At 72.0% G+C, this 57237-nt stretch carries 48 protein-coding genes and 4 pseudogenes (2 of these 52 cut by a window edge); 29 read left to right on the top strand and 23 right to left on the bottom strand.

What is annotated here, in order from left to right; genetic code table 11:
- Nucleotides 1-246, top strand: partial view of a YihY/virulence factor BrkB family protein gene (locus A6A29_RS40735; RefSeq protein ID WP_073728801.1) — the end only. The gene continues 663 nt to the left of window position 1, outside the view; 246 of the gene's 909 nt are visible here — the last part of the coding sequence; its start codon lies off the left edge, out of view; it ends in the stop codon at nucleotides 244-246.
- Nucleotides 247-297: 51 nt separating this feature from the next.
- Here A6A29_RS40735 and A6A29_RS40730 read toward each other — a convergent pair whose 3' ends face one another.
- Nucleotides 298-1533 (bottom strand): MFS transporter, encoded by a 1236-nt coding sequence (locus tag A6A29_RS40730; RefSeq protein WP_241838835.1) that lies wholly within the window; start codon nucleotides 1531-1533, stop codon nucleotides 298-300.
- Nucleotides 1534-1613: 80 nt separating this feature from the next.
- Here A6A29_RS40730 and A6A29_RS40725 point away from each other — a divergent pair, with 80 nt between their 5' ends.
- The gene (locus A6A29_RS40725) at nucleotides 1614-2516 is read left to right on the top strand and encodes a LysR family transcriptional regulator (RefSeq protein ID WP_073728799.1); all 903 of its coding nucleotides are present in this window, start codon (nucleotides 1614-1616) and stop codon (nucleotides 2514-2516) included.
- Nucleotides 2517-2611: 95 nt separating this feature from the next.
- On the opposite strand, the gene A6A29_RS40720 is transcribed toward A6A29_RS40725, so the two are convergent.
- Nucleotides 2612-3448 (bottom strand): M12 family metallo-peptidase, encoded by an 837-nt coding sequence (locus A6A29_RS40720; protein WP_073728797.1) that lies wholly within the window; start codon nucleotides 3446-3448, stop codon nucleotides 2612-2614.
- 530 nt (nucleotides 3449-3978) lie between these two features.
- Between A6A29_RS40720 and A6A29_RS40715 the strand changes: the two genes are divergently transcribed.
- The 8 genes and pseudogenes from A6A29_RS40715 to A6A29_RS40680 all read left to right on the top strand — a co-directional run bounded on the left by A6A29_RS40715 (nucleotide 3979) and on the right by A6A29_RS40680 (nucleotide 13645).
- A complete protein-coding gene (locus A6A29_RS40715) occupies nucleotides 3979-4866 on the top strand; it encodes an ABC transporter substrate-binding protein (RefSeq protein ID WP_073728912.1) in 888 nt (295 codons plus the stop codon).
- 428 nt (nucleotides 4867-5294) lie between these two features.
- Nucleotides 5295-6227 (top strand): carbohydrate kinase family protein, encoded by a 933-nt coding sequence (locus tag A6A29_RS40710; RefSeq protein ID WP_073728795.1) that lies wholly within the window; start codon nucleotides 5295-5297, stop codon nucleotides 6225-6227.
- Nucleotides 6228-6508: 281 nt separating this feature from the next.
- Nucleotides 6509-7534: a beta-ketoacyl-ACP synthase 3 gene (locus tag A6A29_RS40705; RefSeq protein WP_073728793.1), complete on the top strand. Its 1026-nt coding sequence runs from the start codon at nucleotides 6509-6511 to the stop codon at nucleotides 7532-7534.
- Nucleotides 7518-8768 (top strand): beta-ketoacyl-[acyl-carrier-protein] synthase family protein, encoded by a 1251-nt coding sequence (locus A6A29_RS40700; RefSeq protein ID WP_073728791.1) that lies wholly within the window; start codon nucleotides 7518-7520, stop codon nucleotides 8766-8768. Before A6A29_RS40705 ends, A6A29_RS40700 begins: the two co-directional genes overlap by 17 nt.
- A gap of 71 nt (nucleotides 8769-8839) precedes the next feature.
- The gene (locus A6A29_RS40695) at nucleotides 8840-10867 is read left to right on the top strand and encodes an acyl-CoA dehydrogenase family protein (RefSeq protein ID WP_241838848.1); all 2028 of its coding nucleotides are present in this window, start codon (nucleotides 8840-8842) and stop codon (nucleotides 10865-10867) included.
- Between the two features lie 88 nt (nucleotides 10868-10955).
- Entirely contained in the window at nucleotides 10956-11252 is a 297-nt protein-coding gene (locus A6A29_RS40690) for an acyl carrier protein (protein WP_241838834.1), read from the top strand.
- Nucleotides 11249-12472, top strand: coding sequence for a beta-ketoacyl-[acyl-carrier-protein] synthase family protein (locus A6A29_RS40685; RefSeq protein ID WP_073728787.1), 1224 nt, complete (start codon nucleotides 11249-11251; stop codon nucleotides 12470-12472). Before A6A29_RS40690 ends, A6A29_RS40685 begins: the two co-directional genes overlap by 4 nt.
- 394 nt (nucleotides 12473-12866) lie before the next feature.
- A pseudogene (locus A6A29_RS40680) lies at nucleotides 12867-13645 on the top strand (ABC transporter ATP-binding protein).
- A 129-nt stretch (nucleotides 13646-13774) separates the two neighbouring features.
- Here A6A29_RS40680 and A6A29_RS40675 read toward each other — a convergent pair.
- Nucleotides 13775-14779, bottom strand: a complete 1005-nt coding sequence (locus A6A29_RS40675) for a PRC and DUF2382 domain-containing protein (protein ID WP_073728785.1) — start codon at nucleotides 14777-14779, stop codon at nucleotides 13775-13777.
- Nucleotides 14780-15250: 471 nt separating this feature from the next.
- Here A6A29_RS40675 and A6A29_RS40670 point away from each other — a divergent pair, with 471 nt between their 5' ends.
- A complete protein-coding gene (locus A6A29_RS40670) occupies nucleotides 15251-15835 on the top strand; it encodes an adenosylcobinamide amidohydrolase (protein ID WP_073728783.1) in 585 nt (194 codons plus the stop codon).
- Nucleotides 15836-15838: 3 nt separating this feature from the next.
- On the opposite strand, the gene A6A29_RS40665 is transcribed toward A6A29_RS40670, so the two are convergent.
- The 6 genes from A6A29_RS40665 to A6A29_RS40640 form a co-directional block, all read right to left on the bottom strand.
- Entirely contained in the window at nucleotides 15839-16324 is a 486-nt protein-coding gene (locus tag A6A29_RS40665; RefSeq protein ID WP_073728781.1) for a nuclear transport factor 2 family protein, read from the bottom strand.
- Nucleotides 16325-16490: 166 nt separating this feature from the next.
- A complete protein-coding gene (locus A6A29_RS40660; protein WP_073728779.1) occupies nucleotides 16491-17756 on the bottom strand; it encodes a sulfite oxidase in 1266 nt (421 codons plus the stop codon).
- Nucleotides 17753-18940 carry a homoserine O-acetyltransferase MetX gene (gene metX / locus A6A29_RS40655; protein WP_073728777.1) on the bottom strand — a complete coding sequence of 396 codons (1188 nt, stop codon included), beginning with the start codon at nucleotides 18938-18940 and terminating at the stop codon, nucleotides 17753-17755. Before metX ends, A6A29_RS40660 begins: the two co-directional genes overlap by 4 nt.
- Nucleotides 18937-20298, bottom strand: coding sequence for a bifunctional o-acetylhomoserine/o-acetylserine sulfhydrylase (locus tag A6A29_RS40650; protein WP_073728775.1), 1362 nt, complete (start codon nucleotides 20296-20298; stop codon nucleotides 18937-18939). The genes metX and A6A29_RS40650 overlap by 4 nt, the downstream gene beginning before the upstream one ends.
- A 158-nt stretch (nucleotides 20299-20456) precedes the next feature.
- Nucleotides 20457-21350, bottom strand: a complete 894-nt coding sequence (locus A6A29_RS40645) for a SigB/SigF/SigG family RNA polymerase sigma factor (protein ID WP_073728773.1) — start codon at nucleotides 21348-21350, stop codon at nucleotides 20457-20459.
- Nucleotides 21351-21801: 451 nt separating this feature from the next.
- Nucleotides 21802-22176, bottom strand: a complete 375-nt coding sequence (locus tag A6A29_RS40640) for a VOC family protein (protein WP_073728771.1) — start codon at nucleotides 22174-22176, stop codon at nucleotides 21802-21804.
- 404 nt (nucleotides 22177-22580) lie between these two features.
- Between A6A29_RS40640 and A6A29_RS40635 the strand changes: the two genes are divergently transcribed.
- From A6A29_RS40635 to abc-f, 8 genes are all read left to right on the top strand, one after another.
- Nucleotides 22581-23501, top strand: a complete 921-nt coding sequence (locus A6A29_RS40635) for an NADP-dependent oxidoreductase (RefSeq protein ID WP_073728769.1) — start codon at nucleotides 22581-22583, stop codon at nucleotides 23499-23501.
- A complete protein-coding gene (locus A6A29_RS40630; protein WP_079183245.1) occupies nucleotides 23498-24442 on the top strand; it encodes a GNAT family N-acetyltransferase in 945 nt (314 codons plus the stop codon). The genes A6A29_RS40635 and A6A29_RS40630 overlap by 4 nt, the downstream gene beginning before the upstream one ends.
- Nucleotides 24443-24541: 99 nt before the next feature.
- Nucleotides 24542-25756: a PP2C family protein-serine/threonine phosphatase gene (locus A6A29_RS40625; protein ID WP_073728767.1), complete on the top strand. Its 1215-nt coding sequence runs from the start codon at nucleotides 24542-24544 to the stop codon at nucleotides 25754-25756.
- Between the two features lie 102 nt (nucleotides 25757-25858).
- Nucleotides 25859-26530, top strand: coding sequence for a TetR family transcriptional regulator (locus tag A6A29_RS40620; protein WP_073728765.1), 672 nt, complete (start codon nucleotides 25859-25861; stop codon nucleotides 26528-26530).
- Nucleotides 26527-27303, top strand: a complete 777-nt coding sequence (locus A6A29_RS40615; protein WP_073728763.1) for an SDR family NAD(P)-dependent oxidoreductase — start codon at nucleotides 26527-26529, stop codon at nucleotides 27301-27303. Before A6A29_RS40620 ends, A6A29_RS40615 begins: the two co-directional genes overlap by 4 nt.
- Nucleotides 27304-27370: 67 nt before the next feature.
- A complete protein-coding gene (locus A6A29_RS40610) occupies nucleotides 27371-28411 on the top strand; it encodes an NAD(P)-dependent alcohol dehydrogenase (protein ID WP_073728761.1) in 1041 nt (346 codons plus the stop codon).
- Between the two features lie 212 nt (nucleotides 28412-28623).
- A complete protein-coding gene (locus A6A29_RS40605; protein WP_073728759.1) occupies nucleotides 28624-28941 on the top strand; it encodes a DUF6191 domain-containing protein in 318 nt (105 codons plus the stop codon).
- A gap of 230 nt (nucleotides 28942-29171) precedes the next feature.
- On the top strand, nucleotides 29172-30869 hold the full coding sequence (gene abc-f / locus A6A29_RS40600; RefSeq protein WP_073728757.1) for a ribosomal protection-like ABC-F family protein: 1698 nt from the start codon (nucleotides 29172-29174) through the stop codon (nucleotides 30867-30869).
- On the opposite strand, the gene A6A29_RS40595 is transcribed toward abc-f, so the two are convergent.
- The gene (locus A6A29_RS40595) at nucleotides 30833-31336 is read right to left on the bottom strand and encodes an NUDIX domain-containing protein (RefSeq protein WP_073728755.1); all 504 of its coding nucleotides are present in this window, start codon (nucleotides 31334-31336) and stop codon (nucleotides 30833-30835) included. The genes abc-f and A6A29_RS40595 overlap by 37 nt on opposite strands.
- A 224-nt stretch (nucleotides 31337-31560) precedes the next feature.
- Here A6A29_RS40595 and A6A29_RS40590 point away from each other — a divergent pair, with 224 nt between their 5' ends.
- Entirely contained in the window at nucleotides 31561-35022 is a 3462-nt protein-coding gene (locus A6A29_RS40590; RefSeq protein ID WP_073728910.1) for a phosphodiester glycosidase family protein, read from the top strand.
- Nucleotides 35023-35157: 135 nt separating this feature from the next.
- Here the strand turns inward: A6A29_RS40590 and A6A29_RS40585 are convergent, their stop codons facing one another.
- From A6A29_RS40585 to A6A29_RS40550, 9 genes and pseudogenes are all read right to left on the bottom strand, one after another.
- Complete coding sequence (locus A6A29_RS40585; protein WP_073728753.1) at nucleotides 35158-35568, bottom strand: PTS-dependent dihydroxyacetone kinase phosphotransferase subunit DhaM; 411 nt, start codon at nucleotides 35566-35568, stop codon at nucleotides 35158-35160.
- Nucleotides 35565-36233: a dihydroxyacetone kinase subunit DhaL gene (gene dhaL / locus A6A29_RS40580; RefSeq protein WP_073728751.1), complete on the bottom strand. Its 669-nt coding sequence runs from the start codon at nucleotides 36231-36233 to the stop codon at nucleotides 35565-35567. The genes A6A29_RS40585 and dhaL overlap by 4 nt, the downstream gene beginning before the upstream one ends.
- Before the next feature lie 160 nt (nucleotides 36234-36393).
- Entirely contained in the window at nucleotides 36394-37380 is a 987-nt protein-coding gene (gene dhaK / locus A6A29_RS40575; RefSeq protein WP_241838833.1) for a dihydroxyacetone kinase subunit DhaK, read from the bottom strand.
- A 129-nt stretch (nucleotides 37381-37509) separates the two neighbouring features.
- Nucleotides 37510-38529 carry a TolB family protein gene (locus A6A29_RS40570; RefSeq protein WP_073728747.1) on the bottom strand — a complete coding sequence of 340 codons (1020 nt, stop codon included), beginning with the start codon at nucleotides 38527-38529 and terminating at the stop codon, nucleotides 37510-37512.
- Nucleotides 38526-39872 carry an MFS transporter gene (locus A6A29_RS40565; protein WP_079183244.1) on the bottom strand — a complete coding sequence of 449 codons (1347 nt, stop codon included), beginning with the start codon at nucleotides 39870-39872 and terminating at the stop codon, nucleotides 38526-38528. Before A6A29_RS40565 ends, A6A29_RS40570 begins: the two co-directional genes overlap by 4 nt.
- A 69-nt stretch (nucleotides 39873-39941) precedes the next feature.
- Nucleotides 39942-41255, bottom strand: a complete 1314-nt coding sequence (locus A6A29_RS47405; protein ID WP_241838846.1) for a discoidin domain-containing protein — start codon at nucleotides 41253-41255, stop codon at nucleotides 39942-39944.
- A pseudogene (locus A6A29_RS47400) lies at nucleotides 41229-42068 on the bottom strand (chitosanase); the annotation flags it as partial. The gene A6A29_RS47405 and the pseudogene A6A29_RS47400, both read right to left, overlap by 27 nt.
- A gap of 468 nt (nucleotides 42069-42536) precedes the next feature.
- Nucleotides 42537-43676: an MFS transporter gene (locus tag A6A29_RS40555; protein ID WP_241838832.1), complete on the bottom strand. Its 1140-nt coding sequence runs from the start codon at nucleotides 43674-43676 to the stop codon at nucleotides 42537-42539.
- Nucleotides 43677-43725: 49 nt separating this feature from the next.
- Nucleotides 43726-44357: pseudogene (locus A6A29_RS40550) on the bottom strand (response regulator).
- Nucleotides 44358-44626: 269 nt separating this feature from the next.
- On the opposite strand from A6A29_RS40550, the pseudogene A6A29_RS40545 reads away from it, so the two are divergent.
- Together A6A29_RS40545 and A6A29_RS40540 are read left to right on the top strand one after the other, a co-directional pair.
- Nucleotides 44627-44947, top strand: a pseudogene (locus tag A6A29_RS40545) (ATP-binding cassette domain-containing protein); the annotation flags it as partial.
- A 552-nt stretch (nucleotides 44948-45499) separates the two neighbouring features.
- Complete coding sequence (locus tag A6A29_RS40540) at nucleotides 45500-46945, top strand: glyceraldehyde-3-phosphate dehydrogenase (RefSeq protein ID WP_073728741.1); 1446 nt, start codon at nucleotides 45500-45502, stop codon at nucleotides 46943-46945.
- A 192-nt stretch (nucleotides 46946-47137) separates the two neighbouring features.
- Here the strand turns inward: A6A29_RS40540 and A6A29_RS40535 are convergent, their stop codons facing one another.
- Entirely contained in the window at nucleotides 47138-47332 is a 195-nt protein-coding gene (locus A6A29_RS40535) for an alpha/beta hydrolase (RefSeq protein WP_241838845.1), read from the bottom strand.
- Here A6A29_RS40535 and A6A29_RS48305 point away from each other — a divergent pair.
- A complete protein-coding gene (locus A6A29_RS48305; RefSeq protein ID WP_385732433.1) occupies nucleotides 47303-47533 on the top strand; it encodes a hypothetical protein in 231 nt (76 codons plus the stop codon). The genes A6A29_RS40535 and A6A29_RS48305 overlap by 30 nt on opposite strands.
- Here the strand turns inward: A6A29_RS48305 and A6A29_RS40530 are convergent.
- The gene (locus A6A29_RS40530) at nucleotides 47506-48816 is read right to left on the bottom strand and encodes an alpha/beta hydrolase family protein (protein ID WP_107468412.1); all 1311 of its coding nucleotides are present in this window, start codon (nucleotides 48814-48816) and stop codon (nucleotides 47506-47508) included. The two genes, A6A29_RS48305 and A6A29_RS40530, sit on opposite strands and share 28 nt — an antisense overlap.
- 238 nt (nucleotides 48817-49054) lie before the next feature.
- Complete coding sequence (locus A6A29_RS47395; protein ID WP_241838831.1) at nucleotides 49055-49831, bottom strand: alpha/beta fold hydrolase; 777 nt, start codon at nucleotides 49829-49831, stop codon at nucleotides 49055-49057.
- Between the two features lie 48 nt (nucleotides 49832-49879).
- On the opposite strand from A6A29_RS47395, the gene A6A29_RS47390 reads away from it, so the two are divergent.
- The 6 genes from A6A29_RS47390 to pgm all read left to right on the top strand — a co-directional run bounded on the left by A6A29_RS47390 (nucleotide 49880) and on the right by pgm (nucleotide 56687).
- The gene (locus A6A29_RS47390) at nucleotides 49880-50137 is read left to right on the top strand and encodes a hypothetical protein (RefSeq protein ID WP_241838830.1); all 258 of its coding nucleotides are present in this window, start codon (nucleotides 49880-49882) and stop codon (nucleotides 50135-50137) included.
- A 296-nt stretch (nucleotides 50138-50433) separates the two neighbouring features.
- Nucleotides 50434-51399, top strand: coding sequence for a PmoA family protein (locus A6A29_RS40520; RefSeq protein WP_073728737.1), 966 nt, complete (start codon nucleotides 50434-50436; stop codon nucleotides 51397-51399).
- The gene (locus tag A6A29_RS40515; RefSeq protein ID WP_143197158.1) at nucleotides 51396-52358 is read left to right on the top strand and encodes a D-2-hydroxyacid dehydrogenase; all 963 of its coding nucleotides are present in this window, start codon (nucleotides 51396-51398) and stop codon (nucleotides 52356-52358) included. The genes A6A29_RS40520 and A6A29_RS40515 overlap by 4 nt, the downstream gene beginning before the upstream one ends.
- 12 nt (nucleotides 52359-52370) lie before the next feature.
- Entirely contained in the window at nucleotides 52371-53588 is a 1218-nt protein-coding gene (locus A6A29_RS40510) for a mandelate racemase/muconate lactonizing enzyme family protein (protein ID WP_073728735.1), read from the top strand.
- Between the two features lie 156 nt (nucleotides 53589-53744).
- A complete protein-coding gene (locus tag A6A29_RS40505; RefSeq protein ID WP_198953575.1) occupies nucleotides 53745-54821 on the top strand; it encodes a chitinase in 1077 nt (358 codons plus the stop codon).
- Nucleotides 54822-55040: 219 nt separating this feature from the next.
- A complete protein-coding gene (gene pgm / locus A6A29_RS40500; protein ID WP_073728731.1) occupies nucleotides 55041-56687 on the top strand; it encodes a phosphoglucomutase (alpha-D-glucose-1,6-bisphosphate-dependent) in 1647 nt (548 codons plus the stop codon).
- A gap of 83 nt (nucleotides 56688-56770) precedes the next feature.
- Here the strand turns inward: pgm and rho are convergent, their stop codons facing one another.
- Nucleotides 56771-57237, bottom strand: the 3' portion of a protein-coding gene (rho, locus tag A6A29_RS40495; protein ID WP_073728729.1) for a transcription termination factor Rho. Its footprint extends 673 nt past the window's final position; only the last 467 of its 1140 coding nucleotides appear in the window; the start codon falls outside the window, past its right edge; the stop codon is at nucleotides 56771-56773.

The following is a 57237-nucleotide window of genomic DNA, read 5'->3' as shown; positions in this document are numbered from 1 at the left end:
GGGAGGAGCCAGGGGCTGCCCGGTGGCGTCCTGGCCGCGTTCCTCTGGCTCGTCGCCTCGGCGGGATTCGCGCTGTACGCGACCCACATCGGCAGCTACAGCCGGCTGTACGGTTCGCTCGCGGGCCTGGTCGTCTTCCTGATCTGGGTCTGGTTCACCAATCTCGCCCTGCTGGCCGGGGCGCAGTTCAACGTGGAACTGGCCCGGCCCGCCCGCGAAGCCTCCGGCACGGACGCCTCGGACTGAAGCGCCAGGCGCCGGGCCCGGCCCCCGGGCGGGAGGCCGGGCCGGGAACGCTCAACGGGCCCGGACCCGCTCCAGTACCCACAGCGCCGTGCTCATGGCGGCCAGCGAGGCGCCCAGGACGCACACGCCCGACCAGCCCGCAGCGGCCCACACCACCGCGGCCAGGGACGCGCCCACCGCGCCGCCGACGAAGAACAGCGTCATGAAGGCGGAGTTGATCCGGTTGCGGGCCTCCGGGCGGAGCGCGTAGATCACGTTCTGACTGCTGTTCAGGCCCGCCTGCTGGGCGATGTTGAGCACGATCACCCCGGTCGCCAGCCACCACAGCGAGGTCTCGCCCGCGAGCAGCGGCAGCCAGGCGAGTGTCAGGAGGATTCCCGCGGCGCCCGACACCGCCTGGACATGGCCGCGGTCGCCCAGCCGGGCCGCGAAGTTCATGCCCATCACGCCGATGACGCCCAGCAGTCCGAAGAATCCGATGGCGGCCGCGGTCCAGTCGTAGGGCTGCCGGGTGAGCAGAAAGGTCAGCGCGGTCAGCTGCACGCTGTACGAAGCCATGGAGAAGGCGCCGATGGCGGACCGTGAGCGCAGCAGGGGTTCCTCGCGCAGCAGGGCGAGCGTGGAGCGGAGCAGCGAGCCGTACGTGGTCGGCGCCGCACCGTTCGCCACGGGCAGCCGGGGCAGCTTGCGGTGGAGCAGAACGGCCATGACCGCCATGAGCAGGGCGTTCACCCAGTAGACGGTCCGCCATCCGCCGAGTTCGGACAGGGCACCCGCGGCCATGCGCCCCACCAGGCCGCCGAGCAGCACCCCGGACATCACGACGCCGACGACCCGGCCCCGGGCCTCCGGGGCGGCCAGGGTGGCCGCGAAGGGGACGACGACCTGGGCGCCGACCGAGGTGAGGGCGACGAGGGCCGTCCCCGCGAGGAGGAGCGGGCCGGAGGGGGCGGCGGCCGTCAGCAGCAGGAACAGCGCCGTCGCGGCGAACAGCCCCACCGCCAGTCGTCTGCGCTCGGTGATGTCGCCGAGCGGTACCAGCAGGATCAGGCCCAGCGCGTAGCCGGCCTGGGCGGCCGCCACGATCAGTCCGGCCAGGGTGACGCCGATGTGCAGGTCCTGGGTGATCAGGTCCAGGAGGGGCTGTGCGAAGTAGTTGCCCGCCGCCGACAGCCCGGCCGCCAGCGCCATCAACAGGATCAGACCGCGTCCCAGGGAGGCCGACGAGGCGGCGGGGAGCGCCGAGCCCTGGTGCGGTGTGCGGGTGGTGTGCGAGGAGTGAGCCATACGCACCAGCGTCGCGCCGTACCCATCGATCAGTCCAACACATGTTTTTCATTCCAGCGATCGTGATTCACGATGGCTGGATGGAACTGCAGCAGATGCGCTACGTCGTCGCGGTCGCGGAGACGAGGAACTTCACCCGGGCCGCGAAACAGTGCCTGGTCGTCCAGTCCGCACTCAGCCACCAGGTCGCCCGGCTGGAGAAGGAGCTCGGCGCCCGGCTCTTCGACCGGTCCAGCCGCCATGTGCGGCTCACCGCGGCCGGGGAGGCGTTCCTGCCCGCCGCCCGGCAGGCCCTGGACGCGGCGGAGCGGGCCCGTGCCGAGGTGGCCGCCGCGGCCGGTGAGGTCAGCGGGCGTCTCGCGATCGGGGCCATTCCCACGGTCACCGCGGTCGACGTCCCGGGTGCGCTGGGGGAGTTCCACCGCCGCCATCCCAAGGTGCGGATCGTGCTGCGCGACGGGGCGAGCAAGGACCTGGTGGAGGGTGTCCGGACGGGCGCTCTCGACCTGGCCTTCCTCGGGGTCCTGCCGGACTACCGGCCCAAGGGCGTCAGCGACCATGAGCTGGCCCGGGGCGAACTGGCCGCGATCACGGCCGCCGATCACCCGCTGGCGGACGAGGACGAGGTGGATCTGGAGCGGCTGGCACGGGAGACGTTCGTCGACTTCCCCGACGGCACGGCGGCGCGGGCGCAGTCGGAGGAGGCGTTCACCGCGATGGGACTCGTCCGGGACGTCGCCTACGAGGTCACGGGCGCCGACTTCATCGCCCGGCTGGTCCGCAAGGGGCTCGGGGTGGCGCTCCTGCCCACCGCGTTCGCCGATGAGGTGCCGGGGGTGCGGGTGCTGCGGGTGCGCGATGCTCCGGGGCGGGTGGAGCGCCTCGTCTGGAGCCGGTTCCGCCCGACCCCGGCCGCCTCGGCGTTCCTGGCCGGCCTGGGCCTCGGGCCGTGGAGCACGGACGCCACGGACGCGGGTGGCTGAACGGGGTGCCGTCGGCGACGGTCAGGGGCCTTGGACGGCTGCTGGTGCCGGGCGGCGTCGGGCCGGTCGTGATGCGGCCCCGTCCGCGCCACGGGTCAGCTCCGGCCGCGGTATCCGGCGACGACGGGCAGGGTCTCGCGCAGGGCGCGGGCGCTGTCGTTGAACGTGTCGCCCAGACTGCGGCCACGCCAGCGGCCCTTTGCGCTGGAGAACCGGCTGATCCGTTTGCAGTGGTCACCGCACGAGGACCGGTACGCCATGATCGTGTAGTACTCGCGGTCCTCGGTGACCCAGCCGGTGTTGTACGGGCGGACCGGGCTCACATCCATCGAGCCGTCCGCGTTGTCCTCGATGGTGCCCCGGTCATGGGCGAGGCCCAGATTGTGCCCGATCTCGTGGCTCACCGAATCCAGGGCGATGCCGTCGACGTCGACGACCGAATAGGCGTACTCGTCCGAGGAACTGTCGAGCGCCGACGCGTAGTCGGCGGTGCCGCCGCCGCGCTCCGGCTGGTCCACCACGAGGGTCACCAGATCGGCCCCGTACCTGGCGCGCCGCTCGTGGACCTCCCGGCCCAGGCGCGAGCCGGTGTGGTCCTTGAGGCTGCGGTGGGCGGCGTGGAACTGCTCCGAACCGTCGTACGCCCTATCGGTGTACGGGCGGACCATCCTGATGGCTCCGCAGACCCCGCTCTCGCGCAGGGAGCGGTTCATCCGGGTGGCGATCTGCTGAGCCGACGCGGGGACCCGGTAAGTTCCGCCCACGCGCGCGGCGGCCTTCGGGGTGTAGACCGCGAGCACGTCGACGACCGGGCAGCGCGCCGAGACATGCCGGGCCGGGATGTCCCTCGAAACCGCGTCATAGGCGGAGGCCGCGGAGAGCGACGCGCCGAGGAGGGCGGCCATGGTGGCCTTCAACGTGGTCGATTTCATGGGGAGTTGTCTCCAACCGGGCGGCCGAGCGGGTGATGACACGGAGTGCCCTATTTCTAACAGCCGGTGACGGGCCCCGCCTGCCGTGTCGGCCCGTGTGGCCGGCGCGGGGGCGGTCCGGCCACACGGCGCGTCATCGTGTTCACGGAATTCCCACGCGGGTACCCGATGCGGGTCCAGGGGGTGCGGTGCCGGGTGGATCGGGTGCAAGTACGTTGAATGTGTGACGAGTTGACGGTCCGTCCTGGAGGCGGAAGGGAGCGGTACGACGATCGGCCCGCGAGGTCCCGGGCTCGCGGATCGGATGAAATGTAAAGAATTGTGAAGGTGTGTCGAAGGAACGGCCGAGCGGTGCGATCGCGTGGCGCGCCACCGCCGCGGTGCCCCGGGGGCGTGCGACAACGGGCGTGCGACAACGGGCGTGAACGTGAGGGCGGGCCGAGGGGTGTGGCGGCGGCGGGCTGGGCAGGTACACCTGTGCGAGTGCGGACGAATGGGCCGGCGGTCGGCGGCAGAGGGGCATGTGTGACGTGACAGTGCAGAGCGAGTGGCGGTTCTCCGACGACCGGGGCCGGCTGTCCACGGCCGCACGGCGCCCTTCCCGGGTGCTCGCGTACGTCCAGGCCGGCGCGACGCTGTGGGACTACGGGATACGGCCGCGGGGGATATTCGGCTCCGACCACGACGGTGCCGGTCCCGACCGGGCCAAGACCGGGACACTCCCGCTGGACGAGGTCGACTACCTCGGCGCGGGCGATGACCTGGACCTGGAGACACTGCTGCGCGACGAGCCGGACCTCGTGGTGGCCGTCAGCTACGGCGGCGGCCATGTCTACGGGCTGGCCCAGGACACCGCCAAGCATCTGGAGGAGAGGGTCCCGGTCGTCGTCCTGGATGTGGGCACGGCCCGGACGTTCGCCGAGATCGGCGACCGGTTCGCCGAGCTGGCCCGCTCCCTCGGTGCCGAGGTCCGGCCGGCGGCGAACGGTGACCTGGAGGCCGCCCGGGATCGGCTGCGCGCGGCCGTGGGCGAGGGGCCCGGCGACGCGGTCCGGGTGGCCGCCCTGTCCCCGGCCGGCGTGGCGCAGGCCCATGTCGCCCGCCCCCGGATGTGGCCCGAGCTGCGGGTGCTCGCCGAGCTCGGCGTACACCTGGTGGAGCCGGCCGAAGGGCCCGGGGCGAACTGGTCCACCGTCGGATGGGACGCGGTGGCGTCCCTGCGGCCACAGGTCGTCCTCACCGACATCCGGTCGAACGCCACCCCGCTCGACGAGCTCCGGGAGAACGCGGACTGGTCCGCCCTGCGGCAGGGCGCGCCCATCGTGCCGTGGAACCCGGAGCCGCTCTACGGCCCCCCTGCCCATGCCCGCTTCCTCGGCCTGGTGACGGACGCGGTCCGCGCCGCGCGCGGAGAGTGAACGGCCTGCCCGCCGTCTGACCCGGCAGGCGAACGTCCCCGGCCGCGAGTGAGGAGGCGTACGGGTCGGGGCGAGGACGTGCCCGGCGCCTGCCGTGCCGGGCTTCCCCGGAGTGCCTGCGCCCCGTAGCTCCCGCTCTGCCGCTGACCACGCGTCGACGGTGAACGCCGCCTGTGCACAAGGCTGTCGGGCCTCGGCCGACATCGCCGACGGCCACGCCGTCGACCTCGGCCGTGCCAGGCACGTCCCTGCCGCCGCGGATCCGCGCCCGCAGCGCCCGGATCGGAGCATTCCGAGCGACCGGCAGGTCGCCGGTGCCACCGACAGGCACCCCACACGCGGCAGGATCGGACGCAATGTGTCCGGAGGCCGAGCCTCCTGCCAGGACACCGTCGTCACGGCATTCCAGGAGCCCCCTCATGTCTCGCATGCTCGACAGTCCCGACCTGCTGGTCATCGGCGAATGCGTGGCCGACGTCGTCCGGCTGCCGGGCGCGGCCGACCAGGTGCACCCGGGCGGCAGTCCGGCGAACGTCGCGTACGGCCTGGCCCGGCTCGGCCGCGCCACCACCCTGCGCACCCAGCTCGGCCCGGACGCCCACGGCCGGCTGATCCGCCGCCACCTGGAGTCCGCCGGGGTGGACGTGCGGACCGACGGGTCGGCCGCACCCACCCCGTCCGCCGCGGTGGCGCTGGACGCCGACGGCCGGGCCACGTACGCCTTCGAGATCACCTGGACCCTCACCCCGGCGGTGGAGGACCGGCCGCCCCACCATGTCCACACCGGCTCGATCGCCGCCGTGATGGAACCCGGCTCGGCCACTGTCCTGGACGCCGTCCGGGCCCTGCGGGCCACCGCGACGGTCAGCTACGACCCGAACGTGCGGCCGGAGCTGATGGGTGATCACGACAGTGCGCTGCGCCGGGTCGAACGCTGCGTCGCGCTGAGCGATGTCGTCAAGGCCAGCGACGAGGACCTGGAATGGCTCTACCCGGGGGAGTGCGCGCAGGAGATCGCGAGACGCTGGCTGGCCCGGGGTCCGGCCGTCGTCCTCGTCACCCGGGGCGGCGACGGCGCCGTGGCCGTACTCCCCGAAGGCCGGGTGACGACGGCCGCACTGCCCACCGAGGTCGTCGACACGGTGGGCGCGGGCGACGCGTTCATGTCGGGCACCCTGCACGCCCTCGCCAGGCACGGACTGCTCGGGGCCGAGGCCCGGCAGCGGCTGCACACCCTCGACCGGGACACCGTCACGGACGTGCTGCGCCACGCGGTGGCCTCCGCCGCCGTGACCGTCGCACGGGCGGGCGCCAGCCCGCCCGACGAGGCGGAACTGCGGGAGGCGCTCGCCCGCACCTGAGACACCATGGTGCCCCGCTCCCCGGGTACGGGAGCGGCGACACCGTCAGGTCCCGATCCGGGACTCACCGGCCGGCCCCTCCCCACCGGTGGCCTCGGGAAACATCTTTAACCCGTTCGGCCCAGTCGAACGCACCCCCACCAGGCATTCCGCCGTTCGTCAACGGGTTGGCACGTTCGACGACGGAATCGGGGCAGTGGGTGGCGAGGGGACAGGCAGTCGACAGCGGTACGGGGCCGGGTGCGCGACGGGGAGTCTTACGGGCCGGCGCACGCACGGCGGTGCTGGAGAGCGTGGCGGGATGGGTGCCCGGGGAGCCGGTGGGCAATGACCAACTGCCCGCCGCCTGGGGGGTGGACGACACCTGGGTGCGGTCACGGACCGGCATCGGCAGCCGTCACCGGGCCGGGCCCGGACTGGCCACCGGCGATGTCGCGTTCGAGGCGGCCGGCCGGCTGCTCGGCAGGTCCCCGGCACCCGGACCGGTGGACGCCCTGGTCCTCGCCACCGCCACCCCCGACCACCTCTGTCCGGGTACCGCGCCCGCCCTGGCCGCACGCCTGGGGCTCGGCACCGTACCGGCGCTCGACATCGCCGCGGTGTGCAGCGGCTTCGTCTACGGACTGGCCGTCTGCCACGGGCTGGTGGCCTCGGGCCTGTACGAGCGGGTGCTGCTCGTGGGCGCCGATGTCTACTCGGCCTGGCTGGACCCGGCGGACCGCTCGGCGGGTGTGGTCTTCGGCGACGGGGCGGGCGCGGCGCTCGTGGCGGCCGGGCGAACCGGAGCCCCCGGCGAGCTGCTCGCCTTCGACCTGGGCAGCGACGGCACCGGGTACGACCTGATCACGGTGCCGGGCGGCGGCGCACGGGCCCGGTCGACGGACCGCCCGGCGGCGGCGGGCGACGAGTTCTTCCGGATGCAGGGCCCCTCCGTGTACCAGCACGCCGTCCAGCGGATGACCGGATCGTGCCGCGAACTGCTCACGCGGGTGGGCTGGGACGCCGCGGAGGTCGACCACTTCGTGCCGCACCAGGCCAACGCGAGGATCCTGCGCGCGGTCGCCGAACGCGTCGGCATCGGGCCGCAGCGCTGTGTCACCCATCTGGAACGGGTGGGCAACACCGGTGCGGCTTCCATTCCCCTGGCCCTGGCGGACGCCGAGGGGCGGGGCCGGTTCAGGGCCGGCGACCGGGTCCTGATCACCGCCTTCGGTGGCGGATTGACCTGGGGTTCCGCGGCACTTCGCTGGCCGGGCGCCCCGCAGACGATTTCTATGGAAGGAACACAGAATGGCGCGGTCCGCTGACAAGGACACCGGCACCGACACCGCTGTCGCGGTGACGGGAGTGGGCCTGGTGACTCCCGCGGGTGCGGACGAGCACAGCTTCTGGGAAGGGCTGTGCTCCGGATACTCCATGGCCCGGCGCTGCGACGAACTCGCCGGTCTGCCCGTCGACTTCGCCTGTTCGGTCGACGGCCTGGACCTGGACGCGGCGGTGGGCGGACGCTCGGTGTGGCGGATGGCCCGGTTCGTGAAGCTGGCCGTGGTCGCCGCCCGGCAGGCGGTCGCGGACGCCGGGTTCGATCCGGCCCGCTGGGACGGCGGCCGGGTGGGCGTGGTGCTGGGTGTCGGGGTCGGGGGCGTATCCGTACTCGTCGACAACGCCGCCCGGCTGGCGGCCGGGGGCCCCGACGCGGTGTCCCCGCTGCTGGTGCCGATGATGATCCCCAACGCGGCCGCCGGAGAGGTCGCCATCGCGCTGAAGGCCCACGGCCCCAGCCTGGCGCCCGTGACGGCGTGCGCCTCGGGAGCCACCGCCATCGCCGTGGCGCGCGATCTGCTGCGCAGCGGCGAGTGCGACGTGGTGGTGGCCGGTGGCTCGGAGTCCGTGCTGACCCCGCTCGTGGTCACCGCCTTCGCCAGGATGGGCGCCCTGTCCACGCGGACCGACGATCCGGCGGGCGCCTCCCGGCCGTTCGCGGCGGACCGGGACGGCTTCGTGATCGGCGAGGGCGCCGCCATGCTCGTCCTGGAACGCGCGGACGAGGCCAGGGCCAGGGGCGGACGTACCCGCGCCCTGCTCACCGGGGCCGGGTCCAGTACGGACGCCCACCACCCCACCGCACCGGAGCCCGGCGGCCGGGGCGCCCAGCGGGCCGTCGAAGCGGCCCTGCGGCAGGCGGGCTGGAAGCCGGGCGATGTCGACCACATCAACGCCCACGGCACCTCCACCCCGCTCAACGACGCCATGGAGACCACCCTCATCTCCCGGCTCTTCCCGCACCGCCCCCCGGTCACCGCGCCCAAGGGCGTCGTCGGACACACCCTGGCGGCGGCGGGCGCGATCGAGGCGGTGGCCACCGTGCTGACCCTGGAGCGGTCCCTCATCCCGCCGATCGCCAACCTGGATTCCCTGCCGGACGCCTTCCCGCTCGACTGCGTGACCAAGGAACCCCGCCACCAGCGGGTCGAGACCGCGGTGAGCCACTCCTTCGGCTTCGGCGGCCACAATGTCGCACTCGCATTCCAGAAGGCCTGACCGGCGCCCATATCCGGGAACGGCGAGGGGTGTCCTCGCCGTTCCTTGATCGTTCTACGTCCGTGACCGTAATGATGAATAGCTCGGCTCCTACGTCGACCACAGATCTGCTGACCCGGGTGCTCTACGGGGAGAACTTCCGCCAGGAGCACGGGTTCTGGCGACGTCTGCTCACCACGGAACCGTTCCGTCGTCCCGCCTCGGGAACCCCCGACGAGCGGCTCGCCCTTTCCTACGACCGCCTGCGCATCCTCAACGAGTCGATCGACAGCGCCGCCCGGCTGGCCGCCGATCCGCGTGCCCTCGCCGCCCTGCACGAGTGGCTCAGCCCGGCCGACCCGTCGCTGGCCACGGTCGCGGGCATCCACTACAACCTGTTCCTCGGCAGCCTCCTCGACCACGACAACGGCAGCCGCCGCGATCTGTCGGAATTCCTCCAACTGCGGCGCACCGGAACCTTCCTGTGTACGGAGGTGGCGCACGGCAACGATGCGCCGGCCGTCGAGACCACGGCGACGTACGACCGTGAACGCGACGGCTTCGTCCTGCACACCCCGCACAGCGGGGCGCAGAAGTTCATGCCCAACACCGGCCCGGCCGGCGGACCCAAGGCCGGGCTGGTGGCCGCCCGGCTGCTGGTCGACGGCACCGACCACGGCGTCTTCCTCTTCCTCGCACCGCTCACCGACGACGTGCGCCCCCTGCCCGGCGTACGGGTGCGGCGGCTGCCCGCCCGGATGGGCAGCCCGGTCGACCACTGCCTGACCTCCTTCGACCGGTTCTTCGTGGGGCGCGATGCCCTGCTGGCCGGTGAGCAGGGCGCGGTCGGCGACCGCGGGGAGTTCACCAGTGAAGTGGCCAACCGCAGGCGCCGGTTCCTCGCCTCCATCGAGCGGGTCGCCCCGGGCAAGATCTCCATGAGTGCCTGCGCGGTCGGATCGGCCCGGGTGACCCTGGCCATCGCCGTCCGTTACGGCGGCCACCGCCTCATCACCGGCTCCCGCGCCTCCCAGCGGGTACCGGTCTACGCCCACCGGACCCACCATGGCCCGCTCGCCGGGGCGATGGCCACGGTCTTCGCCATGAGCCTGCTGCACCGCAGAGCGCTCCAACGGTGGGAGGAGCGCACCGAAGCCGACCGGGACGAGGCGGAGCGCCTGGTCGCCGTGGCCAAGGGATGGATCACCTGGCAGGCCCGTGATGTCATCGTCGAGTGCCGGGAGAGGTGCGGAGCGCAGGGGCTGCTGGAGAACAACGGGATGACCGAGGTGTTCAGCGGCGTGGAGGGAGTGATCACCGCCGAGGGGGACAATGTCGCCATCCACGCCAAGGCGGCCGCCGAGATGATGTTCGGCTTCGCACCGCGGGAGGGGTCCGCCGCCCCCGCGGCCCCGGGCGATCTGGCCGACCCCCGGTTCCTGCGCCGGCTTCTCGCGGCCGTGGAGGAGATCTGCTTCACCCGGGCCCGGGAGCGGATGAGCGCGGCACCGTTCGGTGACTTCCTCGGCCGCTGGAACGCGGCATCCGGACCGGCCCTGCGCGGTGTCGAGGCGTACGCGTACCGGCAGGCGGCCGAGGCGTACGCACACGCCGTGGACGGCCTGCCCGAAGGACCGGCCAGGGACCGACTGGGGGAGCTGCAACGGCTGTTCGCCCTTCAGTGGGTGGACCGTAACAGCGGCGATCTGCTCGCGGCCGGACAGGTGACCGCCGATCAGGTAAAGGAGCTGCCGGGCGCCATCGAGCGGCTGATCGCCGCCGTCGCGGCGCACGCTCCCGAGCTGGTCGATTCGTTCGCTCTGCCGGACGCGCTGCTCGCCGACCGGCCGATCGCGGGGCCGGACTACGCGGATGCCTACGACGACCCCGACGGAGCCTGGCATCGGGGCGAGGACCGGGCGCCGCAGTGCGGGCGGGAGAACCGGTCCGCGCGCCTGCGCGTCCGCGACCGTATCCGCCGCCGGTCGGTGCGCGAAAGCGTGGGGGCGGTCGGCGTCGGCGGCGTTCTGCTGGCGTACTGGGGAACGACATCCGTGTTGTCCCGGTGGCTGGAGAAGCCGCAGGTGAGCGTAGACGAATCGGTTCGCCGGAAGGCGTAACCGGAAGGCCTGCATCCAGTTACTTCGGCGGTGGGTAGATGCGTTCAACTACCCGCCGTTCGAGGTACATGCCGATGAGAGGTAGACAGTGAACACCGCGAAGACCGTGACGGCCGCGAGGACGACGAACACGATTCACCCGAAGATCACCGAGGTCCTGGCCGGGACCTTCAAGGTGCCCGACTCCGAGATCTTCCCGGAGTCGACGATGGACAGCCTGGAGATGGACTCCCTGGCGGTCGCCGAGTTCGCCGTCATCATCAAGGAGACGCTGGGCGTCGACGCCGACTCGGACACGCTCTACAAGGACGCCACACTCACCGACATCTCGGAGTTCATCCGCGCGGCCGTCGACGGTGCGGTGCCGGTGAGCTGCGCCCGATGAACAAGCCCGCCATCGCCGTCACCGGCCTGGGAATGATCACCCCGGCCGGCAACGACACCGACACCACCTGGGACGGCGTCTGCGCCGGGGTCTCACTCGCCCGCACCGTCCCGGAGCTCGAAGGCTGCGCGGTCGACTTCGCCTGCACGGTCTCGGGCATCGATCTGGACGCCGCGGTCGGCGGCCGTACCGCGTTCCGCATGGGCAGGTACGTCAAGTTCGCCGTCCTGGCCGCACGGGAAGCGGTCGCCGACGCCGGACTGGACCCCGCCGACTGGGACGGGACCCGGGTGGCCGTGGTCGTCGGCACCAGCAGCGGAGGCTCCGCCGGACTGACCGAACAGGCCGTCGCACTGGACCGGCGCGGACCCGCGGCCACCTCACCCGCGGGCATCCTCCTGACGATCCCGAACATGCCCGCGGCGGAGATCGCCATCCAGATGCGGGCGCACGGCCCCAGTCTGGCGCCGTGCACGGCCTGTTCGTCCGGAGTCACCGCGCTCTCCGTGGCCCGGGACCTGCTGGCCACCGGGCAGTGCGACATCGCGATCGCCGGAGCCACCGAGTCGATCGTGTTCCCGGTGGCCATGACCGGCTTCGCCCGCTCGGGAGCCGCAGCGCTCCGGGACGGCGACCCGTCCAGGCTCTGCCGGCCGTTCGCGGCGGACCGGGCCGGACTCGTGATGGGCGAGGGCGCCGCCATCATGGTGTTGGAACGGGCCGAGGACGCCCACGCCAGGGGCACGACCCCCAGGGCGCTGCTCGCGGGCACCGGCGCCACGACGGACGCCCACCATCCCACCAGCCCGCATCCCTCCGGCACCATCGCCCGAGCAGCCGTCGACGCCGCACTGCGGGATGCCGGATGGCGCGCCGAAGACGTCGACCACGTCAACGCGCACGGCACTTCCACAGCGCTGAACGACGCCACCGAAGCCGCCCTCATCAGCCGGGCCTACCCGCACCGGCCGCCCGTCACCGCCCCCAAGGGCGTACTGGGGCACTGCATGGGGGCAGCCGGTGCCATCGAGGCGGGGCTGACGATCCTCACGCTTCAGCACGGTGTCGTACCGCCGATCGCCAACCTGGACGCCCCGGCGCCCGAGTTCGACATCGACTGCGTCACCAAGCTCCCGCTGCGGCTGCCCGTACGGCGGGCCGTCAGCCACTCCTTCGGCTTCGGCGGCCACAACGCCGTGGTCGCTCTCCAGCGTCCGTAGCCGACGGAGACACTTTCGGGCCGGTGCGGCGGGACGACCTCCCAGCCGCACCGGCCGCAACGCACCGGCCGCACAGGCACTGGCCGCACACGCACCGGCCGCCATCGCGCAGCCCCTCTTCGCGCAGCCCTTCTTCGCGCGGGCCGCAACGCGTCAGCCGCCGTCGCGGAGACCGCAACGCACTGCCACCGGGACCCGGCACAGCGCGCGATCCTGGCCATCGCCGTCCGTTACGGCGGCCACCGCCTCATCACCGGCTCCCGCGCCTCCCAGCGGGTACCGGTCTACGCCCACCGGACCCACCACGGCCCGCTCGCCGGGGCGATGGCCACAGTCCTCGCCATGAGCCTGCTGCACCGCAGAGCGCTCCAACGGTGGGAGGGGCGCCGGGGGCCTGTGGGCCGAACGCGTCAGCCGGGAGGCGGGCGGTCGGCTCATCCTCGACGGGGTCAGCATCACGCCGCCGCCCGGCGCCACCGTCGCACTGCTCGGCCCCAACGGGTCCGGCAAGTCCACCCTGTAGCGGGTCCTCGCGGGCGTCCTCGCTCCGGGCAGCGGCACCGTCACGCTGGACGGCCGCCCGCTCGGCGACATCGGCCGCCGCACCGTGGCCCGGCGCGTGGCCGTGGTCGACCAGCACGCGGCCACCCAGGTCGAACTCAGCGTGCTGGACGTCGTACGCCTCGGGCGCATCCCGCACCGCCGCGCCTGGTCCGCCCCGGACCGGGCCGACGAGGAGGCCGTACGCGAAGCGCTGGGGCGCACCGGACTGGCCGACCGCGCCGGACAGTTCTGGCACACCCTGTCCGGCGGTAAGCGCCAGTGGGTCCAGATCGCCCGCGCCCTGGCCCAGCAGCCGCGCGAACTCCTCTGGACGAGCCGACGAACCACCTCGACATCCAGCACCAGCTGGAGCTGGAGGCCCTGGTCGCCTCGCTGCCGGTCACCAGCGTGATCGCGCTGCACGACCTCAACCTCGCCGCGATGTTCTGCGACCGGATCACGGTGCTGAAGGCGGGCCGGTTGGTCGCGGCCGGCACCCCGGCCGAGGTGATCACCGCAGAGCTCGTCGAGGACGTCTACCGGGTACGGGCGGTCGTCACCCCCGAAGGCCCGGACGGGCGGCCGTCGGTCCGCTTCCTGCCGGGGCGTGGGCCGACCGACGCGCGGTAGCGACACCGACGTACCGGGCAGGAGCGCCGCGGCGGAAAGCCCGGTCCACATCGCGTCGGACGGGCTGCGACAACAGCCCGTCCGGCGATCGGAACCATGGGAGCGGCCCTCGGCCGCGGTGTGCGGGGGTCAGTGCCGGCGTCCCTGGCCGAACTCGCCGCCCATGTCCTTGCCCGTGCCCATGTCCTTGCCGTCCGCGTAGTCGATCTTCTCCTTGCGGACCTCGGCGGAGACCTCCTTCTGCTCGGTGACCTTGTTGGTCTCCAGGCGGACGCGCTCCACCGGGACGGCCTCCTTGCGGACGGTGGCGCGTTCGGCGTGCAGCGTCACCTCCATGTCCTGCTCACCGATGTTCGTCGTCCCGGTCGACTTCTCGCCCGGACGCAGCGGCTCGCGGACCACCCGTACCTCTTCGTGGGACACCGGCACGGTGCGGGTGACGTTCTCCGTCACGACGTACTTGTGCAGACGGGCCCTTCCACTCTCGTACTCCTCCGTGCCGACGTGCAGCTGCTCCTCGGAACGGATCATCTCCTCCTTGCCACCGAGACCGGTGGCGGACCGTTCGGCCCCGGCTCCGGCTCCGGCGAGCGGACGTGCCGTCGCGGAGGTGTCCATGTCGCGGTGCTTGCCCATGCCGGTACCCGCTCCTGCCATGCCCGTGGTCGTGCCGGTGCCCGTGGTGGTGCGGCCCGTCGAGGCCACGCCGCGTGTCCCGGCGCCCGCGGCGCCGGCGGCGCCCGCCGCACCGGTTTTGGCGGCCTTCGGCGTACCGGCCCCGGCACGCCCCTTGTCACCGATGGCGCCGGCCTTTCTGGTCAGCCCGTAGTGCCGGTAGAGCTCTTCCTCCTCCGAGACGGACAGGTGCGCGTCCGCGTCCACCCTCGGGGCGTCCTTGACGCTGTCCTTCGGATACGAGACGTGCAGGTCGGAGCCCACTCGACGGGCTCCGGCGAGCGGTACGAAGCTCTCCTTCATGCCGAACAGCCCGGTCTTGACCGTGACCCAGTCGGGCCTGCCGGTGTCGTCATCGACATACACCCGGCCCACACTGCCGACCTTCTCGCCCTCGTTGTCGTAGACGGTCAGACCGTCCAGCTCTCCGGAATCCGTGAAACCGTCAGCGGCTCCCATAACCGATTCCTCCTCGCCCGGACATGCCCTGTGGGGGGATCCACCAGGTGAGGCGCGTCCGACTTCCATCGCGCCTCACCCGGATGGACGCTGCAACTTCCCGGCTGGTGGGGCCGGCACGCCGAAGCCCCGGTCATGGCGCCAGGCCCCGTGCGACGCGGCCGCGATCCGGCCGCTCCGGTTAGGCCGATCGGGTGAGGTCGGACGGTGCGGGCGTGGGGGTCGAGAGCGCGTCATCCGTGCGGAACGGCCGGATCACGTGGTATCGGGGATCGGACAAACTGCCCATGGGTGAGGCGATCGCGGCCTCTCCTAGTATCGACGCGAGCCTTCAAGGGCCATCCCGCAGCCGTCCGTCGTTCTGCCGTTCCCACCCGGGGGTACCTCATCCGATCCGCCGACACACCTCTGCCCGGACAGCGCGGAGCCCTGCTGTCCCGGCGGGAGGACGGACAGGACCTGCACCACCTGGTGTGGCGGCTGGGGCCGGGCGTACGGGTGTGCAGCAGCGCCGTACTCGGCGGTGGCATCGGACCCCGCGCCTGGATCCTCAACGCACAGGTACCCGGTGGCTATCCCCGCCTGGACCCCGAGCGCCACCTCGCCGAGATCGCCGCCGCGGAAGGGCTCATGGGACCGGGCGCCGGGCTGATGACGGCGGCCGACGTCACCGCTCACACCGTGGCCGCCGACGAGGGCGTGACGGCCACCGTCACCTGCGGGCTCGGCGTGCGGGGCTGGGCCGCGGCCCCGGCCGAAGCCACCGCCGGAGCGCCGCTCCCCGGCACCGTCAACATCGTCGTCACCGTACCCGCCGCCCTGTCCGACGCCGCCCTGGTCAACGCCGTCGCCACCGCCACCGAAGCCAAGGTCCAGGCGCTCCTGGACGCCGGTCTCGACTGCTCGGGCACCCCGACGGACGCCGTGTGCGTCGCGGCCCCCGACCCGGGGCCCGACGGTGGCGAACCCTTCGCCGGGCCGCGCTCGCCATGGGGGTCCCGCATCGCCAGGGCCGTGCACGCCGCCGTGCTGGCGAGTGCGCGGACCGCTCCCTGAGGCTCAGGCGCCGGACGGGGGCGTCGGCGCGATCCGCTCCGTGGCGCCGCCGAAGGCCAGCACCAGGGTGCGCGAGGCGAGCAGCCAGACCCCGTCGGCCTTGCGGAACGTGTCCTCGTAGTGGCCGACATTCGCCGGCAGCCGCGGGGCGGGCAGCGAGTCCCCGGCACCGTCGACCCGGAAGGTCGCGAAGTACGTCGTCGACGAGGCCGTGGTGGGCGAGTCGACGGTCACCAGGATGTTCGTGCACATCCGACGCGAGTGCCGGTCCGCGGGCCGGGAGCCGAAGTAGGACCGCAGCGCCTCCCGCCCCTCGACACGGCGCCCGCCCACGGGCCACTCCCACCGGCCGTCCGGGGTGAACAGGTCGGCGACCGTGGGCGGATCGCCGAGGTCGAGCCTGCGGACGAACTCGACGACGAGCCGTTCGCAGGCCCGCTCGGCCATCAGCTGTTCCATCGGGTCGAGTGGGTGCGAGTCAGTGATCATGCCGGTTTCTACCAGCCGCCCGGGCGGGGCCGCGCGCTCTTTTCCCGGCCGCGCGCCCTTCCCGCCGGTCGTACGCCATGCCCCCGGCCGTACGACCGGGGACATGGACGTACGGCTGTCACCGGGTCAGACGACCGGCGGACATGGGCGTACGACGGTCACCGGGTCAGACGACCGTCACCGGATGCCGGACCACCGCGTCGAACAGATAGCCCTGTGTGTTGTGGACCGCCACCTCCGGCTGCGTACGCCCCGAACGGTCCGTCGCGCGGGCCAGCAGCACCCCGGGCCCCCGGTCCCTGGGCACCCAGTCGGCCGACCACCGGACCCAGCTGCCGGACCGGGGCTCGTCGCGCAGCCGGGCGCGGCGCCAGCGGGTACCGCCGTCGGTGCTGATCTCGACGGAGCGCACCGGCGCCCCACCCGACCAGGAACGGCCCGTCAGCAGCACCCGGCGGTGCGCCGGGAACGAGGCGCCGAGGTTCAGCTCGAACGCGCTCTTCAAGGTCTGGCGGGTCAGCGGCGCGCTGCCCTCCGGCGGATGATCGGGGCCGAACAGACGGTACAGACCCGTGTTCCACGGCGTGAACAGCGGCTCCGCGCTCACCTCGATGTCACCGACCCACTTGATGTTCGCGACCCCCACCCACGAAGGGACGATCAGACGGACCGGATGGCCGTGGTCGGGCGGCAGCGGCTCACCGTTCATCTCGTAGGCGAGCAGTACGTCGTCCAGAGCCTTCGCGACCGGCAGCGGTCTGCGCACCCGGCCCAGGTCGACGCCCTCGCTGATGACCTCCGCGTCCAGGCCGCGCGGCAGCACGTCGACCGCGTTCCGGCCGATCCCCGCACGGTGGAGCACGTCCGCCAGCCGCACCCCGCGCCAGCGCGCTGTGCCGATCGCGCCCATGGTCCACGCGGTGCCGCTGACCTGCTGATTCTGCTGAGAGGCGTAGAAGCTGCGGGCGTTGCCCGCGCACTCGACGAAGGCTGTGCGGGTGACCGCGGGCAGGGCGCGCAGATCGGCGTACGAGAATTCGACCGGCCCTCCCGTCAGTCCGCTGCCCCACACGGTCAGCCGCCAGTCGGCCGCGTCGATCCGCGGGGTGGCGGTGTGGTTGCGGACGAAGAAGCGGTCGGCGGGGGTGAGCAGGCCCGTGGAGCGCAGCGCCGCGAAATTCGTCTCGGCGTTGGTGCCGCGCACCGTGAACAGCTCGGGCGGCAGCGGCTTCACCACGTCCGGCGCGGGTGCGGCCGCCCGCGCGGGCGAGGCGGCGGCGGGGACCAGCGGCCCGGCAGCCGAAGCCGCCGCGACCAGTTTCAGCAGGTCCCGGCGGTCGAATCCGGCCGAGCGCGCACGGTCGCGCGACCACTGGCGAAGCCGTATTCGCTCGTAGTGGTCCTCGGACTCGGACAGCGGCACGGAACTCATGGGCGCTCCTGGGGAAGGTGAGAGGGACGGGGGACGGGAAGCAATTCCCGTAGCAGCATGCCCACTTGGCCGGTCTCGATCAGGAATCCGTCGTGCCCGTACGGTGATTCGAGGGTCCTGAGCCGGTCCGCGCCCGGCAGCAGCGCCGCCAGCTCCGCCTGCTGCGTCAGCGGATACAGCCGGTCCGAATCGACACCCGCGACCAGGGCGGGCATTCCCGCCCGGCGCAGCGCCCCGGCGACACCGCCCCGGCCCCGGCCGACGTCGTGACCGTTCATCGCCTCCGTGAGCACCACATAGCTGCCCGCGTCGAAGCGGTGCACCAGCTTGTCCGCGTGGTGGTCGAGATAGGACTCCACCCGGTAGCGGCCGCCCCGCTCCGGCTGTTCACCCGGCTGGGGCTCCCTGCCGAACCGGGAGCCCAGCTCCGGCTCGCTGCGGTAGGTGACATGGGCGATCCGCCGGGCCTGGCCGAGACCCCGGTGGGGTCCCTCGCCGGGTGCCGCGTCGTGGTAGTGCCCGCCCCGCCACCCCGGGTCCGTGCGGATCGCGGAGATCTGCACCGACCCCCAGGCGATCTGCTCCGCGGAGGCGGCGGCAGGGGCCGCCAGCACGAGGAGGGAACCCGTGCGCTCCGGATGGCCCACCGCCCATTCGAGAGCCCGCATACCGCCCATCGAACCCCCGACGACCGCCGCCCAGCGTTCGATGCCGAGCGCGTCGGCCAGCGCCACCTCCGCCGCCACCTGGTCACGGACCGTCAGATACGGGAATCCGCCGCCCCAGCGGGTGCCTTCCGGCCGCCGGGACGAGGGGCCGGTGCTGCCCTGGCAGCCGCCCAGCACATTCGGCGCGACGACGAACCAGTGGTCGGTGTCGAGCGCCTTCCCCGGACCGACCAGCGCGTCCCACCACCCCGCGGTCGGGTGCCCCGGTCCCGCGGGCCCGGCCACATGGCTGTCACCGGTCAGCGCGTGCAGGACCAGCACGGCGTTGGCCCCGTCCGGGGCCCGCCGCCCCCATGTCTCGTACGCCAGGCGCACGTTCGGCAGGGCGGGGCCGGACTCCAGCGTCAGCGGCCGGTCCAGGACCACCCAGGAGCGTCCGCCCGGCGGGTCCCCCTCCCGTCGGCCTCCGGCGGCCGGCGGGAGGGGATGTGTGCGGGACGTGGCCGTCCGGTTCAGGACGCCGCCTTCGCGGCCCGGAATCCCGCCTCCAGATCCGCCGTGAGGTCGTCCACGTTCTCCAGCCCCACCGACAGCCGTACGAGGCCGGCGGTCGCACCGGTGGCGGCGAGCTGCTCCTCGGTCAGCTGGCTGTGCGTGGTCGACGCGGGGTGGATGATCAGGCTCCGTACGTCACCGATGTTGGCGAGGTGGCTGAACAGCTCGACCGCGTCCACGAACCGCTTGCCCGCCTCGGCCCCGTCCCGCAGCTCGAACGACAGCACCGCACCGGCACCGCGCGGCAGATAGTGCTGCCCCGCCTCGTACCAGCGGTTCGACTCCAGACCGGCGTAGTGCACCGCCGCCACCTCGTCGCGCTGCTCCAGCCACCGGGCGAGCGCCAGCGCGTTGGAGGTGTGCCGCTCCAGCCGGAGGCTCAGCGTCTCCACCCCCTGGAGCAGCAGGAACGCCGAGTGCGGAGAGAGCGCGGGCCCCAGGTCGCGCAGCAGCTGGACGCGGAGCTTCACGGCGAAGGCGGACGGTCCGAGATCCGGCCAGTAGCGCAGCCCGTGGTAGCTCGGGTCGGGGGTGTGGAAGTCGGGGAAGCGCTCGGAGTGCGTACCGAAGTCGAAGGTGCCACCGTCCACGACCACCCCGCCGAGCGTGGTGCCGTGCCCGCCGAGGAACTTCGTCGCGGAGTGGACGACGATGTCCGCGCCGTGCTCGATCGGCCGCAGGAGGTAGGGCGTGGGCACGGTGTTGTCGACGATGAGGGGCAGTCCGGCCCCGTGCGCCGCGTCCGCGACGGCCCGGATGTCCAGGACGTCACCGCGCGGATTGCCGAGCGTCTCCGCGAACAGCGCCTTGGTGTTGGGCCGGATCGCGGCCTGCCACTGCGCGATGTCGTCGGGGTCGTCGACGAACGACACCTCGATGCCGAACCGGGGGAGCGTGTGCCGGAACAGGTTGTACGTGCCGCCGTAGAGCGAGGTGGAGGAGACGATGTGGTCCCCGGCACCGGCCAGTGTCAGGATCGCCAGGGTCTCCGCCGCCTGCCCCGAGGCGAGCGCGACGGCCGCGACGCCGCCCTCCAGCGCCGCGATCCGCTGCTCCAGAACGTCCTGGGTGGGATTGTGGATGCGGGTGTAGATGTTGCCCGGTTCGGCGAGCGAGAACAGGTCGGCGGCGTGCTGGGTGTCGCGGAAGACGAACGACGACGTCTGGTAGATCGGCACCGCACGGGCACCCGTCGTCGGGTCGGGGGACGCGCCGGAGTGGATCTGCTTGGTCTCGAACGACCAGGCGGGTCCGGCCTCCTGCCGGTCGTGGTCCTCGGGCGTGTGCCCTGCGGTGACGGAGTCGAGGGGCTGGCTCATGTGTTTCCTCGCACGCTGGTTCAGTGGCTGATCGGCAAGAAGCACGCGCTGTCGACGGGCTGACTACGCACCGTAGAGGGCAGGGTGCGGGTCCGAGAAGCGTGTCGCCTGCTTGGCCACGAAGCTGCAATACGGAAGCAACACAAGGGATCCGGCGGCTACTCCTGGGTGAGCATGCCGCTGCGCAGCCGGCGCAGCATGCGGCTCAGCAGCCGCGACACATGCATCTGGGAGATCCCGAGTTCCACGCCGATCTGCGCCTGCGTCAGCTCCTGGCCGAAGCGCATGTCGATGATGCGGCGCTCGCGGGCGTCCAGCTCCCCGAGCAGCGGAGCGAGCGCGTGCAGATTCTCCACGCTCTCCATGGCCGGGTCCGGTTCGCCCAGGACATCGGCGAAGGTGCGCCCGCCCGCGTTGTGGCGTCCCGACTGCGAGGTGTCGGTCGGCATGTCCAGCGAACCCGCCGTGTACCCGTTGGACGCGACGATGCCCTCGGTGACCTCCGCCTCCTCGATGCCCAGATGCTCGGCCAGTTCGTGAACGGTGGGGTCCCGGTCGAGATCGCCCGCTAGGGACTCCTTCGACTTGGCGAGGTCGACGCGCAACTCCTGCAGCCGGCGCGGCACGTGCACGGCCCAGCTGGTGTCCCGGAAGAATCGTTTGATCTCGCCGACGATGTACGGGACGGCGAACGAGGTGAACTCGACCTCGCGGGAGAGGTCGAACCGGTCGATCGCCTTGATCAGACCGATCGTGCCGACCTGGATGATGTCCTCCATGTCGCCGCTGCCCCGGTTGCGGAACCGGCCCGCGGCGAACCGGACCAGGGACAGGTTCATCTCGATGAGCGTGTTCCGTGCGTACTGGTGCTCCCGGGTGCCCTCTTCCAGTTCCTGGAGCCGGTCGAAGAAGAGCTTCGACAGCTTGCGTGCGTCCTTCGGTGCGATCTTCCCGGCATCCTCGATCCATGGCAGCTGCTCGGCGAAGTCTGCTTGTTCCACTGCGCCGGTCCGTTCCGCAGTGGTGGCGGTCTGCGCGGTGTGCGCCGTCATCTCGTCACGCTCCCCTGGTCGTAGGCCATGAGGTTTAAGCGCCTGCCCTCACCCATGACTCCCATGCGTCCCGGACGGATCGAACGGGTCACACGTGGGGAATTGGCCGGGAATCGACGTGTTCGGCGCTGAGCGGCCGTGATGAGCGGCCGTCATGAAGGGGTGTCATGAAGGGCTCTCATGAAGGGGTGTCATGAGGGGGCGTGCGGTACGTGGGAGAACCGCCGGGCGCCGACGGTGGCGGGACACCGGAGACGCGCAGGACACGAAGAACCGCCCCACCGGTACGGGGGAGCCCGGTGGGGCGGTCTCCACCAGACTGCCACAGCCGGGCGGCGATTGGGGCCCGACCGGCGCGTATTGAACGGTGGTTGAGTCGAATTCGACGGTTGCCCGACCACGTGTACGCGTGTCAACGGGCCTTGTCGACCGGATTCGCCGACCGGATCCGTCAGGGGGTGATCCTGCTGACGAGCTCCGGGACCCACTCCACGTACTCGACCTCCGCCCCGCCTGCATGCCGTGCGTAGAGGTAGCGGCCGGTCGGGCCGGTGGCCTCAGGCGCGGTGATCCGCCCGCCGCTCGCGGCGAGCCGGGCGGACAGTTCATCGAGGTCGGAGACGACCACCGTCGCCGAGGCATGGGTGTACCGCGCGCGTTGTTCCGCCGGACCGGCGATGACGAGGAAGTCGCCGATGGCCGCGAGCTCGATCGAGTCGAAGGCGAAACGCAGATCCGGTTCGCCGCCGACGAGCTGCCGCAGCAGTGGCAGGCTCGCGTCCATGTCGTCGGCCCACAGGCGTGCGTAAGTCTTGAGGATGGTCATGGGGGATGCCTCTCCGCGGCTTTCCGGCACAGCGAGCGGGGCCCGGAGCGGGGCCTGCTCGCTGTGGGTTACGCGGAAACCGTAGAAGACCGGCCGAGGGTGCCGGAAGAAGGCACTTTTCGGAAAGAGAGGCACCTCAAGGTGACCCGAGCCGTAAGCGCTGTACCCGAGAAGGCGGTCACACCCGCCCCGGAAGTGGGCCCTGGCATCGAGCCCGCCCGCCGCGGCTACGACGCGGTGGGCGGCCCGGTCCCCGGTCCGGCGCCAGCGCCGTGACCTCTTGATTGCGGGTCCGTGAACAGTCCGCCGCCCGGGGAATACGATCCGGTCCCCTCGCCTTTCCGCTGCTGTCGGGCGCCCGCGGCCGTCCGGCGGACCCGAGACGGACCGGAACGAGGGACCTCATGCCCAAGGCGTACATATTCCACCGCTACGGCGGACCCGAGGCGGAAGCCTTCATCGAGCAGCCGGTGCCCGTCGCCGGGCCCGGCGAACTGCTCGTCGCCGTCCGGGCGGCCGGGGTCAACCCGGTCGACTGGAAGCGGCGGTCCGGTCTCCGCAGACCGGGAAGTGATCCGGCGCCCCTGCCGGGTGTCTTCGGCAGCGAGGTGTCGGGGACGGTGGAGGCGGTCGGGCCGGGCGTCGAGGGCTTCGCGCCCGGTCAGCCGGTCTTCGGCTCCCCGCTGACCGGCGGTTACGCCGAGTACGCCCTGCTGGCGGCCGACGCCACCGCCCACAAGCCGGACGGGCTGTCGTTCACGGACGCGGCGGTGCTGCCGGTCGCGGCGGCCACCGCGTACGACGGACTGCGCCAGCTCGACGCGGCTCCCGGCTCCACCCTGCTGGTCACCGGAGCCGGTGGCGGTGTCGGTGTGGCCGTGGTGCAGCTCGCCCGCCACTTCGGGATCCGGGTCCTCGGTACGGCGAGCGCCGCCAAGCAGGACCTCGTCGAATCGCTGGGCGCCATTCAGGTGACGTACGGGCCCGGAGTCGAGGACCGGATACGGGCCGCTGCCCCCGAGGGCGTCGACGCGGCCTTCGATCTGGCCGGCGGCGAGGCACTGACGGCCGCCGCCGCCGTGGTGGGGGACCGGAAGCGGCTGATCAGCGCCGGGTCGCCGGGGGAGGTCGCCGAGCTGGGCGGTGCGGCCGTGCGCCGGACCCGTTCCGCGGCCGTGCTCGACGAACTGGCGCGCCTCGTCGTCGGCGGAGCCCTGCGCACCCATGTGACGCGGACGTTCCCGCTGGCCGAGGCCGACCGGGCACTGCGTACGGTGGAAAGCGGCCACGCACGCGGAAAGATCGTGATCGAGGTGGCCCGATGAGCGCTCCCGCCGCCACCCCCGCTCCAGCCCCCGCCGCCGTATCCGCGTCCGCGTCCGTATCCACCCCCGCATCCGAGACAGGAAAGACGCTCGTGCCCGTACATTCCTCCGCCGGCCACCCGGCCCATCCGCTGGACAACCCCGCCCGCTCCTCGCTGACCGGCCCGCACGCCCACTTCGCGGAGCGCCGCGGCCGCATCCTGCGCTATCCCGTCGATGTCACTCCGTGGCTCGCCCTGCCGGACGACCCGGACGCCCAGGACTGGTCCGATGTCGCCGCTCTCGCCGGTCCCGGGGCCCCGGTCACCCTGACCGCGTTCCGTGAGCCGCCGCCCGGGGACTGGGAGATCCTCTTCCACGCCGAGGGTGTCCAGCTCGTCGACGAGTCGGTGGCCGCGGCGCCGGACCCCGAGGCTGTGCTCCTGGGACCCGCCGATGTCCCCGAGATGCTGGATCTGGTGGCCCGCACCCGCCCCGGCCCCTTTCTGCCCCGCACCATAGAACTCGGCACCTACCTGGGCATCCGCCGCTCCGGCGTCCTTGTCGCGATGGCGGGGGAGCGGCTGCACCCGCCCGGCTGGACCGAGATCAGCGGGGTCTGCACCGACGAGTCCGTCCGGGGGCAGGGGCTCGCGGGCCGGCTCGTCCGGGCGGTCGCCCACGGGATCAGGGAACGCGGCGAGATCCCGTTCCTGCACGCCTCCGCGTCCAACACCAACGCCGTCCGGCTGTACGAAGCCCTCGGCTTCCGGCTGCGCCGCAGGACGGAGTTCCTGTCGGCCCTCGTTCCCCAGCAGGTCACGGTTGCCCGGCCCGCTCCCGTCCCCGGCCCGGGGGTTGCCACCGGCCCGGCAGCCGGGGCCTTCGGCGCCCCCGCCCGTGCCGAAGGTCCCGGGCCGAAAGTCCCGACCGGGACCTTCGGCCCGCGCTCGGGGTCGTAAGACTCGTGTGCCGACGCCACGGCCCCCGGTCCACTGGGTGAGGGACCCGTCCTACCGACGGCCGACACCCGGGACCGAGGACCGAACAGGAGGCACACCGTGGCCATGGGCCTTCAGCGAGCGGCAGCCGTGCGCGGGGCGGAGCTGCCGGGCGCGGACGCGAGCGAGGCGGCGGCGGGCGCACCCCGGATCGGGAACTGGCCGCTGGCCGGGGGGCTGGCGCTGCTGACCCTCGCGGTCGTGCTCCTGCACGTCTTCACCGGTGACGACTTCGAGGTGGCCCCGCTGCTGGTCGTCGTCCCCGCCCTGGCCTCCGTCTTCTGCACGGTCCGCCAGACGGTGGGGGTGGCCGGCTGGATCATGATCGTGGTCGTCGGTTCCCGTATCGCCTCGGACGGGTCCTTCTGGGACCTGGTACTGGGCATCGGCTTCACCGTGCTGGCCTGCGCCCTGGGTGTCGGTTCCTGTGCGGCCCGCATCCGGCACGCCCGGCAGATCGCCAGGCTGCGCTCCGCCGCCGTCGCGCTCCAGCGCCAGATCCTGCGCCCGCTGCCGGTCCTGACCGACCAGGTCTTCGCGTACGGGCTCTACGAGCCGATCGAGGAGGACCGGTTCGTCGGCGGTGACATCTACGAGGTCGTCGAGTCGCCGTACGGCACCCGGGTGATCATCGGTGATGTCCAGGGCAAGGGGCTCCCTGCCATCGGCGCGGGCTTCGCCGCGCTCGGCGCGTTCCGTGAGGCCGCCATCCGCGAACCCACACTCACCGGCGTGGTGGACGCCCTGGAGGACGCTGTCGTGCGGCACAACGCGTTCTCCTCCCAGACCGGTGAGACCGAGCGGTTCGTGACGGCGCTGATCCTCGGGTTCGACGGCGGAGACCGGGTGGAGGCGGTCAACTGCGGCCATCTGCCGCCGCGACTGCTGCACAACGGCGAGGCGTCGGCGATCGCCCTCCAGCGGGCTCACGTACCCCTCGGCATGGCCGAGCTGAGCCGTGAGGCGCGTACGGCGGAATGGTTCGACTTCCCCCCGGGCGCGACGCTGCTGGTCTTCACCGACGGCGTCACCGAGGCCCGTGACGCCTCCGGCGACTTCTACCCCCTGGACGACCGGCTCGGCCGCTGGGCGCGGCGGGGCCCGCGCGAGGTCCTGGACTCGCTCCACGCCGACCTGGAGGACTTCTCCGGTGGCGTCAGGCGCGACGATGTCGCCGCCCTCGCCCTGCGCCGGGCCCCGTCCGGCGGCGGGCGGCGGGCCGAGGCCGTGCCCGGGAACGCCCTGCGGGCCGTGGAGCCCCTCGGCGACCGGTAGCCGGAGGCGCGGCGACACACCCGACACACCCCACACCCCGTCCCGTGATGTCCTGATGGGACGAGTGTCGCGGTGGGACATTTTCGGGTGTACGGTGCATGTATGAATCCGGAACGGAACATCCCGGAGAGGCGCAGCCGCAAGGCCCGCCGGACCCGGGAGACGCTGGCGCAGGCCGCGTTCGAGCTCGTACTCGACCGAGGACTGCGGAGTGTGACGGTCGAGGAGATCGCGGAGACCGCGGATGTCGACCGACGCACCTTCAGCCGGTACTTCCCGAGCAAGGAAGCCGCCGTCCTCGACTCCGTACGGGGCGACGGCGACCGGATCAACGAGGCCCTGAAGGCCCGCCCCGCCGCCGAGCCGCCGCTCACCGCCTACCGGCGCGCCGTGCTCGACTGGCTCGGCGACCCCTCGGCGGAGCCCTGGCACCGCCGCCCCCGGTTCTTCGACCTGCTGGTCGTCGCCGAGCGGGAACCGACCCTCTACGCGGCCTTCCATCACATCCGGGTGGACGCGCAGGAGGACTCGGTCGCCATCGTCGCGGACCGGCTCGGCGTCGATCCCCGGCTGGACATCCGCCCCGCTGTCACGGTGGCCGCGGGAGCGGGCGCGCTGCTCGCCGCCCAGGCCGCCTGGGTGCGAGGGAGCCGCCAGGACGCGTTGCCCGAGCTGGTCGTCCAGGCGTTCGACGCCCTCGCCTCGGATCTGCTCACCCAGCGGCAGGCCGCCACGGCACCGCACAGCACCACAGAAGGAAAGGCAACATCATGAGCACCGACACCCCCGCCACGTCCGACACGGAGTTCGCCGGCCGGACCGCCCTCATCACCGGTGGCGCGTCCGGCATCGGCCTCGCCCTGGCCGGGCGGCTCGCCGCGAGCGGTGCGGCCGTCGTCGTCGCCGACTACGACGAGGAAGCCGCGCGCAAGGCCGCCGCCGAGCTGGAGAGCACCGGCGCGAAGGCCGCCGCGGTCGCCATGGACGTGACCGACCCGGCCTCCGTCGAGGCCGCCGTCCGCTTCACCGTCGACACCTTCGGCGCACTCCACCTGGCCGTCAACAACGCGGGCATCGGCGGTCCGAGCAACCCCACCGGTGCGTACGCCATCGAGGACTGGAACCGCGTCGTGGCGACCAACCTCAGCGGCGTCTTCTACTCGATGCGCTACGAACTCCCCGCCATCGTCGCCGCGGGCGGCGGTGCGGTGGTCAACATGTCCTCGATCCTCGGCACCAACGGCTTCGCCGGTTCGCCCGCGTACGTCGCGGCCAAGCACGGCGTCGTCGGCCTCACCAAGACCGCCGCCCTCGAATACGCCGCGCAGAACGTCCGGATCAACGCCGTCGGCCCCGGCTTCATCGACACGCCCCTGCTGCGCAACACCGAGGGCCCGGCCCGCGACCACCTGATCTCCCTGCACCCGGCCGGACGCCTCGGCACGGCGGAGGAAGTGGCCGAGCTCACCGCCTTCCTCCTCTCCGACAGGGCCTCCTTCATCCACGGCAGCTACCACCTGGTGGACGGCGGCTACTCCGCCTCATGACCGCCCCGAGTGGTGGACCGGGGGCACGGGGGCGAGAAAGAGAACAAGGAAAGACTGAGGAGACACCATGAAAGCCGTTCAGTACCGCGCCGTCGGATCCGCTCCCGAGGTCGTGACCGTTCCGGACCCCGAGCCCGGCCCGGGGCAAGTCCTGCTGAAGGTCACCGCCGCAGGTGTCTGCCACTCCGACATCGCCGTGATGAGCTGGCCCGCGGACCAGATCCCCTTCCCGCTGCCGCTCACCCTCGGCCACGAGGGCGTCGGCACGATCGCCGCACTCGGTGACGGCGTCACCGGCTTCGCGACCGGCGACTCCGTCGCCGTCTACGGTCCCTGGGGCTGCGGTACCTGCGTGAACTGCGCCGAGGGCAAGGAGAACTACTGCCTGCGCGCCAAGGAGCTCGGTATCGCACCGCCCGGACTCGGCGCCCCCGGTGCCATGGCCGAGTACATGATCGTCGACGACCCGCGCCACCTGGTGCCGATCGGCGACCTCGACCCCGTGAAGACAGTGCCGCTCACGGACGCGGGGCTGACCCCGTACCACGCGATCAAGCGCTCCCTGTCCAAGCTGGTGCCCGGCGCCACCGCCGTGGTCATCGGCACCGGCGGTCTCGGCCACGTCGCGATCCAGCTGCTGCGCGCCATGACCGCCGTGCGCGTCATCGCGCTCGACGTCACCGAGGACAAGCTCGCCCTCGCCCGCACGGTCGGCGCCCACGAAGCCGTGCTGTCCGACGAGCACGCGGCCGCCAAGGTGCTCGAACTGACCGCCGGTCTCGGCGCCCACGTCGTCCTCGACTTCGTCGGCGCCCCGCCCACGGTGAAGACGGCCGGAGCGGTCGCCCGTGTCGACGGCGATGTCACGATCGTCGGCATCGGCGGCGGCGCACTGCCCGTCGGCTTCGGCACGCTGCCCTACGGCACGACCGTCACCGCCCCCTACTGGGGTTCGCGCAAGGAGCTGGTCGAGGTGCTCGACCTCGCCCACGCCGGTTCGGTCGACGTCCATGTGGAGACGTACTCCATCGACGAGGCGCCGCTCGCGTACGAGCGACTGCACTCCGGCAAGATCAACGGCCGGGCCGTCATCCTCCCCAACGGCTGAGATCCGACCTCCTCCCCACCGGCCGGCAGCCGGCCCCGTCGCCCGACGACGGAGAACCTCCGTCACCCACGGAGCTTTCCGTCGCCCGCCGACGGAAAGCCCCCACCGGACCGTGCGGGCCGCCGCAGCACAGCGACGGCCCGCATTTTCCGGTCCGAACCCACGTCGCGAAACCGGTGCGGCCGGCCATGGGCATGGGTGAGACTGACCCCATGGGGTTTCTCGTACTGATGACTTTGCCTGGACTGGTGATCGGGCTGACCCTGCTCGCCTTCGTCGACCAGCTGCTGCTGCGCGCCGGGCGGGCCGGGATACTGCCCTGGCGCAACAGTGCCCGGCAGGGCCAGGTGTCGGCGACCGGCTTCGAGCAACTGCACGCGACCTTCTCGCCCGGCAAGCAGAGCGAACTCAAGGAGCGTCAGAGCGCACTGCTGCTCAGGGACGACGAGGAGGACGGCGCCCCGCCGAACAGGTCCACGGTCGACCTGACCGGCGGCCGGGCGGTCATCCGCCTCCCGAAAGCAGGCTGACCCTTTTATTGCCGAGCAGGCCCCCCGGGCCGTCGCTAGACTCTCGTCCATGGGTTCGTACTACTTCTTCCGCTGATTCCCGGCCAGGACGCCGCCGCCCGACGCTGAGCGTCGCCGGATGCCCCCAGGGGCACCCACGCGTGCCGCAGTCCCTTCCGCCGTCCGGCATCCATGCCCCGCCGTGCGCTTCCGCGCGCCTTCACGGGCTTGTCCTCAGGGAAGAAGCACCCATGCACCCCCAGCGCGACCGCGCTCAACTGACCATGAAAGACGTCTCCAAGAGCTATGGAGACCGGTCGGTACTCGACCAGGTGACACTCACCGTCCGCCCCGGTGAGAAGGCCGGCATCATCGGCGAGAACGGCTCCGGCAAATCCACCCTGCTCCGGCTGATGGCGGGGGTGGAGACGCCCGACGGCGGGGACCTCACCGTCCGGTTCCCCGGCGGCACCGGATACCTCGCCCAGACCCTCACCCTCGCCCCCGGCGACACCGTTCAGGACGCCGTCGACGCGGCGCTCGCCGAACTGCGCGAACTGGAACGCCGCATCCGCGCGGCGGAGACCGCGCTGTCCGCCGCGGGGGAACCCACGGACACGGAACTCGCCGCCTACGGAGACCTCCTCACCGCCTACGAAGAACGCGACGGCTACCGGGCCGACGCCCGCACCGACGCGGCCCTGCACGGCCTCGGCCTGGCGCACCTCACCCGCGAACGGCCGCTCGCCACCCTCTCCGGCGGCGAACAGTCCCGGCTCGCCCTGGCCTGCGTGCTGGCCGCGGCCCCCGAACTGCTGCTGCTCGACGAACCGACCAACCACCTGGACGTCCGGGCCGTCGGCTGGCTGGAGGACCACCTGCGTGCCCACCGCGGCACCGTCGTGGCCATCACGCACGACCGGGCCTTCCTGGAGCGCGTCACCTCGGTGATCCTGGAGGTCGACCGCGACCTGCGCGGCGTCACCAGGTACGGGGACGGCTGGGACGGCTACCGCACGGCCAAGGCCGCGGCCCGCCGCCGGTGGGCCCAGGAGCACCAGGAGTACCTGGCGGAACTGGCCCGCACCGAGGAACTGGTGGACGCGGCCGGGCAGCGGCTCGCGGCCACCGGAAAGGACCCGAAGGAGGGCTACGGCAAATACCGTCGCTCGCACGAGGCCAAACTCTCCGGCCAGGTCAGGGCCGCCCGGACCCGCCTCGAAGCACTGCGCCGCTCACCCGTGCCCGCCCCGCCCCTGCCCCTGTCCTTCACCGCCCGGCCGGCCGTCGCCACGCAGGACGACCGGCACCACCCGGAGCCGCTGCTCGCCCTGGAAGCCGTCTCCGTCGGCGACCGGCTCCAGCTGCCCGCCCTGCGCGTCGAGCCCGGACAACGGCTCCTGGTCAACGGCCCCAACGGCGCAGGGAAGACCACCCTGCTGCGGGTGCTCGCCGGGGACCTCGCCCCGGACACGGGCACGGTCCGGCGACGGGCACGGGTCGGCTACCTCCCGCAGGAACTCCCGCAGCGGCCGACCCGGCGCACCCTGCTGGAGACCTTCGCCGCCGGCCGCCCCGGCTTCCCGGACGAGTACGCGCAGGACCTCCTCGGCCTCGGGCTGTTCCGCCCCGAGGACCTGGCCGTCCCCGTCGCGGCCCTCTCCATCGGCCAGCAGCGCAGGCTGGCGCTGGCCCGGCTGGTGACCCGGCCCGCCGATCTGCTGGTCCTGGACGAGCCGACGAACCACATCGCGCTGAGCCTGGTGGAGGAGCTGGAGGAAGCCCTTACGCGGTACCGGGGAGCCGTCGTCGTGGTCTCGCACGACCGCGGCTTCCGCGACCGCTTCACCGGAGACGTGCTGGAACTGCGGGCCGGCCGCCCGGTCCGGAGCCCGGAGAAGGCCCACGAGGGCTACCCGTCCGAGGAGGCGTGTCCCTCGCGGACATGACCGCGCAACCGGTCGAGGAAGACCCGCTGGCCCGTGACCAGGCGCTCGGCGGCCCGCTCCGGTGTGCACCAGGCGAACCGGTCCATCTCCGGGAACTCCCGCTGCACACCGGACCCCCTCGGCCACTCCATCGTGAACGTCCCCGGGACGGCCGCCGCCGGATCCAGTTCCGCCTCCACCGCCCACACGGTCACCGTCTTGCCGCTCGGCTGACGCGCCGCGCCGAGCGGCACCCAGGCACCGTCCGGAACCGGTAGCCCCACTTCCTCCTGGAACTCCCGGCGGGCGGCAGCGGCGGGCTCCTCCTCCGGGCCGTACTCGCCCTTGGGGATCGACCAGGCGGCCGCCTCGCGACGCGCCCAGAACGGGCCGCCCATGTGCCCGATCAACACCTCGACATCCCGCTCGCTCCCCGTGACCGTCACCCGGAAGAGGAGGAGACCCGCGCTGCGCCTGAGCGTCGACATGTCGTCAAGTCTGCGGTCCGGAACGGCGGGCCGCCACGCCGACGCGGCGCACCTGGGTGATCATGTCGGTCATCAACCCGCCGCGCGGTGTTTCCTCCGATGTCCCCGTTGTCCCCTGGTGTGTCCCGGTCCGCCCGGCCATGCTGTCCGCCGACAGCGCTTTCCCCCGTGCAACCAGCTTGATTCCAGGAGGATTTGTGGGCCTTGGCATACTGGGCACCGCCATGCGGCCGCTCGTGCTGCTCGCGACGGTGACCGCGGTGACGGCCGGGGCTCTCGCCCCCGCCGCCGCCGATTCGACCCCCGACCCCCGTCCCCGTAACGCCGCCGAAGTCCTCAGACCCGTTGCCCCGCCCGCCGCGAGCGCGGCCGGCGGGACGCGCTCCGTGGTGGACGGCGACGGCATCGAGACCGCCCGCACATCCCGGCCGATCGCGCCCGGGGTGCGCCTCAGCTCGTACGACCGGCTCGAATCCGACAAGTGGCTGCGGGTCGACGCGCTCTCCGTGGACCTCGACGGCGAGGATGTGCGCGCCGACTACCTCTCCTCGGGCAAGGTCGCCGAGCGGCACCCGGTCTCCGAGCTCGCCGCCCGGCACGACCCGGGCAGCGGACGCCGTACCGTCGCCGCGATCAACGCGGACTTCTTCGACATCAACGAGACCGGTGCCCCCCTGGGCCCCGGCATCCAGGACGGCGTCCCCGTCCACTCCCCGGCGCCCGGCGTCCACCGAGCCGTCGGCATCGGTCCCGAGAACGCGGGCCGGGTCCTGGAGCTGTACTTCGAGGGCACCCTGACCCTGCCGTCCGGACAGCACCCGCTGGCCGCTCACAACGCCGCGAACGTACCGGCGCAGGGCGTGGGCGCGTACACCTCCGCCTGGGGCAGCGCGGACCGCAAGCTGACCGTGGACGCCGCGGTGCCCGTCGCGGAAGCCGTCGTACGGGAGGGCAAGGTCGTCTCCGTATCGGGCACCCCGGGGTCGGGCCCCGTCCCGGACGGCACCACCGTCCTGGTCGGCCGCGAAGCGGGAGCGGCCCTGCTGACGGCGCTGCGGCCCGGCGACCCGGTCTCTCTCGCGTTCCGGGCGCGCGCCGGGAGCGGGTCCGTTCCCCGTACCGCGGTCGGCGGCCGTGAGCTGCTGGTCGTCGACGGCACCGCCCAGAACCACGACGGCGAGGGCAACAACACCGCGGCGCCCCGCACCGCGGTCGGATTCTCCCGGGACGGCCGCACCATGCAGGTCGTCACCGTCGACGGCCGGCAGGCCGACAGCGGCGGCGTCACCCTCACCGAACTCGGCCTGATGATGCGCCGTGCCGGTTCGTACAGCGCACTCAACCTGGACGGCGGCGGCTCCTCGACGCTCGTCGCGCGCGAGCCCGGCAGCGACGCCCTCCAGGTGGAGAACAGTCCGTCCGACGGCAGCGAGCGCACCGTCCCCAACGGCCTCGCCCTCACCGCCCCCGACGGCAGCGGCAGACTCAAGGGCTTCTGGGTGGAGACCCGGACCCCCGCAGGGGCCGCGCCGGGCACCGACCCCGTCAGGGGCGGCTACCCGGAGCGGGTCTTCCCCGGCCTGACCCGTTCCCTCACCGCCGCCGGTCACGACGAGACGTACGGCCCCGCCGCCGGAACCCCGGACTGGCGGACCGCGAACCCGGCCACCGGCAAGGTCGACCGCCATGGCCTCTTCACCGCCCGCCGCAGCGGCAGCACCGACGTGACCGCCCGGCGGGGCGCCGCCCGCGGCAGCACCCGGCTGACCGTCCTGGACGAACTCGCCCGCATCGAGCCGACCACCCGGCGCGTCGGCCTCGCGGACGCCAAGGCCACCGGAACCTTCGGCGTCGTCGGCCTCGACGCCCACGGCACCAGCGCCCCCGTCGAGCCGCGCGACATCGAACTCGACTACGACCGCGACCTGTTCGACATCCGCGACAACGGACAGGGCTCCTTCGACGTCGCCTCCCGCACCGGCAGCGGAGCCGGCCGGGTCACCGCCACCGTCGCGGGCACCACCACCGTCCTCGCGGTCAGCGTCGGCCTCGCCGAACAGGCGGTCGCCGCCTTCGACGACGCCGCGTCCTGGAAGTTCAGCCAGGCACGGGCCGAGGGCTCCCTCACCGCCACACCCGAGGGCCACACCGGCACCGGACTGAAGCTCACCTACGACTTCACCCGGTCCACCGCGACCCGCGCGGCCTACGCGAGCCCGCCCCGGCCGGTGACCGTGGCCGGACAGCCCCAGTCGTACCGGCTCTGGATCAAGGGCGACGGCAACGGGGCCTGGCCGACCCTGCACCTCAAGGACGCCGCGGGCTCCGACCAGTTGCTGCGCGGCCCCTACGTCACCTGGACCGGATGGCGGCAGGTCACCTTCGCCGTACCGCCGGGGGCCGCGATGCCGCTGAGCGTGCACCGGTTCTACCTGGCGGAGACGGCGGCCGCCCGGCAGTACACCGGCGAGATCGTTGTCGACGACCTGACCGCCCAGGTCCCGCCCACCGTCGACCTGCCCGAACAGACGGAGCCGGCCGACGCGTTGATCGACCCGGCAGCGGTGACGGAGCGCCGGGACTGGCGGTTCGCTGTGATGTCGGACGCCCAGTTCGTCGCCCGTGACCCCGACAGCGCCATCGTCGCCCAGGCCCGCCGCACCCTGCGCGAGATCAGGGCCGCGCGGCCCGACTTCCTCGTCGTCAACGGAGACCTGGTGGACGAGGGCTCGCCCGCCGACCTCGCCTTCGCCCGGCAGATACTCGACCAGGAACTCGGCGACGCCCTGCCCTGGTACTACGTACCGGGCAACCACGAGGTGATGGGGGGCAGGATCGACAACTTCGTCACCCAGTTCGGCCCGGCCCAGCGGACGTTCGACCACAAGGGCACCCGGGTCATCACCCTCGACACCTCCAGCCTCAGCCTGCGCGGCGGAGGGTTCGCCCAGATCAAGGGGTTCCGGGAGCAGCTCGACAAGGCAGCCCGGGACCGCCGGATCGGCTCGGTCACGGTGATCGAACACGTACCGCCGCGCGACCCGACCCCGCAGCAGGGCAGCCGGCTCGGCGACCGCAAGGAGGCGGCCCTCATCGAGCAGTGGCTCGCCGACTTCCGCCGTACGACGGGCAAGGGCGCGGCCTTCATCGGCAGCCACGTCGGGGTCTTCCACGCCTCGCACGTCGACGGAGTCCCGTATCTGATCAACGGGAACTCCGGAAAGGCCCCCGCAGGCCCGGCCGGCGAGGGCGGCTTCACCGGCTGGTCGCTCATCGGCGCCGACCGGGTACCGGCCGGCGAGCAGGCGGCGGCCCGGCAGCGGCCGTGGCGGGGCGGCCCCGACTGGATCTCCGTCCAGACCCGGGCGCATGTCGACTCCCTCACCCTCGACGCACCGACGGTGATCGTCGCGGGGGAGCGTACGAAAGTGGGCGCGAGCGTCGTCCAGGGCGCGCGCACCGTCCCGGTGGCGTTCCCGCTCAGCGCGGACTGGACAGGGTCACCGAACGTGTACGTCGGTGACCCTGAGGACGCCCGGCACCGCCACACCGCCGTCCTCGACCCGGTCACGGGCACGCTCACGGCCCTGCGCCCCGGCACCGTCACGCTCGCGGTGACGGTCAACGGCACGACGCAACGGGCCCGGATCGAGATCGCGGCGCAGGCGGCAGCCCCGGCCGCCTGACACCCGGCCGCCCCGGTCCCGCGTCCACGAGGGGTGGACGAGGGACCGGGGCGGTGCGCGGTGGACGAGGCATCGGGGCGGGGCCGGCGACGTGTGCCGGAAGCCCCGGAGCGGTTCCGGGCGGTTCGCGGGCTCCTACGCCTTCCGGTAGCCGTACGCCTCCGAGGCCGCGGCCTCCACCGCCGCGAGATCGCCACCGGCCGAGGCGGTCACCACGGCCGCCACGGCGCCCTCCACGAACGGCGCGTCGACCAGCCGCGCCCCTTCCGGCAGCTCGTCGCCCTCGGCGAGCATGGCCTTCACCGTGAGCACCGCACTCCCGAGGTCGACCAGTACCGCGATACCGGCCCCGCGGTCGACCGACTCGGCGGCCCGCGCGATCAGCTCCGCGCTCGTTCCGAGTCCACCGTCCGGCAGGCCCCCGGCCGCGGCGACGGGCGCGGTCGCCCCTCCGGCCGCGAGCCCCCGGGCCAGCTCGGCGACGGACTCGGCCACCGGCCCGCTGTGCGAGACCAGGACGATTCCGACCTGTGCGCGCCCGCTCATGCGCCGCTCCCGTCGGCCGTCGATCCGTCGGCCGCCCGCCCGTCCTCGGCCACCTGCCCGTCCTCGGCCGGCTGTTCGGCCTCGGCCAGCGCGGCGACGAGGAGCGCGGACGAGGTGGCCCCCGGATCCTGGTGACCGATGCTGCGCTCCCCGAGATAGCTGGCCCGTCCCTTACGCGCCCGCAACGGAACCGTCGCCACCGCACCGGCCCACGCCGCGTCCCGGGCGGCGGAGAACGATGTGCCCAGGGCGTCGGCAGCGGGCAGCAGCGCGTCGAGCATCGTCTTGTCCCCGGCCTGCGCCCCGCCCAGCTGCCCCACCGCCGCGACACCCGCCGCGAACGCCTCGGCCAGCTGCCCGGACGTCACCTCGGCCGACTCGCCCAGGGACTTGCCCGTACGCCGGAGCAACGTTCCGTACAACGGCCCGGACGCCCCGCCCACGGTGGAGATCAACTGTCGTCCGGCGAGGGTCAGCACGGCTCCCGGCGTCCGAGGGGATTCCTTCTCCAGGACCGCCGAGACCGCGGTGAAGCCGCGCCGGAGGTTGTTGCCGTGATCGGCGTCGCCGATCGCCGAGTCCAGCTCGGTCAGATGGTCCGCCTCACGGTCCACGGCAGCCGCGGTGGCGGCCATCCACCGGCGGAAGAAGTCGGCGTCGAGCACATGATCTCCTGTTCCTCTGGCCCCTCCGGCACAGGTGGGGCTGTCCCGCACGTGCGGGGCTGTCCGGCACGTGCGGGGCTGTCCGGCACGTGCGGGGCTGTCCGGCACGTGCGGGTGCCGGACCGTACGGCGGATCGGACGCTATGGGCGTACCGGCGTTTCAGCGGCCCCAACGGAGTGCGGCCGTCTGCACGGGCGCGTCCCAGAGCCGCAACAGCTCCTCGTCGACCTGGCAGAGCGTCACCGAGCAGCCCGCCATGTCGAGCGAGGTCACATAGTTCCCCACGAGCGTACGAGCCACGGGCACACCCCGCTCGGAGAGCACCCGCTGCACCTCGGCGTTGAACCCGTAAAGCTCCAGCAGTCCCGTCGCCCCCATCCCGTTCACCAGTGCCAGCACCGGTCCCGTGGGCCGCAGATCCTCCAGTACCGCGTTCACCGCGAAGTCGGCGATCTCCCCGGACGTCATCATGGGACGCCGTTCCCGGCCGGGTTCGCCGTGAATGCCGATGCCCAGCTCCAGTTCACCCGGTGGCAGATCGAAGGTGGGACTGCCCTTGGCCGGGGTGGTGACCGAACTCAGTGCCACTCCGAAACTCCGCGACGACGCGTTCACCTGCCGTGCAAGGTCGGCCACCCGGTCCAGCGGCGCCCCCTCGTCGGCGGCGGCTCCGGCGATCTTCTCGACGAACAGCGTCGCGCCGGTGCCCCGCCGCCCGGCCGTGAACGTACTGTCGCTCACCGCCACGTCGTCGTCGATGAGCACCTGGGCGACCCGCACCCCTTCGTCCTCGGCGAGTTCGGCCGCCATCTCGAAGTTCAGTACGTCACCGGTGTAGTTCTTGACGATGAACAGGACTCCCGCCCCGCTGTCGACGGCGGCCGCCGCCCGCACCATCTGATCGGGCACCGGGGAGGTGAACACCTCCCCGGGACACGCGGCGGACAGCATTCCCGGCCCGACGAACCCGGCGTGCAGCGGCTCGTGCCCGGACCCGCCGCCGGATACGATCCCGACCTTCCCGGCCACGGGGGCGTCGCGGCGCACGACCACCCGGTTGGCGACATCGACGGTCAGTTCGGGGTGTGCGGCGGCGATGCCCCGGAGCGCGTCGTCGACCACGGTCTCCGGGACATTGATGAGCATTCTCAACAGTTCCTCCTGGGAAGAGTGCCGGCCGGCCCCTGAGCTGGGTTCGGAGTGCATGACACCGAGTATCGAAGAGACCCGCGTGATCGGGAAGCGACGTGGCGGAGGGATCACGCATCCGTCATGTCATCGGGGTGACGTGTCCGACCGGGCGGGCGGGACCCATGAGGGGGAGGAGGCGTCGCGGGCGATCAGGCGGGGCGTGCCGGTGCCGTCGGCCGGTACGGACCAGATGTCCGAGGAGTCCGTCCCGCGGGGGAGGGCGTAGGCCACGGTGCCGTCGCCCAGCCAGGCCGCCTGGTCGTCGACGCTGTGCGTCTCGGCGAGCGGTGTCTCGCGCATGGTCGCCAGGTCGAGTACATGGAGCCGCCACGGGTTCCCGGCTCCCTCACGGACGCGCTTCTTGAACGCGATGCGCTTCCCGTCGGGGGAGAGGGAGGGGCACTCGACGTTGGCGCGCACGGTGTGCGCCTTCCACGCTTTGAGGTCCCCTTCGACGAGGTGGGTCCTGCCGCCGGTCGACACGGTCGCGTAGAAGCGGTTGTCGTCGTCGGTGAAGGTGACGCCCCAGTAGTTCACATCGGGGGCGTGGTGGCGTTTGCCGTCGAGGTAGAGCTGGATGGTCTCCATGCTCTTGATCAGATAGCCGGTGCGGGTGTCGAGGATGCCGGTGCGGGTGGAGAACGCGGACGTCGCGTACGAGTCGCCGGAGACGAACACCGTCCACGACACCACCCGGCCCGACGGCGAGACACGGGCGCGGTTCGGTGTCCCGCCGAAGTCGACCGTGCGGCGGGTGCGCAGGGTGTCGTCGAGGATGACCGCTCTCGTCATCGGCCGGAGTCCCGGCCGGGTGGTCAGGCACACCGCCGTGCCGCCGCTCGTGTGGAAGCGGCGGCACGACAGGGCTGTCTCCTCGCGCGCGGTCCCGCCCGTCCTCGTCGTCGGCTGGACGGCGACGGTGCCCTTCGCCGTCCGCAGATACAGCCCGGCGGTGTCGCCGGGCGTGACGTGCGAGGACGTGACGGCGGAGGAGGTGTCGGCGCGGTCGGCGGCGTGCACGGTGTACACGACGGCGACCGCCGCCAGCATCGCACCGGCGGCGGTCACGGCCACCGCACGGACGCGCGGGGTCACAGGGCTCATGGGGTCTCCCGGAAGGCATGGGCGGGGATCAGGAAGCAGGCGGCGGCGAAGACGGCGGCGAGGGCCACCGCGGCCGCGGCCAGGGCGGTGCTCACGCCCCACGCCGTCCACGCGGCGCCGAACAGGACGGAGGCGAACAGCCGGCCCGTCGCCTGGCCCGTCTGGAGCAGGGCGAGCCCGCCCGCCCGTCGGTCCGGCGGTACCAGCGGGCCGGCCAGGGCCATCAGGATGCCGTCGGTGGCCGCGTAGTACGTGCCGTGGAGCAGCAGCACCGCGCCGGCCAGGGGCCAGCCGCCGATCGGGAACAGCAGGGCCGCGTACGCCCCGAGCAGCGCGAGATGTCCCGCCAGGAACGGAACGCGTCTCCCGACGCGGTCGGCGGCGCGGCCGAGCGGCACGGCGAGCAGCAGGTAGACGGTGGCGCTGCCCAGCGGGAGCAGCGGGAACCAGGCCGCGTCCAGCGACATGCGGTTCTGCAGGACGAGGTAGAGGAAGCCGTCGGTGACGCTGACCAGGCTCAGGAGGGCGGCGGCGAGCAGGATGCGGCGGAACGGCGGGAGGGACAGCAGGCGCAGGGTCGAGCGGAGGGTCGCGGTGGGCCGCTTCGCCGCGGGTGCGGGGGGCGCGCCCGGGAGCGCACCCAGCTCGTCGCGACCGGGGATGAACGCGATCAGGAGCAGTACGCCGAGCACGCCGAAGCAGAAGCTGACGACGAAGACGGCGTCGTAGGCGTCCGCGGTCGCCCACAGCAGGGCGAAGGCGAGGAGCGGCCCGATCATGGCCCCGGTGGTGTCCATGGCGCGGTGGACACCGAAGGCGCGGCCCAGATGCCGTTCGTCGCTGCTGAGCGAGATCAGGGCGTCGCGGGGCGCGGTGCGTATGCCCTTGCCGATCCGGTCCGCGGCGAGCGCGGTGGACAGGGCGGGGATGGAGCCGCCCGCCGGCAGGAGGGCCAGCTTGCACACCGCGGACAGGGCGTATCCCGAACCGGCGACGAGTTTGTGGCGCCGCCAGCGGTCGGCGATGTGCCCGCCCGCGAGCCGGACGAACGCGGTGATGCCGTTGTAGAGGCCGTCCAGGAAGCCGAATTGGAGCGGGCTCAGGCCGAGGCCGAGGACGAGGTACAGGGGCAGGACGGCGGTGACCATCTCGGAGGAGATGTCGGTGACCAGGCTGACCGTGCCGAGGGCGATGACGGTTCCGGCGACGCGGCCGCGTCCGGTGCCGGTGGCCGTGCCGGTGTCGGTCGTGCCGGTCCCGTTCGTCGTGCCGGTGGCGGACGGGGTGGAAGTCGCCGGGGGCGCGGTCGTGTCCTGTCGTGCCTTGTTTGCCGAGAGATACATGTGGGGTCCCGGAGCGTGGGCAGCGGACGGGCGCGGCCGCCCGGAGGGGCAGCGGCCGCGCCCGAAGTGTCAACGGCAGGTGTACGTGGGGCTGGTGTCGCGCACCGTGCCGTCGGTGCCGACGAACTGGGACGTGAAGGAGTTGTCGGTGAAGTCGAGCCTGACGACGCCGAACGTGTCCCAGATCCGCTTGAGGCTGTTGCCCTGGACCGTGTCACCGGCGCCGTAGAGGTCCTTGCCGCCGGCGCCGCCCAGGATCTCGACGATGCCGTTGGGGTCGGCCACACCGTTGGCGGTCTGCGGGGCGAACCGCTCGTAGTGGTGGTCGTGACCGCTCAGCACCAGTTCGGTGCCGCCCTGTTGGAGCAGCTTCCACACCGGCTGGCTCACCGGGTCGTTGCCGTGGCTGCCCGAGCTGAAGAGCGGGTGGTGGAAGTAGGCGGCCACACAGCTCTTCTTGTTCGCGGCGAGGTCGGCCTTGAGCCAGTCGATCTGTTCCTGCTCGTCGAACCGGTTGGAGTTGAGGGCGACGAAGTGCCATTTGCCGTAGTCGTAGCTGTACCACATCTTGCCCTTGGGGGTCGCCCGGGAGCCGAAGTACTCGCGGTAGGCCCGCTCGTCCTGGTTGTCCCAGTCGTCGTACGCCTCGTGGTTGCCGGGCACCGGGTACGTCTTGTCCTTGAACGTGCCCCAGGATTTGTCGTAGTAGTTGCGGAAGTCCTCGATGTGGGCGTCGTCGTACTGGTTGTCGCCCATGGTGATGTAGAAGGCCGGGTTGATGGCCTTGGCGCGGGCCGCGGTCTTGAAGTGCTGGCACCCGGACTGACTGGCGGTGCACTGGTCGGCGATGTCACCGGCACCCACCACGGTGAACGCGCCGGCGGGGTCCGGCGGATCGGTCGGCCCCGGCCCGTCACCGCGGGCGCCGAACGCCTCCAACTCCTTGATCGAGTAGCCCCATTCGGTGCCGCGGGAGGTGCCGTACACGCGCAGGTAGCGGCCCTTGCCGGTCAGCCCGGTCCACTCGTCCGTGCCACCGTTCCCGGCGGTCTCCGCGGCCAGCACGGTCCATTTGCTGCCGTCCGCCGACATCTCGATCCGGTACGCGTCCGCGTAGGCGTCCTCCCATTCGACCGTGACCCGTGACACCGTCGCGTCCTTGCCGAGGTCCAGCCGGATCCACTGCGGGTCCTTGCCCTCCGCGCTTCCCCATCGGGTGTTCCGGTCGCCGTCGACGGCCTTGGCGGGCGCCAGGGACGCGTCCTCGTCGGACGACGAAGTGGCGGGTGCGGAACGCGAGATGAGCTGATCGGCGCGCTTTTCGACTGTCCCGCCGAAGCTGCCCGCGGGCTCGTCGGCGATGTGGAACTCATCGCCGTACACCTTCCAGGTCAGTGGCGTCCGGAGGTCGAAGTTGCCGTTCTCCAGGAACACCCGCTGTGCGGTGTCCACCCGGCTGGTGTCCTCGTGTGCCTCTTCGGACTTCATCTCGGCCACGCGCGCGTCGAGGAACGCGCCCAGGTAGTCGCTCTCGTCGCCGCCTTCCGCGGGGGTCTCGGCCTCGGCGCGGGCATCGTCACGGATCGACTCGAAGCCGCTCTGGCCGTGCATCACGATGGCGTCGTAGTAGATGAACTGCCCGAGCGTGCGCAGTCCGTCGTCCTTGGCCCGGGCGACCGACGGATCGAAGTAGACCCGGTCGCGCTCGTGCTCCTGCGCCGCCTGGAACCCCTGGGTCCGCGCCGCCTCCTGCCATGCGTCGGTGAAGCCGGGGTCAAGACCCTCGTGGGAGTCGCTGCCGTCGACCTCGCGCAGCGCCGGCAGATACGGGGCGAGCGGGTTGTCCGGCTCCTGCTCGGTGTAGTACTCGACGAGTTCGAGCATGTCGTGGGTGCCGGAGCAGAAGCCGACGATGCCGCCGGTGTAGCCGCGGCCGTCGTCGATGTCCTCGATGTAGTCGTACTCGCCGCGCCAGTCGAGAGTCGAGTTCTCGGCACTGGAGACGATCTGGAGGGCGATCTCCTTCTTTGCCGGATCGTCGAGGTCGGCCGTCTCGGCAGCCCGGCCGACGCTCATGGCGACGATGGCGGGCACAGCGGCGAGCGCCATGGCGAGGGCTATCCGGAGTCCGGTACGTCGTCGGCGGGGATGCCGTCGGAACGGTGGGGAGACGGACCCCGGGCGGGGTGTGCGCATGTGGTTCCTCCACTTTCCTTGCGGTTGTGGGGCATGCCGGCGCCGGTCCTGCAGCAGTGGGGGCGGCAGCAGTTGACTGTTAGGAAGCTTTCCTTCCTATTGCTGGCCACATTGGTACGCTGTCGACGGGTCGGGCGCAAGGGTGCGCGCGCAAAAAATATAGGACTACCGGGTGGGTGTGGGGAGTTGGGCGCCCGGCGCCCGACGAGGAAGACCCTCGCGGTGAACTGCCCGCATATCAGATGCACTTCGCCCCTGGGGGCGTGAAAGCCGCCCCGGGGGCGCCCCACGCGTTCGGTGCGCTCCTGGAGCGGTTCGGGAACCGGGGCCCACCGTGGTCAGCCTCTGCGAGGGGCGGGGGAGGTGCCGGCGGGCGTACGGTCAGACGTCGGCCCGCTCCGTGTACTGGCGGCACTCGCCGGTGAAGACGGCCGCGAGCTCGGCGAAGATCGCGGATGCCGGGAACGCTCAGGCGGCCGATGTCCTCCCGGTGATTTCCCGCCTCGCCTGCGGGGGCTGTCGGTGACGTTGTGCCCGGCGGACGGCGAACGGGGCGGCGAGCCCCGTCAGAGTGAACAGCGCTCCCACGACGTACCACCCGGGGCGGCCCCAGGTGATGCAGAGCGAGATGAGCAGGGCGGGGCCGAGGGCTTCGGCGAGTCCGGTGCCCAGGCCGAACACGCCCAGGTACTGGCCGGTGGCATGCGGCGGGGAGAGGGCGAACGACACCTCGAAGCCCGCGGCGGAGTGCCACAGCTCGCCGACCGTATGGATCACCACGGCGGTCATGAGCAGTGTGGCGGCAGCCCAGGCGGGGATTCCCGCAGACAGTGAGATCAGGGAGCAGGAGACGAGGAACGCCACGCCGGATCGACGGTAGGCGTTCGCGCCGGCGGCGGGGGAACCGATGGAGCGGCCGGCGCGTACCTGCAGCGTGATGACGATGACGGTGTTGACGATCATGGTGCCCGAAATGAGCCAGTGCGGAGCTGTGGTCGCCGCTACCAGCCAGAGCGGGATGGCCACGGTCAGTACCTTGAACTGAATGGCCATGATGCCGTCGAGGGCGGTGAGCAGGAGGTAGGGCCGGTCTCGCAGGGCGGTCCAGCGAGGTTCGGGAACGGCCGGGACGGGTGTGACCGGAGGCAGCAGCACCAGGGCTGCCGCGGAGGCCATGAAGGCGACGGCGTTGCCGATGACCAGGAGATGGTAGGCGGTGAGGGTGCCGACCTGGACGGCCCAGCCCGCCAGCAGGGCGCCGAAGGAGATGCCGATATTGGTCACGGCGCGGAGGCGGGCACGGAACTCCTGCGGCCGGTCCCCGCCATAGCGCCTGATGAGCGGAGCGCGCGCGGCGATCCCCGCAGCCTTCGCGCCGGTCGCCACGCAGACCGCGAGGACGAACGGCCAGAAGCTGTCCGCCAGTAAGAAGCCGGCCGTCGCCAGCGCCTGGACGATGAGGGTCGCCGCGTAGACGCCGCGAGCGCCGTGTCTGTCGGCGATGTGCCCGACCGCGATCCCCGAGGCGAGCGAGACGGCACCGGCGATGGCGAGTCCGAGCCCCACCCGGGCCGCCGGGAGGTGAACGGCCTGGGTGAAGTAGAGCACCCCGGCGGTCAGGTAGAGGCCGCTGCCGAGGGTGTAGATGAAGTTCGGGCTACCGGACGGGGCCGACCAGGCCCGACTCCCAGGCGGCCAGCGCCGCCTCCACGCGATTGCGTACCCCGAGCTTGCCGAGGATCACGCTGACGTGTGCCTTCACCGTGCCCTCGACCAGGTGCAGGCGGGCGGTGATCTCGGCGTTGGGCAGGCCGACGCCGAGGAGCGAGAGGACGGAGTGTTCGCGTTCGGTGAGCGTGTTCACCGGATGGTGCGGCGCTGCGCCGACCGGCATACCGTGCGTGCGCAGTCCACTGATCACCCGCGCGGCGACCCTGGGCGACAGGTAGGCGCCCCCCCCCCCGCGGCCACGGCGTGTACTCCTGCCGGCAGTTCCCTGGGGTCGTCCGCCTTGAGGAGGAATCCACTGGCACCCGACCGCAGGGCACGGGCGATGAAGTCGTCCTCGCCGAAGGTGGTCAGCATGACCGTTGCCGTGTCCGGCAGTTCGCGGTAGATCCGGGCAGCGGCGGCGATCCCGTCCATCCTCGGCATCTGGATGTCCACAAGAGCCACGGCGGGCCGGTGGTCGCGCACCGCCTCGACGGCCGCGAGGCCATCGGCCGCCTCGGCGACGACCTCGATCGCGGGATCCCGCGCCAGGATCGCGCACACCCCGGCACGGACCATCGCGTCGTCTGCCACCAGCACTCGGACCACCGGCACAGCGTAACCAGGGACTATTCCGTGGATCCCCGGCGGGCGCACGCGGATCCACCCCTGGCGAAGGGCAGGGGGACAGCCCTCGGCCGTCGGCCGCATGCGGCGGATCGCCGTACGGCGGAGGCCCCCTGACGAAAGCAGGGGGTGTGATCACCTCCACCGGACGGATGTGGCGGGGGCCCGCCGGTTTCTACGGTCCGGGGAGACCTGGAAACACCGGCGGACGGAGAGTGCGCGTGATCACCCTGAGAGATCTGACGAAGCGGTACGGAGAGACGGTCGCCGTCGACCGGTTGACCTCCGACATCGCGGAAGGGCAGGTGACCGGGTTCCTCGGCCCGAACGGGGCGGGCAAGTCCACGACCATGAGGATGATCCTCGGCCTGGACCACCCCTCCCACGGGGAGGCACTCATCGACGGCCGGCCCTACTCCGCGTACCGCCACCCCCTCCGGGAAGTGGGAACACTGCTCGACGCGAAGGCACTGCACCCCACGCGCTCCGCACGCAGCCACCTCCTCGCGCAGGCCCGGAGTAACGGCATCTCCCCGAAGCGGGCTTCCCATGAGTGCCGTCCACAGCACGGCATCCGTCAGAGCCGGCCTCGCGACCGGGTACCCGGCTTGCGAGGCCGACCGTGCGCCATCCTTGCCCACACCCGTACGACTGATCACCCGCCGAAGCTACCGAGGGAGTTCCCGGACCTCCGGAGGCAGGCAGTGCGAAGTCCCGTGCAGACGCGCGTCTCGGCATACGCGATCGCCCTGGAAGGGGACCGTCTGCTGTTGACGCGGCTCTCGGCGCCCCACCGGTGTTCGCTCCCGGGCTCCGGCATCTCGCCGGAGGATTCCGCTGCCGGACCTGAAGGAATCACCGCTGCCCCCGGCCGCCGTCGACGGTCTCGCGATGGCCCCCGGTTTCGCGACGATCGGCAAGGGAGCCGGTGCATCCGCGCGTGTGCCACCGGACCGGACCGCCGCCGACCCGGCCCCGGGCTCCGATCGCGACATCCCGCCCAGGTGACACCGGCTGGAGGGGCGACACCGTTTGGATGATCAAAACGGCAGCGGGTTACCATATGAGCGCCGCCTAGCTCGAAAGATAAACCTGTGACTGTCAATGAAGACGCGTTCACCAACTGGAAGCACCGCGAGGAGATCGCGGAGTCGATGATCCCGATCATCGGGAAGCTGCACCGGGAGCGGGACATCACCGTCCTGCTCCACAGCCGTTCCTTGGTCAACAAGTCGGTGGTCAGCATCCTCAAGATCCACCGATTCGCCCGGCAGATCGCCGGTGAGGAGCTCTCGGTCACCGAGACGCTGCCGTTCCTGAACGCGCTCACCGCGCTCGACCTCGGCCCGTCCCAGATCGACATCGGCATGCTCGCCGCGACGTACGCGACCGATGGGCGTGGCCTCTCGGTCGAGGAGTTCACCGCCGAGGCCGTCGCCGGAGCCACGGGCGCCGACAAGATCGAGCGCCGTGAACCGCGCGATGTCGTCCTCTACGGATTCGGCCGCATCGGCCGCCTCATCGCCCGCCTGCTCATCGAGAAGGCGGGCTCCGGCAACGGTCTGCGGCTGCGCGCCATCGTCGTCCGCAGGGGCGTTGGCCAGGACATCGTCAAGCGCGCCTCGCTGCTGCGCCGTGACTCCATCCACGGCCAGTTCCAGGGCACGATCACCGTCGACGAGGCGAACAGCAGGATCATCGCCAACGGCAACGAGATCAGCATGATCTACTCCGACGATCCGACGTCGGTGGACTACACGGCGTACGGCATCAAGGACGCCATCCTCATCGACAACACCGGCAAGTGGCGCGACCGCGAGGGCCTTTCGAAGCACCTGCGTCCCGGCATCGCCAAGGTCGTCCTGACCGCGCCGGGCAAGGGCGACGTCCCCAACATCGTGCACGGCGTCAACCACGGCACGATCAAGCCGGACGAGCAGATCCTGTCCTGCGCGTCCTGCACCACCAACGCGATCGTCCCGCCGCTGAAGGCGATGGCGGACGAGTACGGGGTCCTGCGCGGCCACGTGGAGACCATCCACTCGTACACCAATGACCAGAACCTGCTGGACAACTACCACTCGGGCGACCGCCGCGGCCGTTCGGCGGCGCTCAACATGGTCATCACCGAGACCGGCGCCGCCTCGGCCGTCGCCAAGGCGCTGCCCGAGCTGGAGGCGCCGATCACCGGTAGCTCGATCCGTGTCCCGGTGCCGGACGTCTCGATCGCGATCCTCAGCCTGCGGCTCGCACGCGAGACCACCCGCGAGGAGGTCCTCGACCACCTCCGGGACGTCTCGCTGACCTCGCCGCTCAGGCGGCAGATCGACTTCATCAGCGCCCCCGACGCGGTCTCCAGCGATTTCATCGGCTCGCGCCACGCCTCGATCGTCGATGCCGGCGCCACCAAGGTCGACGGCGACAACGCGATCCTCTACCTCTGGTACGACAACGAGTTCGGCTACTCCTGCCAGGTCATCCGGGTCGTCCAGCACGTCTCCGGGGTGGAATACCCGACGTACCCGGCCCCGGCGGTCTGATCCCGGGTTCCAGGATCCGCGACTTCGCCGGCAACGAAGGCAGTTCGTCAGCAGTGGGTTGGCAAGTCTGCGATCGCTTCGACAAGGGGGCTACGTTCAGTAGCGGTCTCCGCGCAGGGCGCGGAGGGTGACGAACGCGAGGTGGGGCCTTCCGCCGGTGGAAGGCCCCACAAGCCCCTGGACAGCTGAGGGTCACAAACGTTCGTGCGTTCTCGGGGAATTCGGGCCGGGAAGCGTGCGGGTTTTCGCCTTCTGCCCAGCAGGCGCCCGGCAGGTCAGGTCCCTGGCCGGGAGCCTGCCCGTGGTCGGGTAGACCGTGGCGCTCCTGTCCCCGCAGGAGTTGCTGCCGGTGACGATGTGCCCCTCTCCGCCGGCGACGGTGACCATCCGGGATCCGCGCACGGCCCGGTGCATGGCCTGGCCGCCGGACAGGGGCGTTCCTCGTTCTTCCCCTGCCTTGCCGTCGCTGCGGTTGCGGGGCAGGGGCCGGCCGACGACCGCGACGAGGCGGGTGTCGGCATCGATGATCCGCCCCGCGCCCTGCTGCCCCGCCGTCCCGGTTACGGCACGAACGAGATGTCCGGGTAGCGCGGGGACGGTGCGGACAGCAGATGGCTGTCGTGGCCGCGCAGATGGAGGTCGAAGAAGGCGCCCAGATAGGCACGTTCGGCGGCGACGGCCCGGTCGGCGTCGATCGTACCGATGCTTGCGGTCAACTGGGCGACCACCTCCGGCGGGAGGGTGAGCGCCCGTTCCAACTGCTGTACCAGCGGCGACAGATCGGTATAGGTCTGGTGCCCCGAGTCGCGCAGGCGCAGTTCGAGGTGCCAGCCACGCAGATGTGACCAGAACTGTTTCCAGGACGGGTCGTTGTGACGCCCGTGGTTGGCGTTGCTCATCAGCAGGAACGGGCGGTCGAGGCCGGTGGCGGCGACGGCTCCGTTGAAACTGCCGTCCAGATTGACACCGGCGAGCACACGGCTGTCCCGTGCCATGACCTCGGCGGCGGTGTCACCGCCGAGCGAATGCCCGAACATACCGATCCTCGACAGATCGAGGGAGCCGCGCAACCCCTGGGGCAACTGGCCGTGTCCGGCGCCCGAACCGCTGCCGCTGTGCGCGGTATTCGTCGTCCTCCCGGCGTTCAGCGCGGCGAGTCGGTCCAGGACGTACCCGGTGTCGTCCATACGGACCCGCAGCGCCTTCCTGACGTTGGCATCGGTCGGCCGGGCCGGCTGCCGGCCCAGCTCCAGTCGGCCGCCGGGGAACTCCACGATCTGACTGTCGTACGTGTGGTCGATGGTCACGACCGCATAGCCCCGGCCGGCCAGATCCTCGGCGAGCGCGGTGCTGAGCCCACGCTGTGCGCGGTAGCCGGGGGAGAAGAGGATCACCGGATGACCGCCGGGGTGCGGGCGTACGGGCGCACCCTCATGACCGTGGGTCAGTGGGAAGTCCACGTTGTCCATCGGCGTCCGCAGGTCCTTGCTGATCTGCTGCCGGAACTGAGCCGCCGCCACCGGTGGCAGCCAGGGGGCGCGCCGGAAGCCCCGGGTGCTCCGGGCCGGGTACCACAGGGTGACCATCAGCTCGCGCGGCGACGGGTGCGACGTCCACGGGTCCTGGCGCGCATGGTCGATCAGGTGCAGGGAGAGGGTCCCGATGTGCTGCGGTCCGGCCGGCCTCGGCAGCGTCAGCCGTACCCGGCCCGTCCGGATTCCGGTGGCCGATCGTGGGCCTGCCCCCGCAGGCAGGGCATCGAGGGGGCGGGTGTGCGCCTCGGCCACGCCCGCGGTGGCGAGCACAAGTCCCGCCGCCCCGGCTGCGGTCAGTACTGATCTGCGTGTCGGGCGGCCTGCTGCGTCGCTCATCGGCATTCCTCATCCGTGGTCGGAGGTCACGCGGCTTTCTCCCGTCGAGACTGGCAGCGTCGCGGCGCCCGCGGACGGCACACAGCGGGAACTCCGGGTACGACCGGGGACATCCCCGACTCCCGCTCAGGGGCGCGTACGCCGTCGGTGAGGGGCCTCGGGACGAGACGGGGCGGGACGAGACGGGGCGGGACGAGACGGGGACAGGGGAGGAAGCGGAGCCGGTTTCCGCCGGCTGTCACGCGGTTCTGGCCCGCAGGTCATGGATCGACCGGAGCACGACATCCGGACGCTCCTCGTGAAGCCAGCCGTGCCCGGCGTCGTCAAGGATCCGGTGCTCACCGTGCGGGACCGAGGTGGCCAACTGCGCGTGCAGCGCGGTCTTGGCCTCGTTGATCCTTCGCAGGGTCTGCGCGGACCACAGCTGGGCCTGGGTGTCGTCGTGCCCCAGGACCGTGATCACGGTCAGCGGTACATCCGGGAGGTCCGGCGCGTTCCGGAGTTCGTCGGCGACCTCGTCGTACAGATTCCGGTCCTCGTGCAGCCCGGCCTTCCACGCGGCCGTGATGTGGTGCTCGATGAGCGGTTCGCGGACAGGGAGCGGCCACGTCCCGAAGAGCGGTGCGACCTGGTCACGGGCTTGCAGGAGCTGTTCCCGCGTCAGCTCCGGCACGTCCCGGGCGTGCATCTGCGCCAGCTTCTCCCGCGCCTCCTGGGGACCGTGCGTGTGAAGGTCCTCATGGAAGGGGTCCAGCAGGAGCAGCCCGGCCACCTCGTCGGGGAAGCGCTGCGCGTAACGGCGCGCGTAGGCGCCGCCCAGTGAGTGGCCCACCAGTACGTAGGGAGCGGGAACGCCGGCGGCGCGCAGGACCGCGCGGAGTTCGTCGGCGACCTCGGCGGCGGTGCGGGGGAGTTCGGCCCGTGCGCTCCACCCGGTCCCGGCGCGGTCGTAGAGCACGCTGGTGGTGAACTCGGCCACCTTGTCGTGAGTGTTCAGATAGTCCAGGCCCACCATCCCGGCGCCCGGCAGGAAGACGACGGCCGCCGCGGCTTCGCCGTGGCCATGGCCACCTTGATGGCCGAATTCGACGCCTACCTCGACCGTGACGGCGCCGAACCGACCGCGGACCTGGTGGGTTTCCGGCAGCACGCGCTCTGGCTGAGCCAGGAGGAAATCGCCGAGATGATCAACGACTTGCGCAGCGTGATCGTGGCCCGTATGAACCGTGAACCCTCGCCGGAGCGCACTCGGTACCTGCTCAGCCCGATCCTGTTTCCCGCCGAGCCGCGAACGCCGCGAACAACGGGCCCGCACGTCTGACCCGCGCGTCTGACCCGCACGCCGGGCAGGAGCGGTGAGCGGTCCTCCGGCTCTCCACGCGCGGACGCGTGAGCGCCTCTTGGAGCTGCGCCGGGCCTGACGTCGGCACGGTCGGCCACCCGGCCGGTCTTGCAACCGGTCATCCGCCCGCCCGGCCGTGCGGCGCGGCACGACCGTGTGCCGCAGCCCCGGCAACGCCCCCTCCGCTCGGGCGTCGTGAGCTGTTGACGTCTCCGGAGCGAAGGCCATAGGTTCGTGGAAAGCGCTTTCCAAGCGTATCCACAGGAGACTCGGACATGAGCAGTCCACTGCGTATCACGCATGCCCACGGGGACCGGATCACGGTCACGGACGAGAGCGGCGGCGTCGATCTCATCAGCTACGTCTACCGGCCGGAAGCGGCCTGGGAGGCCCCGAAGCCGTATCTGCATCCCATCCGCACGCTCGGCGATAACGTTGTCACCGACTACCGTCCGCATGACCACCGATGGCACAAGGGCCTGCAGATGACGGCCTCCCATCTGTCCGGACAGAATCTGTGGGGCGGCAACACCTACGTCCACGGCCAGGATTACGTGCCGTTGCCCGAACGCGTCGGTTCCATGGCCCACCTCGGCTTCGACGAGGTCACGGCGGCGGACGGGCGCGCGGTCGTCGCCGAGCGGCTGAGCTGGCGTCACCATGACGGTACGCACTGGGCGGACGAGCTGCGCCGTATCGAGGTGCACGATGTGGAGTACGCCCATGCGCCCACCGGCCCGGGGGCGACCACCGAAACGGGCGGCAGCTGGACCCTGACCTGGTCCAGTGCCATCACCAACCGGCGTGCCGAGCCGCTGTGCTTCGGCAGCCCCACCACCCACGGCCGGGAGGCCGCGGGCTACACCGGGCTCTTCTGGCGCGGGCCGCGCGCGTTCCGGGGCGGGCGGGTGCTCGGCCCGGAGGGCGAGGGGCCCGGACTGATGGGGACGCAGGCCCCCTGGCTCGCCTACAGCGGGGAGCACGACGGCGCCGACGGGCACGGCACGCTGATCTTCCGGCACGCCCCGGAGAACGACCATACGGGGAAGGGGGGCACCCATCCCGCGCACTGGTTCGTCCGCAATGAGCCCTTCGCCGCCGTCGCCCCGTCCTTCGCGTTCTTCGACGAACTGGAACTCGCGCCGGGCGACACCCTCGCCCGCCGCTACCGCGTCACCGTCGCGGACGGCGCGTGGGACCGCAGGCGGATCGAGACGTACCTGGAGGAGCACCCGTGGTGAGTACGCGTACGAACGACGCCTGCTTGTACGTGGAGTTGACGCTCGACGACCATGAACGGGCGCGCCTTCGCAGGCTCTGGAGCGGGCCGGTCCGGTTCGCGGAGCCGGGGACCACCGACGCCGACGACGCGCGGGCCCTCGCCGACGCCGACGTCGCCCTGGGCAATCCGCGGCCGGACCGGGTCGCCTCGGCGCCCCGGCTGCGCTGGCTGCAGCTCGCCTCGGTCGGGATCGACAGCTACCTCGGGCTCGACTGGGCTCTCCTGGGGCGGCGGTTGACCGTCACCAATCTCGGCGACCTCTTCGCCGACCCGGTGGCCGAGTCGTGCCTGGCCGGCATCCTCGCGCTCCACCGGGGCATCGATGAGCTGTCCGGGCTCCGTGTGCGGGGTACCTGGGCCAAGCCCGTGGTGCGGCCCCGGCTGCGCCTGCTGACCGGCGCGCGGGTGCTCGTCCTGGGCCGGGGGTCCATCGCACGGCGGCTGGCCGAACTGCTCGGCCCCTTCGGCTGCGCCGTGTCGCACTTCGCCCGCGGCGCGGGGGACATCCGTACCCTCGCGGAGCTCGATGAGCGACTGCCGTCCTTCGACGTGGTGGTCGGACTTCTGCCGGGCACCGCGGAGACCAGCGGTCTGCTCGACGCGCGACGGCTCGCCCGGCTCCGGCCCGGCGCGGTCCTGGTGAACGCGGGGAGGGGATCTCTGGTGGACGAGGACGCCCTGGTGGCCGAACTCGCCTCCGGCCGGCTCGGCGGCGCGGTGCTCGACGTCACCGAGCAGGAGCCCCTGCCCTCCGGGCACCCGCTGTGGACCTGCCCGAACGTCGTCCTCACCCAGCACACCGCCGGCGGCTCGGACGACGAGAGCAGCCGGGTCATCGATCTGTTCGCGGAGAACAGGCTGCGATACGGGACCGGGGCACCGCTGCGCAACACCGTGCAGTGGTCCCGGGGATTCTGAGGTGACGACAGGATGACCGAACCCACAGATCCCGGCGCACGTATCGCGGCGATCCGGCCGGTGCTGCTCAGCGCCCCGTACGCGGATCCGGAGAACCTCGAAGTGATCACGTCCCTGCCCACGGGGTGGCGGACGACCGGCCTGGTCGAGGTGACTCTGGACGACGGCACGACCGGGCTCGGTGAGGCGTACCTCGCGGTCTTCGCACCGCGGGTCTTCACGTCGACGGTCGAGCTGATGGCCCCCTACCTGGTGGGACGCCCGGCCGACGATCTGGCCGGCCGGTATCGCGACATGGTTCTCGTCACGGGGTACTGGAGCCTCCAGGGGGCCGCCCGGCATGTCGTGTCGGCCGTCGAGACCGCCCTCGTCGACGCGCTCGGCAAGCGGACGGGCCGACCGGCGTACGAGGTGCTGGGCGGCCGCCGCACCGACCGCATCCGGCTGTACGCCAGTGGGGGCGATTCCGCCTCGCCCGCGGCGATGGGTGCCGAGATCGAGGCCGTCGCCGCACTCGGCATCAGCACGTTCAAGATCAGGGCCCGCGGACACGAGGCGGACAAGGCTGTATGGACGCTGGAGCATGCCGCGCGCCACGGCGTCGGCATCGCCATCGACATGGCGCAGAACCTGGCCGATCCCGGGCAGTCGGCGGCGGACACACTGGCGTTCCTGGACGCGGTCAGGGCCAGGACCCGGGAGCCGGTGCACTTCCTGGAGGAGCCGTTGGGCCCGGCCCGTACGGCGGACTACCCCGCTCTCCGGCGGGCCGCGGGCTGCCCCGTGGCGGGCGGCGAAACGGTGTCCACGGCCGAGGAGTTGGCCGAGCGGATGGCGCGGGGGTACTACGACATGGTGCAGCCGGACGTCACCGTCGTCGGCGGCCCGCGGCAGGCGCTGGCCGTCTTCGCCGGGGCTCGGGAGCACGGCGTCGAGCCGGTCGTCCACTGTTGGGGCAGCGCCGTGTGCCAGGCCGCGAACTACCATGTGGCCTTCGCCGGGGGCGGGCGGCTGGCCGAGTGGCCGATGCCCGGCTACCCCTTGCGGGCCGAACTCCTCGCCGAACCCTTCCGTCTGGAGTCGGGACACCTGTGCGCCCCGCGGACTCCGGGGCTCGGCGTACGGCTCGACCCGGAGACGGAGCGGCGCTACCCGTTCCGTGAGGACGCCGTCTACCGCTGTCTGGTCACGCTGCCGCCGACCGCGCCGGGAGTGTGGGACATGGCCTGATCGCCACCCGGCCGCCAACTCGGGCCACTTGGTCCAGACCTATTGACCGGAGGTCTGGACCATTTTACGGTTTGGCAGGGTCACGACATGGGTGGGGTCGGGTGCGAACCTTTCGCGCCGGACGGCGGCAGGCCCTGGCGGGAAGGGACACGGATGATGGGTCGCACGTCACGTCTGCTGGGCATCGGTCTGGCAACGGCGTTCGTCGTACAGCTGATGGTCGCGGCGGCGCCGCCGAGCGCGGCGCGGGCGGACACACCGAGCGCGGCACAGGCGGACACCTGCGCGGTGAAGTCGAAACCTGCGGGCAAGGTGCTCCAGGGCTACTGGGAGAACTGGGACGGCGCGGCGAACGGGGTGCACCCGCCGCTCGGCTGGATCCCGATCACCGACTCCCGCATCACGGGCCACGGGTACAACGTCATCAATGCGGCCTTCCCCGTCATCCGCTCGGACGGAACCGTCCTGTGGGAGGACGGGATGGACGCGACGGTCAAGGTCGCGACCCCGGCGCAGATGTGTCAGGCCAAGGCGTCCGGCCTCACCGCCCTCATGTCGATCGGTGGTGCGGCGGCCGGGATCGACCTGAGCTCCAGCGCCGTCGCCGACCGCTTCGTCGCGACGGTGGTGCCGATTCTGAAGAAGTACAACTTCGACGGCATCGACATCGACATCGAGACAGGGCTTGTCGGCAGCGGCAACATCAACCAGCTGTCGGCCTCGCAGGCCAACCTCATCCGGATCATCGACGGGGTGCTCGCGCAGATGCCGTCGAACTTCGGCCTCACGATGGCTCCCGAAACGGCGTACGTCACCGGGGGCAGCGTGGTCTACGGCTCCATCTGGGGCGCGTACCTGCCCATCATCAAGAAGTACGCGGACAACGGCCGCCTCTGGTGGCTGAACATGCAGTACTACAACGGCAGCATGTACGGCTGCTCCGGAGACTCCTACTCCGCGGGAACGGTCCAAGGATTCACCGCGCAGACCGACTGCCTCAACGCCGGGCTCGTCGTCCAGGGCACCACGATCAAGGTGCCCTACGACAAGCAGGTGCCCGGACTTCCCGCGCAGCCGGGCGCCGGTGGCGGCCATATGTCGACCGGTCTCGTCTCGCAGGCATGGAACCGCTACAACGGCGCGCTGAAGGGCCTGATGACCTGGTCCCTCAACTGGGACGGTTCGAAGGGCTGGACCTTCGGCGACAACGTGAAGTCCCTGCAAGGCCGTTGAGCGACACGGTGCACCGGGCGGCGTCGGCGCCCGGTGCATCACCGGCCGGCTCCTCCGGGACGGAGCGGCCCGCCGCTGTGCCGCTCGCTGTCGGACCGCGGCGCGAACCCGTCAGCGCGGCCGCGGGCGGCGCCGGGGATCGGGTACATATCGTGGTGCTCGTCCGTACCGGGCGGTGGCACGCCCGAGCGGGCCGACCGACGACAACGAGGAGAACCGATGGTGCACGAACGGGCCGGGCAGCCGGCACAGCCCGGAGATCTGGTCGATGTGGCACGGCTGGTGACGGCCTATTACGCCCTCCACCCCGACCCGGCGGAACCCTCCCAGCGCGTGGCCTTCGGTACCTCGGGACACCGCGGCTCGGCCCTCTCGGCCGCGTTCAACGAGGACCACATCGCCGCCACCACCCAGGCGATCTGCGAGTACCGGTCCCGGCAGGGGACCGACGGGCCGCTCTTCCTCGGTGCCGACACCCACGCCCTGTCCGAGCCCGCCCGGGTCACCGCGATCGAGGTGCTCGCCGCCAACGGGGCGGTCGTCCTCATCGACTCCGACGACGGCTATACCCCCACCCCCGCCGTCTCGCACGCCATCCTCACGTACAACCGGGGCCGCACCGGCGGCCTCGCGGACGGCATCGTGGTCACCCCGTCGCACAACCCGCCCGCCGACGGCGGTTTCAAATACAACCCGCCGAACGGCGGACCGGCCGGCTCAGACGCCACCTCGTGGATCCAGGACCGCGCCAATGCCCTGATCGAGGGCGGGCTCAAGGAAGTCCGCCGCATCCCGTACACCCGGGCGCTGGCCGCCGCGACCACCGGCCGCCACGACTTCCTGACCGGATACGTGGACGACCTGCCGTCCGTACTCGACCTGGACGCCGTACGGGGGGCGGGGATCAGGATCGGCGCCGATCCGCTCGGCGGCGCCTCGGTCGCGTACTGGGGCCGTATCGCCGAACGTCACCGGCTCGACCTCACCGTGGTCAATCCGCTCGCCGACCCGACCTGGCGGTTCATGACGCTGGACTGGGACGGCAGGATCCGGATGGACTGCTCCTCGCCGCACGCCATGGCCTCACTGATCGCCCAGCGCGACGCCTACACGATCGCCACCGGGAACGACGCCGACGCCGACCGGCACGGCATCGTCACCCCGGACGGCGGTCTGATGAACCCCAACCACTATCTGGCCGTCGCCATCCGCTACCTCTTCTCGCACCGCGAGGGATGGCCCGCCGGTACGGGCATCGGCAAGACGCTCGTCTCCTCCTCGATGATCGACCGGGTCGCCGACGACCTCGGCCGCCCGCTGGTGGAGGTGCCGGTGGGATTCAAGTGGTTCGTCGACGGGCTCTTCGACGGCACCCTGGGCTTCGGCGGCGAGGAGTCCGCCGGGGCCTCGTTCCTGCGCCGCGACGGCCGCGTCTGGACGACCGACAAGGACGGCATCCTGCTCGCCCTGCTGGCCTCCGAGATCACCGCGGTCACCGGATCCACCCCGTCCCAGCACTACGGCGAGCTCACCGCCCGCTTCGGTGACCCGGCCTACGCCCGCGTCGACGCGCCCGCGACACGGGAGGAGAAGGCGGTACTGGCGCGGCTCTCCCCGGACCAGGTCACGGCCGACACCCTGGCGGGGGAGCCCATCACGGCCGTCCTCACCGAGGCACCGGGCAACGGCGCCGCGATCGGCGGCCTCAAGGTCTGCACGGACAGCGCCTGGTTCGCCGCCCGGCCCTCCGGCACCGAGGACGTCTACAAGGTGTACGCGGAGAGTTTCCAGGGTCCCGCTCACCTCGGCCGGGTGCAGGAGGAGGCCCGCGCCCTGGTCTCCACCGCGCTGGGCGGCGCCGGCTGACGGCCGCCGGTCCGGCTCCAGGATTCCCGCAGCCGGACCCGCCCGTGGGAACCCGGAGCCGTCACCGAGCTTCCCCGAGGGGCTCAGGTGCCGGGAACGGTCCGGTGCACCTGACGGAGGAACGTGGCGTTGTCCGGCGTACGGCGGAGCTTGTCCAGCAGCGTCTCCAGGGTGGCCTGGCCGTCCCTGGCGTGGAGGGCGCGGCGTAGTCCCCGAACGATGGTCAGTTCGGCTGCGGGCAGCAGGAGTTCGTCCCGGCGGGTGCCCGACGGGGCGATGTCGACGGCAGGGAAGATCCGCTTGTCCGCGAGCGTCCGGTCCAGCCGGAGTTCCATGTTGCCGGTGCCCTTCAGCTCCTCGAAGAAGTAGTCGTCGGCCCGGGATCCGGTTTCCACCAGGGCCGTTGCCAGGATGGTGAGCGAACCGCCCTCCTCGGCCAGGCGCGCGGCACCGAACAGCTTCTTGGGGCCGCCGAGTGCTGCCGCGTCGACGCCACCGCTCAGCGTGCGCCCGCCCGCTCCGGCCGCGTTGTTGTGGGCCCGGCACAGCC

Origin of the sequence: Streptomyces sp. TSRI0281 (genome assembly GCF_001905125.1) — a bacterium.
In the GTDB taxonomy this organism is placed as follows: domain Bacteria; phylum Actinomycetota; class Actinomycetes; order Streptomycetales; family Streptomycetaceae; genus Streptomyces.
The sequence above is the reverse complement of the archived record's forward strand: the minus strand, read 5'-3'. Positions and strand labels throughout refer to the sequence as shown.

What these genes read in the sequence shown, in the direction of transcription:
- A6A29_RS40730 (WP_241838835.1), bottom strand. Translation starts at nt 1,533, where the DNA reads ATGGCTCACTCCTCGCACACCACCCGCACACCGCACCAGGGCTCGGCG.
- A6A29_RS40725 (WP_073728799.1), top strand. Translation starts at nt 1,614, where the DNA reads ATGGAACTGCAGCAGATGCGCTACGTCGTCGCGGTCGCGGAGACGAGG.
- A6A29_RS40720 (WP_073728797.1), bottom strand. Translation starts at nt 3,448, where the DNA reads ATGAAATCGACCACGTTGAAGGCCACCATGGCCGCCCTCCTCGGCGCG.
- A6A29_RS40710 (WP_073728795.1), top strand. Translation starts at nt 5,295, where the DNA reads ATGCTCGACAGTCCCGACCTGCTGGTCATCGGCGAATGCGTGGCCGAC.
- A6A29_RS40700 (WP_073728791.1), top strand. Translation starts at nt 7,518, where the DNA reads ATGGCGCGGTCCGCTGACAAGGACACCGGCACCGACACCGCTGTCGCG.
- A6A29_RS40695 (WP_241838848.1), top strand. Translation starts at nt 8,840, where the DNA reads ATGATGAATAGCTCGGCTCCTACGTCGACCACAGATCTGCTGACCCGG.
- A6A29_RS40685 (WP_073728787.1), top strand. Translation starts at nt 11,249, where the DNA reads ATGAACAAGCCCGCCATCGCCGTCACCGGCCTGGGAATGATCACCCCG.
- A6A29_RS40675 (WP_073728785.1), bottom strand. Translation starts at nt 14,779, where the DNA reads ATGGGAGCCGCTGACGGTTTCACGGATTCCGGAGAGCTGGACGGTCTG.
- A6A29_RS40665 (WP_073728781.1), bottom strand. Translation starts at nt 16,324, where the DNA reads ATGATCACTGACTCGCACCCACTCGACCCGATGGAACAGCTGATGGCC.
- A6A29_RS40660 (WP_073728779.1), bottom strand. Translation starts at nt 17,756, where the DNA reads ATGAGTTCCGTGCCGCTGTCCGAGTCCGAGGACCACTACGAGCGAATA.
- A6A29_RS40650 (WP_073728775.1), bottom strand. Translation starts at nt 20,298, where the DNA reads ATGAGCCAGCCCCTCGACTCCGTCACCGCAGGGCACACGCCCGAGGAC.
- A6A29_RS40645 (WP_073728773.1), bottom strand. Translation starts at nt 21,350, where the DNA reads ATGACGGCGCACACCGCGCAGACCGCCACCACTGCGGAACGGACCGGC.
- A6A29_RS40640 (WP_073728771.1), bottom strand. Translation starts at nt 22,176, where the DNA reads ATGACCATCCTCAAGACTTACGCACGCCTGTGGGCCGACGACATGGAC.
- A6A29_RS40635 (WP_073728769.1), top strand. Translation starts at nt 22,581, where the DNA reads ATGCCCAAGGCGTACATATTCCACCGCTACGGCGGACCCGAGGCGGAA.
- A6A29_RS40630 (WP_079183245.1), top strand. Translation starts at nt 23,498, where the DNA reads ATGAGCGCTCCCGCCGCCACCCCCGCTCCAGCCCCCGCCGCCGTATCC.
- A6A29_RS40620 (WP_073728765.1), top strand. Translation starts at nt 25,859, where the DNA reads ATGAATCCGGAACGGAACATCCCGGAGAGGCGCAGCCGCAAGGCCCGC.
- A6A29_RS40615 (WP_073728763.1), top strand. Translation starts at nt 26,527, where the DNA reads ATGAGCACCGACACCCCCGCCACGTCCGACACGGAGTTCGCCGGCCGG.
- A6A29_RS40610 (WP_073728761.1), top strand. Translation starts at nt 27,371, where the DNA reads ATGAAAGCCGTTCAGTACCGCGCCGTCGGATCCGCTCCCGAGGTCGTG.
- A6A29_RS40605 (WP_073728759.1), top strand. Translation starts at nt 28,624, where the DNA reads ATGGGGTTTCTCGTACTGATGACTTTGCCTGGACTGGTGATCGGGCTG.
- abc-f (WP_073728757.1), top strand. Translation starts at nt 29,172, where the DNA reads ATGCACCCCCAGCGCGACCGCGCTCAACTGACCATGAAAGACGTCTCC.
- A6A29_RS40595 (WP_073728755.1), bottom strand. Translation starts at nt 31,336, where the DNA reads ATGTCGACGCTCAGGCGCAGCGCGGGTCTCCTCCTCTTCCGGGTGACG.
- A6A29_RS40590 (WP_073728910.1), top strand. Translation starts at nt 31,561, where the DNA reads ATGCGGCCGCTCGTGCTGCTCGCGACGGTGACCGCGGTGACGGCCGGG.
- A6A29_RS40585 (WP_073728753.1), bottom strand. Translation starts at nt 35,568, where the DNA reads ATGAGCGGGCGCGCACAGGTCGGAATCGTCCTGGTCTCGCACAGCGGG.
- dhaK (WP_241838833.1), bottom strand. Translation starts at nt 37,380, where the DNA reads ATGCTCATCAATGTCCCGGAGACCGTGGTCGACGACGCGCTCCGGGGC.
- A6A29_RS40570 (WP_073728747.1), bottom strand. Translation starts at nt 38,529, where the DNA reads ATGAGCCCTGTGACCCCGCGCGTCCGTGCGGTGGCCGTGACCGCCGCC.
- A6A29_RS40565 (WP_079183244.1), bottom strand. Translation starts at nt 39,872, where the DNA reads ATGTATCTCTCGGCAAACAAGGCACGACAGGACACGACCGCGCCCCCG.
- A6A29_RS40535 (WP_241838845.1), bottom strand. Translation starts at nt 47,332, where the DNA reads ATGGTCACCGTCGCCGGCGGAGAGGGGCACATCGTCACCGGCAGCAAC.
- A6A29_RS40530 (WP_107468412.1), bottom strand. Translation starts at nt 48,816, where the DNA reads ATGAGCGACGCAGCAGGCCGCCCGACACGCAGATCAGTACTGACCGCA.
- A6A29_RS47395 (WP_241838831.1), bottom strand. Translation starts at nt 49,831, where the DNA reads ATGGTGGGCCTGGACTATCTGAACACTCACGACAAGGTGGCCGAGTTC.
- A6A29_RS47390 (WP_241838830.1), top strand. Translation starts at nt 49,880, where the DNA reads ATGGCCACCTTGATGGCCGAATTCGACGCCTACCTCGACCGTGACGGC.
- A6A29_RS40520 (WP_073728737.1), top strand. Translation starts at nt 50,434, where the DNA reads ATGAGCAGTCCACTGCGTATCACGCATGCCCACGGGGACCGGATCACG.
- A6A29_RS40510 (WP_073728735.1), top strand. Translation starts at nt 52,371, where the DNA reads ATGACCGAACCCACAGATCCCGGCGCACGTATCGCGGCGATCCGGCCG.
- A6A29_RS40505 (WP_198953575.1), top strand. Translation starts at nt 53,745, where the DNA reads ATGGGTCGCACGTCACGTCTGCTGGGCATCGGTCTGGCAACGGCGTTC.
- pgm (WP_073728731.1), top strand. Translation starts at nt 55,041, where the DNA reads ATGGTGCACGAACGGGCCGGGCAGCCGGCACAGCCCGGAGATCTGGTC.